This window comes from Pseudomonas sp. R5(2019), from assembly GCF_009905435.1.
Taxonomy (GTDB): domain Bacteria; phylum Pseudomonadota; class Gammaproteobacteria; order Pseudomonadales; family Pseudomonadaceae; genus Aquipseudomonas.
Map to the genome: position 1 here is coordinate 1 of NZ_JAAAMT010000027.1, position 55,619 is coordinate 55,619.

Consider the following 55,619-nt stretch of genomic DNA (forward strand, 5'->3'; position numbering starts at 1 on the left):
TGTGAACGGTTCAGATATTGCCGGGGGCCGCTGTGCGGCCCATCGCAGGCTAGCCTTGCTCCTACACGGTCGAACAACGCGGGAGTAGAGTGATAGACCTTGGGGAAACACGGTGAATCACATCTAAGGTGTCGCCATGTCCAAACTCGCAGTGCTGATGCTTGTCTCCGTAAGCTGCTTGAGCGACTCGTGCGGTGTGTCTGCCCAATCCGCTTTTGACGCCATGGACGGTTGGTACAACTCAAATACCGTCGTCTATTACGGCCAGTCGCGATCGCTGTACGGCGGGCCACAGTCGCTGCGCTCACCGCCCCTCCAGCCCTATATTTCCAGCGCACCCGCCACTTTTATCCCGGTCGCCAACGCGCATGAGTTTGCCGACTCGCGCCTGCCGGTGGTGGTCGACAAGCGCCCGCGAGTGCTGATTCGCACCTATGACCCCAGCCTCGGCGTCTATATCGACACTGAGGTCCGTGACCCTCGTTGAAGTGCCACTGCTCGCTGAGCGTCTTCTCTAACGGGCGCGGGCCAGGCAACGCACACGCCGGTCGTCGACGCGCTTGGCAAACCAGGCCGTGGTCAACCGCCGGGTGATTTTCGGGCTCTCCAGTTTGATCACCGGCAGCATCTGCCGTGGCAAGGGCTTGCGCTCGGCCTTGTCGGCCAGGGCAAACACCCGCTCGTACAGGGTGGTGTCGGCAAAGTCGGCCAAATCCCCCTCTTCCAACTGTCGACGAATCGTCCAGTTGCTCATGTCCATGCGCTTGCCCAATGTGCGTACCGCCAACTCGGTCGCCCCCGGCAATGCCGAGCCATGCAAAATCAGGTCGCCATCCAGTTCCAACGCAATACCCGAGGCGCGGCTGACGGCATTCTGGAAGGCGGCATTACGACTGGCGTACCAACCGACATTGAAATCAGCGAAGCGGTAGATCGATTTATCGTAGGGTGCCGCATAGCCCAACAAGTGCAGGATGCCGAAATACAGGCCGCCGCGACGGGTAAAGACTTCCTGCCGAATCGTGCCTTGCACCGGATACGGGTAGCCTTGGGCATGCTTTTCGGCAAAGGCGATGCTCACTTGCATGGGGCCGCCGGTCTGCACCGGATTGAGGCTGCCAAACAAGGTCTGCCCCAGCGGCGCCATGCCGATAAAGTCGTCGAACATCTTGCTCAACTCCTTCTCGCTGCGCACGCTGTCGAGCCGTTGGTTGTAGGTCTTGCCGTCCGGCGAACGCAGTTGCAAGGCGCCGCGCACCAACAGGTCAGGTACGTGCATCTTGGCTGCGCGGCGGTCGATTTCCTGGCGGGCGATGCGTGGCAACCCGGGCACTTTGGGGTCGGCCTGGAAGGTCGACTCCTGTTCAGTGACCGCCACAACCGAGCAGAGGTTCTCCTTGCTCGGTTTCAGGCTTTGCGCCGCGAACGCCGCATAGATATCGGTGGCCCAGCCCTGACGGTCGGACGCCTGGGACGGCAGCAGGCGCACAATCAGCTTGCGCACCTCATCCGGGGTCGGCTCGGGCGCTTCCTGGCGCAACGAGCCGCAGCCGGCCAGCACCACAAAGGCGGTCAGGGCGGTGAGCCGCAGCGCAGTGATGCTCACGGCGTCAGGCCACAGGCGTGCGTAAAGTCACGAACTCTTCCGCCGCGGTCGGGTGCACACCGATGGTTTCATCGAACAGCTGCTTCGTCGCACCGGCCTTGAGCGCAATGGCCAGGCCCTGAACGATCTCGCCAGCATCCGGACCAACCATATGGCAACCCAGCACCTTGTCGGATTTCTTGTCGACCACCAGCTTCATCAGCGTGCGTTCCTGGCACTCGGTGAGGGTCAGCTTCATCGGCCGGAAACGGCTTTCGAACAGCACCACGTCGTGGCCCTGCTCCCGCGCCTGCTCCTCGGTCAAGCCGACGGTACCAATCGGCGGCTGGCTGAACACGGCCGTCGGGATGTGCAGGTAATCGACCTTGCGGTACTGCTCGGGTTGGAACAACCGGCGGGCCACCGCCATGCCTTCGGCCAGCGCCACGGGGGTGAGCTGCACCCGACCAATCACGTCGCCGATGGCCAGGATCGACGGTTCAGCGGTTTCGTATTGGTCGTTGACCTCGACAAAGCCGCGCTCGTCGAATCTCACGCCAGTGTGTTCCAGGCCCAGGTTGTCGAGCATCGGCCGACGCCCGGTGGCATAGAAGACGCAGTCGGTTTCAAGGCTGCGGCCGTCCTTGAGTGTGACCTTCAGGCTGCCGTCTGCCTGCTTGTCAATGCGCTGGATATCGGCATTGAACTGCAGGTCCATGCCGCGTTTGGTCAGTTCTTCCTGCAGGTGTTTGCGCACCGAAATATCGAAGCCGCGCAGGAACAATTCACGGCGGTAGAGCAAGGTGGTTTCGGCACCAAGGCCTTCGAAGATGCCGGCGAATTCCACGGCGATATAACCGCCGCCGACCACGATCACGCGCTTGGGCAGCGTCTTGAGGAAGAATGCCTCGTTGGAGCTGATGGCATGCTCGCGTCCCGGAATCTCGGGAATCTGCGGCCAGCCGCCGGTGGCGATCAGAATTTTTTTAGCAGTGAAGCGCTGGCCATTGACTTCAACCTGGTGCGGGTCGATCAGGCGGGCATGGCCTTCGTGCAGGGTAACGCCGCTGTTGACCAGCAGATTGCGGTAGATGCCGTTGAGGCGTTCGATCTCACGGTTTTTGTTGGCGATCAGCGTTGCCCAGTCAAAGCCCGCTTCATCCAGCGACCAGCCAAAGCCCTTGGCGTGCTCGAAGTCATCGGCAAAGTGGGCGCCATAGACCAGCAACTTTTTCGGCACGCAGCCGACGTTTACACAGGTACCGCCCAGATAGCGGCTTTCGGCGACGGCCACTTTGGCGCCGAATCCCGCCGCGAAGCGCGCGGCACGGACACCACCGGAACCGGCGCCGATTACAAACAGGTCAAAATCGTAGGCCATGTCTTTCTCCTTGGCAGGGTTCCAAGCATACCGTTCACATTGCGAAAGGAAACAAAAAAGCCACCCGAAGGTGGCTCAGATCGAAGCCAAACCCCGTAGGAGCAAGGCTTGCCTGCGATGAAGGCGCTGCGGTTTCTCAGGAGAATCGCGTCATCGTTCATCGCGGGCGAGCCCGGCTCCTACGGTTGGATGCAGCAGCATCCGAGTAATCAGTAGGCCTTGCCGGTTTTGTAGAAGTTTTCGAAGCAGAAGTTGGTCGCGTCGATGTAGCCTTCAGCGCCACCGCAGTCGAAACGCTTGCCCTTGAATTTGTAGGCCATAACGCAGCCGTTCTGGGCCTGCTTCATCAGGGCGTCGGTGATCTGGATTTCACCGCCCTTGCCTGGCTCGGTTTGTTCGATCAGGTCGAAGATGTCCGGGGTCAGGATGTAGCGACCGATAATGGCCAGGTTCGATGGTGCATCTTCCGGTTTTGGCTTCTCGACCATGCTGTGCACGCGGTAGATGTCGTCACGGATCATCTCGCCGGCGATCACACCGTACTTGTTGGTTTCCTGCGGATCGACTTCCTGAATGGCGACGATCGAGCAGCGGAACTGCTTGTACAGCTTGACCATCTGGGTCAGGACGCCGTCGTCGTCCAGGTTGACGCACAGGTCGTCCGCCAGCACCACGGCGAACGGTTCGTCGCCGATCAATGGACGGCCGGTCAGGATCGCGTGGCCCAGGCCTTTCATTTCGGTCTGACGGGTGTAGGAGAACGAGCACTCGTCCAGCAGGCGACGGATGCCGACCAGGTATTTTTCCTTGTCGGTGCCCTTGATCTGGTTTTCCAGCTCATAGCTGATGTCGAAGTGGTCTTCCAGGGCGCGTTTGCCGCGACCCGTCACGATGGAAATCTCGGTGAGGCCCGCTTCCAGGGCCTCTTCAACGCCATACTGAATCAATGGCTTGTTGACGACCGGCAGCATTTCCTTGGGCATCGCCTTGGTCGCAGGGAGGAAGCGAGTGCCGTATCCGGCGGCAGGGAACAAGCATTTCTTGATCATAAATGTCCTTAACAAGGGCGGTGCTTACGAGATTCGGCGAAGTCTAATCAGCCGGGTCTTGTCTGACAATGCCCGGGATCAAAGCAAATCGATGCCATCATAGAGAAATACGCGAAGGGATAGTTCCCTTAACCACTAAATATTCAAACGGCTGACGAATGCACCGACACGTGCCGCTATACCGGCAGCGGAGGATGCTATAGCATAACGCCACTTCCCCTTCCCTTTACGTGGGTGTCCATGAGCAAATCGCTGGCACTTTTGGTCGTGCTGAGCCTGACGGGTTGCGCAACCGCGTCAACGACCTATTTGAATGACGGCAAGCCGGGGCTGCAGATCGATTGCTCCGGCGAGGCCATGTCCTGGGAAAGTTGCTACGACAAGGCGCAAGCGTCGTGCGCGCCGCACAGTTACGACATCATCGGCACCGACGGCACGCCTGCCCTGAAGGAAAGCGACAAGACGCTGGGGCAGGACGTTGGGAACTACAAGAGCCGTAGCCTGGTGGTGCAGTGCAGAAAGTGATGCTGAACGGGGATTGTGGGAGCGGATTTATCCGCGAATAGCTTCACCACGGTATGTCAGGCGAACCGCGGCAAGGCTATTCGCGGATAAATCCGCTCCCACATCAAGATTCAAATCTGCACTGTGCAAATTGCATAGAGGTACATGCCCTACCAGAACCGCTGCTGGCTCAGTTTGCCCCAGGCCTTGATCACGGCGCCCTCGATCGAATGTGCCACCGCCACGCCCATGCGCTCTTGCAGGCTTTTGCGCTCGGCATAGTGCAGGTGAAACAGCTCCGCCTCACGTGCCCGCTCCGACAGGTATTCATCGCTGGTTTTCAGCTCGTCTACCAGCTGCTTGTTCAGCGCCGCGATCCCCAGCCAGACCTCACCGGTCGCCACTTGGTTGATGTCCAGCTGCGGGCGGTAGTGGGTGACGAAATTCTTGAACAACTCGTGGGTGACTTCCAGATCTTCCTGGAACTTCTCTCGGCCTTTTTCGGTGTTCTCGCCAAACACCGTCAAGGTGCGCTTGTACTCGCCGGCGGTCAGCACTTCAAAGTCGATGTCATGCTTTTTCAGCAGACGATTAACGTTGGGCAACTGCGCCACCACACCGATCGAACCGAGGATGGCAAAGGGTGCGCTGATAATCTTCTCGCCGATGCAGGCCATCATGTAGCCGCCGCTGGCCGCGACCTTGTCGATGCAGACCGTCAACGGAACACCCGCCTGGCGTATGCGCGCCAACTGCGAAGAGGCCAAGCCATAGCTGTGGACCATGCCGCCACCGCTTTCCAGGCGCAGCACCACTTCGTCGCGCGGGGTAGCGAGGGTCAGCAGCGCGGTGATTTCGTGGCGCAGGCTGTCAGTGGCCGAGGCCTTGATATCGCCGTCGAAATCCAGCACGAACACCCGCGACTTGCTGTCGCCCTTCTGGGTTTTCTTCTGTTTTTTCTCGGTCTTGCCCTGTTCCTTGCGCAAGGCCTTGAGCTGATCCTTGTTCAGCAGGGTGCTTTCCAGGCGCTCACGCAAGCCTTTATAGAAGTCGTTGAGGCGGGTCACCTGCAACTGCCCCGATGACTTGCGCCGCCCCTTGGAACGCAGCGAGGCAACGGCGGCCAGCACCACGATGATCGCCACCACCAGGGTCACGATCTTGGCCAGAAAGCTTGCGTATTCAGCAAGAAACTCCACGGTATCTCCTTACAGGCTATGCGCCCCCTATACATTGGGGCAGGTATTGGGCTCCAGCATACCGGCGCAACCAGGGCTCTGCCAGTCATGGGAAATACGCGGCAATCCTGTTCAAACAGTCTTTTCAAACGAGCGTATGTTTTTTCATTGACAGGTCAAGGCCATCCTCATAACCTCGCAAAACCTTCAACGTACCGGGACGACGCGGACGTGGGCAGCATCTATTTCATACGACATGGTCAGGCCTCCTTTGGTGCCGATGACTACGATGTCCTCTCAAGCCTGGGTCAGCATCAAGCGCACGTACTGGGCGAGCACCTGGCCAACCTGGGCCTGCGCCTGGACCGTTGCCTGGCCGGTGGCCTGCGCCGCCAGCAAGACACCGCGCGCCTGGCATTGGCACCGATGCGCGCCGCTGGCCTTGAAATCCCTGTGCTGGAAATCGATGCGGCCTTCAATGAGTTCGATGCCGACGCAGTGATTCGCGCGCTGCTGCCGGGCCTGTTGCCCAGCGAGCCCAACGCGCTTCATATCCTGAAAAATGCCCGCGACAATCGTGGCGAGTTCCAGCGTCTCTTCGCGCTGCTGGTCGCTCGCTGGCACGCCGGTGAGCACGATACGCCCGAATTGGAAAGCTGGCGCGGGTTTGTCGAGCGGGTCCAGGGGGGCCTGGCACGCATTCTCGAGCTCGCCGAATCGAACCACAATATCGCTGTGTTCACCTCCGGCGGCACCATCGCTGCCCTGCTCCACCTGATTACCGGAATGACTGCCGCCCAAGCCTTCGCGCTGAACTGGCAGATCATCAACACCTCGTTGAGCCAGTTCAAGTTTCGTGGCAACGAGGTGGTAATGGCTTCCTTCAACGGCCAGACTCACCTGCAACTGTTGAAGGCCCCGGAACTCATCACCTACCGCTGAGTCCGGCCAATGGCGACCGAAGCGGTCGCTGGAACCCAAGAAAAAGGATCGAACATGACCTCCGTAGCCGATGCCGTTCAAGCAATGAAAACCAAGTTCAACCCAAGCGCTGCTGCCGGTCTGGACCTGGTGTTCGGCTTCAACATTACCGACGAAGACAAGCACTACGCGCTGATTGTCAAGGACGGAACCTGCGACCTGCAGGAAGGTGTAAACCCCGACGCCAACGTGACCCTGGTCATGGACGCCGAAACCCTCAAGGGTATCGTCAGCGGCGAAACCGACGGCATGCAGGCTTTCATGAGCGGCAAGCTGCGCGCCGAAGGCGACATGATGCTGGCCATGAAGCTCAGCGAGCTGTTCCCGGTCTGAGTCGTCCACTGGATGCATGAAAAACCGAAGCCTTCCGCGCTTCGGTTTTTTTTTGCGCCAAGCCTCATCAGGACGGTTGATCGGGCTGCAACACGGTCACCTATAAGAGTGCTTTCGCGCTTGTTGGCGGGTCTGCCGCACATTAGATTGATCAATAATCTCGAGCCACATTCATAAGGGACAAGCATGGCGTTTACTGACCAGTCCACCCGTATCCGTGCCGGCGAAGAGCTTGATGCCGCCCTGATCGATCCGTACCTGAAGGCCCGCATTCCGGGGCTTGCCGGCACGCCGACGATCAGTCAGTTTCCGGGCGGCGCCTCGAACCTGACCTACCTGCTCGAATACCCGGGCCGGGAATTCGTCCTGCGGCGCCCGCCCTTCGGGCACAAGGCCAAATCGGCCCACGACATGGGCCGCGAGTTCCGCATCCTGAACCAGCTCTACAGCGGATTTCCCTATTGCCCCATGGCCTACGTGCACTGCACCGACGAGTCGGTGATCGGCGCCGAATTCTATGTGATGGACCGGGTCAAGGGCGTGATCCTGCGCTCCGACATGCCACCGGAGTTGAACCTGGATGCCCGGCGGACCGAGGCCCTGTGCAAGAGCTTTATCGACACATTGGTCGAACTGCACCAGGTCGACTACAACGCCTGCGGCCTGGCCGACCTGGGCAAGCCCGAAGGCTATGTGCGGCGCCAGATCAGTGGCTGGAGCAACCGCTATGAAAAGGCCCTGACCCCCGACGCCCCCCACTGGGAAGCGGTCAAGGCCTGGCTGGTCGACAAGATGCCGGCCGACCATCCGCGCCCTGCCATCGTCCACAATGACTACCGCTTCGACAACGTGATCCTGGATGCGGCCAACCCGATGAAGATCATCGGCGTACTGGATTGGGAGCTGACCACCCTTGGCGACCCGCTGATGGACCTGGGCAATACCCTCGCCTACTGGATCGAAACCCGGGACCCTGCGCCGGTGCAGCTGATGCGACGCCAGCCCAGCAACGCGCCGGGAATGCTGACCCGCCGCGAGTTTGTCGACTACTACGCCGAGCGCTCGGGGATTGCGATCGATAACTACGACTTCTACTACACCTACGGCCTGTTCCGCCTGGCCGGTATCGTGCAGCAGATCTACTACCGTTTTTACCATGGCCAGACCCAGGACAAGCGCTTCGCGCAGTTCATTCACATGAACAAGCTGCTCGAGCAAATGAGCCTGAACGTCATCGACAAATCCAGCCTTTGATCGGCGATTACAACAAGGAAAAACCATGTCCAAGACGCAGTTGTTCGACCTCGACGGCAAGATCGCTTTCGTCTCCGGCGCCAGCCGGGGTATCGGCGAGGCCATTGCCAGGTTGCTGGCCCAGCAAGGCGCCCATGTCATTGTCTCGAGCCGCAAGCTCGAAGGCTGCCAGCACGTGGCGGACGCCATCATTGCCGACGGCGGCAAAGCCACTGCCATCGCCTGCCACATCGGTGAAATGCAGCAAATCAGCGAAGTATTTGCCGGCATCCGCGAACAGTTCGGCCGACTGGATATCCTGGTCAACAACGCCGCCACCAACCCGCAGTTCTGCAATGTGCTGGACACCGACCTGGGCGCCTTCCAGAAGACCGTCGATGTGAACATTCGTGGCTACTTCTTCATGTCGGTCGAAGCCGGCAAGCTGATGCGTGACCACGGCGGTGGCAGCATCATCAACGTGGCCTCGATCAATGGTGTTTCGCCCGGCGAGTTCCAGGGCATCTACTCGGTGACCAAGGCGGCGGTGATCAACATGACCAAGGTCTTCGCCAAGGAGTGCGCCCAGTTCGGCATCCGTTGCAATGCCTTGCTGCCAGGCCTGACCGACACCAAGTTTGCCTCAGCGCTGGTCAAGAACGATGCGATTCTCAACGTTGCACTGCAGCGCATTGCGCTCAAACGCGTTGCCGCACCGGAGGAAATGGCCGGCGCTGTGCTGTACCTCGCCAGCGATGCTTCCAGCTACACCACAGGTGTGGCGTTGAATGTCGATGGTGGTTTCCTGTCCTGATTGCACCTTTGCGCAGGGGCGGCCGCAGCCGCTTCTGCGCCGTTTTTCATCTCCTGCCCGGCCGCGTGCCAGGGAATGCTAGTGCTTCGGAGCGCGGGCATACCAACCGTAGATTGCGATGCCGGCATAACAGGTCGCTGGCACGCTCAATGCCATCGCGAGCGTCGAGAGGTCGGCCGCATACCCTGTCAATGGCGGAATAAATGCCCCGCCAACAATGGCGCAACAGAACAGGCCCGAACCTTCTGCCGCGCGATGACCAAGCCCTGCGGTCGCAAGGGTAAAGATCGTCGGAAACATGATGGAGTTGAACAGCCCGACGGCCAGCAGCGACCATCCGGCAACAACGCCTTGTGTGGTGGCAGAGATCGTCAACAGCACAATGACTGCCGTGGCGGCAACGGCCAGCAGTTTCCCGGGCGCGAAAGTGCGCATCAGCGCCGAGCCGATAAAGCGGCCAACCAGGGCGCCACCCCAATAGAAGGCAACATGCTTGCCCGCGGCTTCGGCGGGAAGGGCCAGGGTTGTCGGCAGCATGAGGTAGTCGGTGATAAGGCTGCCAATCGTGACTTCGGCACCGACATAGAGAAATATGCAAGCGGTGCCGAGTGCAAAGCGCGGCTGCTTTAGAAGGTCGAGCGCTGCGAGTGGATTGAGACGTTCAGGTCTTGTTGACGGTTGCAGCTCATTTCTTTTCAGCCAGACGATCAAGGCGACCATGCAGATGAAGAGCGTAATGCTTGCATAAGTGTTGCTGATCACGCTGGCTTCCTGCGACAGGAAGGACGTCAGTTCGGCTGGCGACAATGCGGAGGTATCTACCGCATTGAGGGAGCCCAGGATCAGTATGGCACCCAGGTAGGGCGCGACCGTGGTTCCCAGCGAATTGAACGCATGGCCGAGGGTGAGGCGGCCAGGGGCCGTTGCGGCGGTTCCGAGCAGTGAAAGCAGCGGGTTCGCAACGACCTGAACGGTTGTCACGCCAATCGCAAGCACAAAGAGGGCGCCGAGGAAGGCTGGAAACAATGCGGACTGGGTGGCGGGAATGAACAGCAGGCATCCACCCGCCATCAGCAGCAAGCCGAGGACGGCCGCTCTCATGTAGCCGATTCGGGAAATGAGCAGGCCTGCGGGTATGGCGAAAATGAAATAGGCAAAAAAGAATGACGACTGCACAAGCATGGCCTCGGTATAGCTGAGGCTGAAGAGGTGCTTGAGTTTTGGCACCAGGACATCGTTAAGGCTGGTGATGCTGCCGAGGATGAAAAACAGCGCGAACACGTAGGTGCTCATCCGTTGGGCGTGGGGTGTTGCCAAACTGTTGGTGACAGTCGCGCTAGCACTAGCGTTCGTCATCACGGGCTTCCTCTTTCTTGTGATTGTTACTTTCAAGGAAAGCTCTATCGAGCCTCAGGCAGTGAGACAGCGCTATCTTTTGCGGTGAAGTACTCGCCAAAGGAGGGCGCGCTGCTATCTGATTTTTTGTCTGTAGCCGCTACCGCTCACCCAAAGTCCGGGCCAGTCGTTAGAGGGCGCTACCTTAGTGCCTGACTTTTCGTTTGGCAAGCCGCTGGATCTTTTGGAGCGTCGCCACCAGCACCCGGGAAGACTTCCGGGTCAGTGGCGGCTTCGGCGACTTCCTGCTGTCGCTGGGCGATACCAGCACTTCCTGATCAGGTGGGCTCAGCCACCTGGGCCACTGGTATTTGTACCGTCCGATAACTGTCCGGGCTGAACACCCTCGTCAACCCGATCATCGCCAGGCACACGACAACCAACGCCACCCAGGCGCTGACAAAACTCCCGCTCATTTCACGTAACCAGCCACTGAACCACGGCGAAACCGCATTGATGAGAAAGCCGATGCCTTGCACGAAGGCGGCCAGTTGCCCGGCCTCGCGCGGGTCCTTGCGGTGGTCAAGGGTAAGAATCAGGCTCAGGGCGAAACAGGCACCCAGGCCGAAACCGATCAAGGCCACCCACAGCCACGCCAGGTCGCCGGGCAGTCCGATCAGGCCGCAATAACCGACCACCTGGGCCAGCAGACTGATGGTCAAAAGGGCTCGCCGATCCAGACGACGTTGGGCCAACGCCGGCATCCCCAGCGCAGCCAGCACCTGGAAGATCGTCATGAACGCCAGCAGCGATCCGCTTTGCGTGACACTCCAGCCCAGTTGCAGGTAATAAGCCGGCAACCACGCGACCATGCTGGTATAGCCGGCGTTGATCAGGCCGAAATACAGCGCCAGCAACCAGGCCCGCCGTTGCCGATAAACAAAGCTGCCCAACCCGCCATGAGCGCGACCCGTGCGCCGCTCGGCCATCGCCAGCCACAGCGGCAGCGCCAACAGCGCCGGTATCAACCACACCCCCAGGCCCGGCTGCCAATGATCGAAATAGTCGGCCGCCACCGGGCTCAGCAACGCTGCCAGGCCACCGCCGCCCATCAACGCCGCTGAATACACGCCCATGGCCAAGGGCACGCGGGTATTGAAACGGCGCTTGATGACGGCCGGCAACAGCGCCTGGATGAGTGCGACGCCGGCCCCACCCAGCAGCGCAGTCCCCAGCAACACGGCGCTCTGGCCGAAGCACCAACGCAGCAGGCAGGCCAGGAAGATAAACCACAGGCCCAGGGCCACGCCGCGTCGCTCCCCCAAAACCGCTTCCAGGCGCACTGACGCCAGCGCCACCAGACCCATGCACATCACCGGCAAGGTGGTCAGCAGCGCTGCGCCCTGGAAGCCCAGGCCAGTGGCGTTGCGGATGTCGACCAGCAGCGGGCTGACAGCGCTCAGAATCGGTCGCAGGTTAAGCCCTATCACCACCAGAAGAATCCAGCTCAACCAGGCCGGGGAAGGTTTGACGTCGCTCATGGGCACCTGCAGCTCTTGAAAACAGGATTATCGCCAGCGCGCAAAGTATTCAGAAATTAAATATAGTCATGCACATCAGTGGATTTAAGAATGGTAGACCTGTGCTGGATCATGCATTGCTTCGCAGTTTCGTCACCGTGGTGGACTCCGGCGGGTTCACTCGCGCGGCCCAGCGCCTGCACCTGACCCAATCGACCGTCAGCCAGCAGCTTCGCCGGCTAGAGGAAAGCCTGGGCTGCCAGCTGCTCGACCGTCGCCAGCGGCATATCGCACCCACCGTCGAAGGAGAACGACTGCTCGGCTACGCCCGGCGCATTCTTGCCCTGCATGAAGAAGCCACTGAAGCGCTCAGCCAACAACCCGGTGCAGGCGTGCTGCGTTTGGGCCTTGCCGAAGACTTTGCCAGTGAGCGCGTGATGCCGTTGCTGGCAGCCTTCGCCCTTGAGTATCCGGGCGTGCGCCTGGAGGTCAGCAGCGGGCTCAGCTCGCAGTTGCAGCGCCTGTATCAGGACGGTGAATTCGATCTACTGCTGATCAAGCAACGCGGCGCCAGCGATGACTGTCTCGCCTCCTGGCCCGAGCCCTTGGCGTGGGTAGACAGCCGCCATCAGCCCGCACTCGGACGCACACCCCTGCCTTTGGTCGCGTTCCCGGCGGGTGGGCTGTACCGCAACGAGATGCTCCACCACCTGGAAGTTGGCGGTTGGCAGTGGCGCATCGGCTATTCCAGTGCCAGCTTGGCCAGCGTATGTGCCGCGGTGGCGGCGGGGCTGGGCATCAGTCTGTTGCCATTGCGGGTCGTCAACCAGGGGCATCGGCTGCTCGGTCCAGAGAGTGGCCTGCCGGATATCCAGGGCGTGCGCTTGGCCTTGTATGCGCGCAGCGGTTTGGACGCTGCCGGCCAACGACTGCTGCAGCGCCTGCAAGCGCTATGCGAGTGCGACCCTGGATGAAATTTCGGACGCTCGGGCAGGCTTTGCCGACGCAAAGACGGGACATGGCCGCCGATCAGGCCGATAGTTTCCACACACGCCGCACCGCCGCGACGTGTCCAGATAACAAAAAACGGAGGGTACTATGCCGAAGTTCCTGATCGAGCGTGAAATCCCCGGCGCAGGCGCGCTGTACCACCGCGGAGTGAGCCGCCATGACTGACACCATTGACCTGGCCGCTATCAAAAGCCGTCAGATGGCCACCTGGGCCAGCGGAGACTACGCCGTGGTCGGCACCACCTTGCAACTGGTCGGCGAACTGCTCGCCGAGGCCTGTGACCTGCGCTGCGATGAATCCGTGCTGGACGTCGCCGCCGGCAACGGCAACGCCACACTGGCCGCGGCCCGACGCGGCTGCAAGGTGACCTCGACCGACTATGTCGCCGCTTTGCTCGAGCGCGGCCAGGAGCGCGCCCGGGCCGAACGCCTGAACGTCACCTTCGAGGTGGCCGATGCCGAAGCCCTGCCTTATGCAGACGGGCAATTTGATGCCGTGCTGTCGACCTTCGGTGTGATGTTCGCACCGGATCAGGCCAAGGCTGCCAGCGAGCTGTTGCGGGTGTGCCGGCCGGGCGGGCGTATTGGCCTGGCCAACTGGACGCCGGAAGGCTTTATCGGGCAGATGTTCAAGACCCTGGGCACGCATATGCCACCCCCACCGGGGCTCAAGCCGCCGTCGCGCTGGGGCGATGAAGCCCAGCTTGAACAATGGTTCAACAAAGACGTTGCACAGCTGGAGGTGACCCGCCGACATTTCAACTTTCGCTATAGGTCAGCGGCGCACTTTGTCGATGTCTTTCGCCAGTGGTACGGGCCGGTGCACAAGGCCTTTGCGACCCTGTCTGCCGAGGCCGGCGCAGCGCTGGAAAAAGACCTGATTGCCCTGCTTGAAGCCCACAATCGGGCTGGCGCGGCGTCGCTGGTGGTGCCCAGCGAGTACCTGGAGGTGATTGTGACCCGCCGTTGATACCGGCGCTTAACCCTGCCCGTCCTGGTCGGGAAAATGGCGGCAGCTTTTGCGCTTGGCCATTTGCTCGGCCGACGGGCGTTCATCGACAAACACCGGCGGGCGATCGGTGTAGATCTCCAGGAACCCCCACTTCAGGTCAGCTTCGGTCTGACCGGGTTTGGGCGGTTCGAACCACCAGACTTCGCGACTGATCAGTGCCATGGGGCTGACCTCTGGCCTTGGACCTTATTCACTATAGCGAAGCGATGGGTGGTGGCCTCGAAACAGCGACGAAGCCATTAACGGCATATTTTTATGCTTTAATTGTTCTTGCAAGCTTATCCACGTCATCGAGGAGACTTCCATGAACATCAAGACATTGGCATTGCTGATGCTGGTCCTGTTCACCAGCCCTGTCTGGAGCCCCGCCAGCCAGGCCATCGGCGCTACCGCCAGCCCCGACTCCGCCGCTTTGACGACCCGCCTGGCCTTGCGCGACCTGTGGGTTGAACACATCATCTGGATTCGCAACTACGTCGTCGCCAACCAGGCCCACCAAGGCGCGCAAGCCGATGCCGCCGCCACGCAAGTCGTCGCCAACGCGACCTCGATCGCCAACAGCCTGGCCCCGCTTTACGGCCAGCCGGCGGCTGATCAATTGCTCAAACTGCTTGCCGGCCACTGGGGCGCCGTCAAACAGTACTGTGATGCGTCCGTCAGCCAGAGTGCCCAAGGCAAGGACAAGGCCGTCAAGGACCTGACCAGCAATGCCAAGGCCATTGCCGCGTTTCTGGCCAGCGCCAACCCGAACCTGCCCCAGGACACGCTGGTGACAATGCTTGCAGCCCATGGTGGTCACCACATCGCGCAAATCGACGAGCTGGCGAAAAAGGACTACGGCGCCGAAGCCAAAACATGGGCAGCGATGCGCTCGCATATCCTGATCCTGGCGGATACTCTGACGGCTGCACTGGTCAAACAGTTTCCAGCCAAGTTCTAGCCACGGATCTGGCTGCCTGTGGGAGAGTCGCCAAATGCTTCAGGGAATGGGTCGTACCCAGCAAGACTTGTTGAGCGCCCTGCTCTACCAGTCCGGCGGCATGAGTATCGATGAATTGGCCCACCACCTGGCCGTGACCCGTACGGCCATCCGCCAACACCTGGCTGCACTGGAGCGCGACGGCCTGGTCGCCCGGGGCGAAACCCGGCCGACCGGGCGGCGCCCTGAGCAGCTATATCAATTGACGGCGCAAGGTCGCGAGCTGTTTCCAAGGCAGTATCAATTGCTTGCGAACCTGTTGATCGGCGAGGTGGCCGAGCTGATCGGCGAAGAGGGGCTGGTCAAGCTGATGCGCAGCCTGGGCCAGAAGCTTGCGGCGAGCATCGACACCGACGAGCTTGACGAAGCCCGGATCGCCGAGCACATGAACCAGGCCGGCTATGAAGCCCAGGTGTTCTTTCGCTCCGGCGGGCAAGCCGAAATCGTCGCCCATAACTGCGTCTTCCATCATCTGGCCAAGGCACACCCGCAGGTCTGCGAGCTCGACCTGGCCCTGATCGGCGCCTTGGGCCATGGCGATGTGGAGCACCTGGAATGCATGCTGCGGGGCGGCCAGGTGTGCCGCTTCCGGATCGTATGAACCGGCTTAGGCGGCAAAGAACAGCGGGTACAGCGACAGCACCAACAGGGCCGCCATCAGCAAATTGAAAACCATCAACCAGCGCGGGTTCTGCAAAACATTTCGCAGGGCGCTGCCAAAACCGGCCCAGACGCACACCGCCGGCATGTTGATCAGCGCAAATACCACGGCAATGGTAATCACGTTGAAGATATAACCCTGGGAGGGCGTGTAGGTGGTGATCGCCCCGACCGCCATGACCCAGGCCTTGGGGTTGACCCATTGGAACGCGGCCGCACCCCAGAAGCCCATGGGCTGGCGGCTGGCAGCCATTTCCGTCGCTAGCGGCCCGGAGGTGGCGATCTTGTAGGCCAGGTACAACAGGTACGCCGCGCCGACATAACGCAGCACTTCATAGGTCATCGGGAAGGCCTTGAACACTTCGCCCAGGCCAAACCCCACGGCCATCACCATCACCATAAAACCAACGCTGATACCCACGGCATGGGGAATGGTGCGGCGAAAGCCGAAGTTGACGCCGGAAGCCAGCAGCATGGTGTTATTGGGCCCCGGTGTGATCGAGGAGACAAACGCAAACAAGGCAAACGCCGAGAGCAGGTTGATGGAGAGCGACATGGTTTCATCCCGAACAATGTGGATACGACTGTCACGACATTATCGGATTGAACACTGATTGCTCCGGTACAGTTTCCAACTATTGCATAAGAACACTTGAACTGTTCAGTTATGGACAAGACCATGCAGCAGCCCAAGTCGCAAGCCCGGCTCGGAGGGCGTCATGCTTTCGATCCCAAGTGTCTTGAAGGCAGCCAGCATGATGGCCAGTCCGCCGGGCAACAGGTTCAAGCGCTGGCTTTGCAAGCCGACCAGGTGCAATCGGCTCAGGTGCTCGGCAGCCAGCAAACGCAACGCCAGGCGCAATAAACCTTCGTAGGTGATGCCGGTATGGCCGGGATCGTTCAAGCCGTTGCACTTGAGCACCTTGGCCAGCATCCGCGCCGTGCCGGACGACCCCAGCACTTGCTCCCAGCCTTGGGCTCGGTAGCGCCCGGAAATCGGCTCGATGTGCCGGCACGCCACCCGCTCGGCCTCTTGCAGGGACAGGCTGCACACCCTTCCTCCGGCAAAATAGCGCTTGCCAAAGGTGCCGCTGCCGATTGCCAGGCTCTCGGTCAGGACCGGCTGATCGCCCCGCCCGACGATAAATTCCGTTGAGCCGCCGCCGATATCCACCACCAGCCGCTTGGTCTGGGTTGAAGGCATGGCGTGAGCAATGCCGGTGTAGACCAGATGCGCCTCCTGATGACCAGTGATGACTTCGATGGGGAACCCAAGGCGCTGCTCGGCACCGACCAGAAACAGGCCGGCGTTATTGGCTTGGCGCACCGCGCTGGTGGCCACTGCCCGCACCCGCCCGGCGGGAAAGCCGCGCAAGCGCTTGCCGAAACGTTCCAGCGCCTGCCAACCGCGGTCCAGTGCGAGCTGGTCAAGCGCGTTTTCATTCAGGCCTTCGGCCAAACGCACAGGCTCGCGCAGCGTCTTGACCTCCTCAATGACCAGCCCTCGGTCGTGCTTGACTGGCTGGGCAATCATCATGCGAAAGGCGTTGGAGCCCAGGTCAACGGCGGCAAACAGAGAAACGTCACCTTTCATGAACAGGTCCTGTCGTAGGGGGCCGGGGCGTATCAGCGCTAACCGCAGGGAGAGTAGTTCAGAAAGAGTGCCACTATATTGATGCCACTCAGATGACAGAGAGGGAAAATGCGGCGTTTTTGCTAACTATGGAGTCGAACCACGCTGATAAAACGATTCAGGTGAAAAGCGGCATTTCGTCGGGAACCTCGGTAGGAGCATGGCTTGCCCGCGAGACGTTGTACCTGACACACCGCGGTGTGCCTATCGCTGGCAAGCCATGCTCCTACAATTTGTGCCGAGAGGAGTGCCTTAAATCACCGCCAGATACTCCATATGCACTATCAGCGAGCGCTGCAATTAGCGGGCAGCGGCCGAGCAATCCAATCGGTGTTCAGGAGTTGCGCTGTGGCCCTTGGCTCCAGTACTTGACTAGGCGCCTGAGCGGTTAAAGGAAGTTGACGTACTCACCGTTCTTGCGGCCCTGTATGTGCCGTTGGCGGAAGTAAACTCCCTTATTTCACTAACGGTGGTCTTTACACTATTGGAAAGTGGGTGAGTATGATAGTAAGGCTCTCTTGAACTTGCGTCTATTTCAACGCGATCCGGCACAAACCGAACGCCAAAATCGTTCAGCTGTTTCAGAATAGCGTCTTTACTCTTACTCTGAGCAGAATCAATACCTCCCTGGCGCTCCAGCGTCTCGATCTGAGCCAGTTTCTCAATTAGCGATTTGTTGTGGCCTCTCGGTAGTCCGGAAGGAGGACTATTGTGGCGATAAGGGAATTTTCGAAGCTCGTGGTAATTAGAGATTTCCGGCTCAATAGTCACCTTGTTTTTGCTACGATCGAGCTTAAAATCACCTGCATTGAGCGCCGTCGCGTTCAAATGTTTTTTAAAAGCCTTCTGCGCCTTGTTGATATTTGGGTAAATCCAATTAGGCGATTTTGTCCTGCCAAATAACTTGACATTACCACTGGGATCAATGTTGTTAACCGGATCTCCGGAACAGTATGCATAGCTGTTCAAGCCACCTCGAGAAAAAGGGCTGTAGGGGTCCGGACTGTTAAAACGCATTAATACCGAATTAAAGCCGCGGCGGCCGTGACCTAGCAGATAGAGCCCTGTGCCGAATTCACAGAGCTGTGCGTTGAAAGCAAGCGGTGTACTGCCCAAATTTTTGCTCGAACGGTAGCCATAAGCCGTATAGGCAAATCGAGATTTTTGAATTTCTCCTCGGAGGCGTAATACTGAGCCGAAAGCATCCGTGGCAAAAAAACCATTTGAAGAACTGATAAGTACAGGACTGTGTTCCATGACAAACTCTCCAGCTATCGAGTGGTGCCATCACTATCACTACGTTGGTGCCTTTTTCATAGCTGGTAGAACTGTTAGGTACAGATATTCGGTAGGGGCAATGTCGAAACCTCTGTAGCGCTGCCGTAATGCTGCGATTACGGGCAGCCACACTTTATGGTGAGCGGGTTTGCCCGCGAATTAAATCATTGCAAGAATCGGTTTGGGCACTGACGCCAGCAGCTCTTTCTACTTTGGTATCCCATCGCCTGCACTGACGCTATCGCTAGCAAGCTTCACTCCCACAGTGCAGGACTCAGGTTTGAGGATCACCCCGGAAAACGGCCGTGCAGCTATACCACCTCCAGATACGACTCATGCACCAGCTGCCCCAACTCCCGCACCTGGTCGATAAACTCCGTCAGCCAGCCATGCAGCCCTGCTCCCAGAACCTCATCGATCCCGGTATAGCGCAGCCGTGCATTGAGCTCCGCCGCCAGCCGCTGCGCACGCCGCCCGGTGGTGCCGGGCAGTCCCGCCAGGATCTGGTCCAGTTCTTCGACACAGGCATGCAAGGAGCGCGGCACGTCGGCGCGCAGCAGGAGCAATTCACACACCTGCCGAGCCGCCGGTGAGTGGCGGTAGGTCTCGGTATAGGCCTCGAATGACGACAAGGCGCGCAGCAAAGCGCTCCACTGGTAATAGCCCCGCGCGGAGTCGTCGCTGACTTCTTCGGACTCTTCACCAAACATTTCATAGCGGGCATCGAGCAGGCGCAGGGTGTTGTCAGCGCGTTCGATAAAGGTGCCCAGGCGGATAAAGCAGTAGGCATCGTTGCGCATGATGGTGCCGCTGGTGGCACCGCGGAACAGGTGCGAGCGCTCTTTGACCCATTCACAAAACCGACTGATGCCGTATCGGCCCAGGCCTTGGCTGGCGAGATTGCGCATTTCCAGCCAGGTCGCGTTGATGTTTTCCCACATGTCGGCGGTGATGCGGCCACGCACGGCATGGGCATTGGTGCGGGCGGCACGCAGGCAGCTGTAGATGCTGCCGGGGTTGTGTTCGTCGAGCGCGAAAAAATGCAGCATGCGCTCGACGTTCAAGTCGCCATGGCGTTCGTGGTAATCATCCAGGGTGCCGGTGGACAGCAGCGCCATCGCCAGCTCCGTGCGGCCTTCGCCTCGCCCGGCCTGGGGCATCAACGACAACGAATAACTGACTTCGAGCATGCGCGCCAGGTTCTCGGCGCGCTCCAGGTAACGGGACATCCAGTACAGATCGGCAGCAGTTCTTGAAAGCATGGTTTAGTCCTCTACCACCCAGGTGTCCTTGGTGCCGCCGCCTTGCGACGAGTTCACCACCAGCGAGCCTTCACGCAGTGCAACGCGCGTCAGCCCACCCGGTACCAGGCGGGTTTCACTGCCCGACAACACAAACGGGCGCAGGTCGATATGCCGCGGGGCGATCCCTTGCTCGACGAAGGTCGGGCAGGTGGACAGGCACAGGGTCGGCTGGGCGATGTAATCCTGTGGGCGGGCCTTGAGCCGGTCGCGGAAGGCGTCGATTTCCGCCGCGCTGGCAGCCGGGCCGACGAGCATGCCGTAGCCACCGGAGCCCTGGGTTTCCTTGACCACCAGTTCCGGCAGATGCGCCAGCACATGGGACAACTCTTCAGGCTTGCGGCACTGCCAGGTCGGGACGTTTTTCAGGATCGGTTCTTCGTCCAGGTAGAAACGGATCATGTCGCCGACATAGGGGTAGATCGACTTGTCGTCGGCCACGCCAGTGCCGATGGCATTGGCCAGAATGACGTTGCCGCTGCGGTAGGCCTCCATCAGGCCGGGTACGCCCAGCATCGAATCGGGGTTGAAGAACTGCGGGTCGAGGTAGGCGTCGTCGAGCCGGCGGTAGATCACGTCCACCGTTTGCGGGCCGGCGGTGGTGCGCATGTAAACGCGCGCGTCGCGCACGAACAGGTCAGCACCTTCGACCAACTCCACTCCCATTTCGCGGGCCAGGAAGGCGTGCTCGAAGTACGCGCTGTTGAAGCGCCCGGGCGTCAGCACCACCACGGTCGGGTTGTCCAGCACACATGAGCTTTTCAGGGTATCCAGGAGCAGGTTCGGGTAATGATCGATAGGCCGCACCCGCTGCGCTGCGAACAGCTCGGGGAACAGGCGCATCATCATCTTGCGGTCTTCGAGCATGTAGCTGACGCCGCTGGGTGTGCGCAGATTGTCTTCGAGTACGTAGTAACTGCCGTCGCCATCGCGAACCAGGTCCACGCCGGCAATGTGCGAATAGATGTCCCGGTGCAGGTTCAGGCCCTGCATGACCTTCTGGTAGCCCTCGTTCTGAAGCACCTGTTCGGCCGGAACGATGCCCTCCTTGAGGATGCGCTGGTCGTGGTAGATATCGGCGAGAAACATGTTCAGCGCCTGTACGCGCTGGATGCAGCCGCGCTCCACGGCCTGCCATTCGCTGGCCTTGATGCTGCGTGGAATGATGTCGAACGGAATCAGCCGTTCGGTGCCCTGCTCGTCCCCATACAGCGTGAACGTGATCCCGGCCCGATGGAACAATAGGTCGGCCTCCCGCCGACGCTGCTCCAGCAATTCAACCGGCGTGTTGGCCAGCCAGCGTGCGAATTCGCGGTAATGCGCACGGCAGTCCCCGTTTGCCTCATACATCTCGTTGTAAAACGTACGGTCCATGCCGAATTTCCTTGTTGCCCGAGACTTTGAACACACACAGCAAACCCTGTGCCTGATCCCGATGGCAAGCAGAAAACAGCGGATAAGGATAAAAAACCCTACAAAGAGCGCACCATTAAAGCGCTATCGCCACGAACGAGGGCTAAATCGCACTAAAAACAGGCGATTACGCCATCCTCATCGCAACTCAGCGGAGCATTCGGTAACGCTGGGCGCCGCAGCGAATGCAACGCTCGCACAGCATCGGGGCACCCGCTGAGTCGGTGGGTGACAGACAGCTCCAGACGCAACCCGTGAAGAAACAAATGAACGTCATGCTCGCCTCCAGCCTGTGGGCGTACATCCACTCATGATCGGTGGACGTTGGCGGGCGTTATTCAGTTCCTCGATCAGGTCCTGGGAGACCTTGTGGGAATTTATTCGCAATCTTCAACGCAGTCGCCTGGCACACCGGGTGAGGCTATTCGTGGCGGTCCGGCGCTCCGGTAAATCCGCTCCCGCATTCGGGTAGGCCTCAGCTATTGCCTTGAGCATAGAATCTCCCACAGAAATCTGCTCTACACAGTACTGCCGGTGTGTACGTCCAGCCATTCGTTCCTGAAATCCTGGCACAGGGTCTCGAGCGCCCGGTGAGGTTATCGACCGGCGCTGGCCGAAATTGAATTTTTGCGTTAAAAGAATGCAAGCTGAAACGCTTCATCTAACTCCAAGAGGCCTGCCATGTCCCAAGAAACGCTCCTGAGCCAACTGTTCCCTACCGCCGCGCAAATCCCCGAGGCCTGGCGCCTGGAGGGCCCGATCGAACAACGCGAGTATCTGGTCGATGGCCAATTGCTCAGCTGGCAAGGCCCATTGCGAGCGGTCCGAAGCCCGATCTGCCTGGCCAGCGCCGAGGGTGACCAGGCGGTGATTCTAGGCAGTACGCCGCAATTGGATGCACAAACCGCCCTCACCGCTCTGGACGCCGCCGTGCGTGCCTACGACAACGGTCAGGGGCTGTGGCCGACCCTGCGAGTGGCCGAGCGGATTCGCCACGTCGAAACCTTCCTGGCAAAAATGCGTGAGCAGCGCAGCGCAGTGGTCAAGTTGCTGATGTGGGAAATTGGCAAGAACCTCAAGGACTCGGAAAAAGAGTTCGACCGCACCTGCGACTACATCGTCGACACCATCGAAGCCCTCAAGACCCTGGATCGCCGTTCCAGCCGCTTCGAACTCGAGCAGGATACCCTCGGCCAGATCCGCCGGGTGCCGCTGGGCGTAACGCTGTGCATGGGCCCTTACAACTACCCGCTGAACGAGACCTTCACCACGCTGATTCCGGCCTTGATCATGGGCAATACCGTGGTGTTCAAACCGGCCAAGTTTGGTGTGCTGCTGATTCGCCCGCTGCTGGAAGCCTTCCGTGACAGCTTCCCGGCCGGCGTCATCAACGTCATCTACGGCAGCGGCCGGGAAACCGTCAGCGCACTGATGGCCAGCGGCAAAATCGATATCTTTGCCTTTATCGGCACCAACAAGGCCGCCAGCGACCTGAAAAAACTCCACCCGCGGCCCCACCGCCTGCGCGCCGCGCTCGGCCTGGACGCGAAAAACCCAGGGATAGTGCTGCCCCAGGTCGACCTCGACAACGCAGTCAACGAAGCGGTCACCGGCGCCTTGTCGTTCAACGGCCAACGCTGCACGGCCTTGAAGATTCTGTTTGTGCATGAAGACGTGGTGGACAGCTTCCTCAGCAAATTCAACGCCCGCCTGGCCAGCCTCAAGCCCGGCATGCCGTGGGACGGCGCGGCCCTGACGCCGCTGCCCGAACCTGGCAAGGTCGACTACCTCAGCACCCTGGTCAGTGACGCCATCGCCCACGGCGCGCGGGTGGTCAACCCCGGTGGCGGTCAGGCGCGCGAATCGTTCTTCTACCCGGCGGTGCTCTACCCGGTCAGCCCGGCCATGCGCGTTTACCATGAAGAACAGTTCGGCCCGGTGGTGCCGGTGGTGCCATATCGCGACCTGCAAACCGTGATCGACTACGTGCTGGACTCCGATTTCGGCCAGCAACTGAGTATTTTCGGCACCGACCCCGACGAAGTCGGGCGGCTGGTCGACACCTTCGCCAATCAGGTCGGGCGCATCAACCTCAATGCCCAGTGCCAGCGCGGCCCGGACACCTACCCCTTCAACGGGCGCAAGAACTCGGCTGAAGGCACCTTGTCGGTCCATGACGCGCTGCGGGTGTTCTCGATCCGTACGCTGGTCGCGACCAAGTTCCAGGAGAGCAACAAGACCTTGATCAGCGAGATCATCCGCACCCGGTCGTCGAGTTTCCTGACGACCGATTACATCTTTTGACGGTCTGATGTAGGGCGCCGCTGGATCAGCCGTTGGTCCAGCGGGCTTGCAATTGGCCAATGACTGTATATACATACAGAGACCTTCGCGGACCTGGCGCCTGGCCTTGTCTGCGGAGCAGGCCAATCAACACCCAAACGGAGGGAAGAACAATGACTGTCAAACCTATCCCCGAAGGCCAGCACAGCATCACGGCCTACCTTGGCGTCACCAGCGCCGGTGATGCCATCGAGTTCTACAAAAAAGCCTTCAACGCCACCGAGATGTTCCGGCTGGACATGCCGGACGGCAGGGTCGGCCATGCCGAACTTCGCATCGGCGACTCCTCGCTGATGCTCGGAGACCCCTGCGATCAGGGCCCGTTGCACAGCTCGCAATCCCAGCAGCCGTCGATCGGCCTGCACCTTTACGTGGCCGATGTCGATGCCCAGTTCGCCCAGGCGCTGAAAGCCGGTGCCACCCAGGTCAGTGAAGTCAAGGATCAGTTCTACGGCGACCGCAGCGGTACCTTGAAGGACCCGTTTGGTAACCTCTGGTTCGTCGCCACCCACAAGGAAGACCTGTCGCCGGAGCAGATCAGGCAGCGCGCTGCAGAGATGTTTGGCGCAGGCGCCAGCTGAGGCCGACGCTGCTCACCGGCTGTTGTCGGTGAGCAGCGGGTGACGGCTGCGTCTTTTTGCCTTACCGTGCCCCTCATGCACTGCACCTCTTGACCGCAAAGGTCACTGGCCTGGATAGCCCATGAGAATTATCGAAAAAAGCGGCACCCTGGTGCGCACCCTCACCCCCGCCGAAGAAGTGCTGGCACGCGGCTTTGCCAGTGGCACCCTGGAAGGCCACCGTCAACTGCAAGCCAACCAGCTGCTGATGAAAATCCGCACCGAAGGCCAGTGGCTGGCCTGTGATTGCCAGCCGCACACCTTGCCGGTGATGAACGTGACGCTCAACAGCAACACCGGCACGCTGTTCCTCAAGAACAACCCCGGCACGCCTGAGCATGCGAGCGACTGTGTGTTTATCAAGGATGAGCGCGACAGCGAGGCTGGCGCTGAACGCGATGAGCCGCCCGCCGCGTGGCTGGCTCCGGATGTGCCCTTGAAGCTGATCGGCGAGTTTCGCAAGGGTGACAGCACCGAGGGTGAGCGTGGCCCGGCCACCGCTGCCCAGCGCCGTGACCAGCAGCGGCTGTTGTCCTTGCTGGTGACCTTGATCGAAGCCAGCGGCCTGAACGTCTACGCCACCCATTTGAAGAAAGACCTGACCCAGCAGTTTGCCGAGCTGCGCGGGGTTGCGGCGCGCTACCCGCTGGTGGACCGCGTGCCGGCCAGCAACTACCTGGAAACACGCATCGACATGAAGCACATGATGATGCTCAAGGCGCGCCTGCGCGAATCCCCGGTGTTCGCCAACCATCGTCGCTACGGGCTGCTGCTCGACTGCGTCAGCGATGTCCGGGCACGCAAGCTGTTCAACGACCGCAGCGATGACGGCTTCGACTTCCAGGGCCATCACCTGCTCTGGGGCGGCGCCAAGGCCAGCGGCCCCTTGCTGGCGCTGGCGATCTATTCGCCGGCCACCGCCGGCAGCCATTTTTTCGAGATGATCCACGTTGCCACCCTGCCGGTGCTGTCGCGCGGGCATCTGTTCCCGGTGTACCGCGACGAAGAGCGCGAGCCGCTGAAAATGCTGGTCTCATTGATCGACTGGATGGCCAGCAAAGGCGTGAAAGTGATCATGCGCCGGCCGGTGATCGGCGGCGTCGAGATGGACGAGCTGGTGCTCAGTTCAGACCTGGACCGGGTGCTGTCGGTGTCGCTGGTGCAGCAGCCGCAAGGCCCCGAGCCCAGCTCCGACACCTTCAAGCGCTATGCCGACTTCAAGAGCCTGGACACCTTTCGCAAGTACGTCGCCGGGTTCTTCATGCGCGAGCGCGAATGACCATGGCCTTTCCACGTTTGGCAGTCACCCACCCTCGCCTGACCGCAGCGGCCGTGATCGGTGTGCTGTGTGGCTGGTTCATCCCGGCCCAGGGTCTGGTGAACCACTTTTTGACCGGCTGGAACACTGGCGTCTGGCTGTACCTGCTGCTGATTTTGTGGCTGACCGTGCGCTCCAACCCCGACCAGGTCAAGCGCGTCGCCCAGATCGAGGACGAAAACGCCGGCCTGGTGCTGGCCATGGTCTGCGTGGCCGCCATCGCCAGCCTGGCGGCGCTGATCCTGGAGCTGGCGGGCAGCAAGGGTATTGCCGGCGCTGAACGAGTGGGGCATTACGGCTTCACGGGTTTGACCGTGCTCGGCTCATGGTTGCTGATCGGCGTCATCTTCAGCCTGCACTACGCCCGGTTGTTTTACGCAGGCGATCACAAGGACCCGCCCCTGCGTTTTGCCGAAGGCGAGCGCCACCCCGATTACTGGGACTTTCACTACTTTTCCTTCACCCTCAGCGTGGCTGTGCAAACCGCCGACGTGGGCGTCGCCACCCCGGGATTGCGCAAGGTGGTATTGGCCCATTCGCTGATCGGCTTCCTGTTCAACACCGCCATTCTGGGCTTTGCCATCAACATCGCCGCCAGCCTGTTTAACTGAGGGGGCTTGACGAACGTTTCATCCTGGTGCCTCCCCAACGTCGAAGGTTTGATCGTGAATACCCTCGGTCATCATCTGGATGATCTGCAAGCGCTGCAGCAGGAACTGCCACTGGTGCTGGTCGACCGCAAAGTCCCGCAACTGCCCAGCGATCTGGGCGGCCCGGATAACCCAGGCGCAATCCGCGGCTCTACCCGCCTTAACCCGTGAACCTGTAAACACCGGACCACCGTCCGATCCCGTTTGATCTGTTTTGAAACCGATTTCAGAGGACATCGGCTCGGCAACCGTCGAGACGCGCGAAGCCATGGCCCGCTGTGCGGTCGACAATCTGATTGGAGCCCTGGCGGGCCGGCGGCCTGCCAATCTGGTCAACCCGCCCGCCTGGGCAACTCGGTCAGCCGGCCTTTGAGGCCAGGGTTTGCCCTCGCAGCACCGTGAGGGCAAACCGCTCCTGCAGCACATCCGCCGCACACTGGACGATACGTCGGCAGGCTTCGGCCAAGCGCTCGTTGTCGAGCACCAGCCCCATCCGCAAGTGCCCGGCCGCGCTCGGCCCAAAGGCATCACCGGCCAGCACGGCTACCCCGTAATGCTCCAGCAGGCGGTCGGCAAATGCCTGGGCGTCCAGCCCGGTTTCCCGAATATCGACCATCACGAACATGCCGCCATCGGGACGATGGGCACGCACGCCCAGGCAACCGGCCAGGGCCGCGCAGACCCGGTCACGGCGCTGACGATAGATCTCGCGCATTTGCGCCACTGCCGGCTCCTGGGTATCGAGCGCGACCTGCACGGCGCGCTGGATGAAATCCGGCAAGCCATACAGCAGCGCCATGGCCAGGTTCGCCAGATGGTCCATCAACGGTGGCGGGCCTATGACCCAGCCGACCCGCCAGCCCGACATCGCATGAGACTTGGAAACACTGTTGATCGTGGCGGTGCGGGCGGCCATCCCCGGCAAGCTTGCCGGGCTTATGTGCTCGCCTTCGTACAAAAGCTCGCTGTAGACCTCGTCAGAGATCAACCAGAGGTCGTGCTTGATGCACAGGCTGGCCAGTTGTTCCCAGGTCGCCCGCGACAGGCTGGCGCCGGTCGGGTTGTGCGGGCTGTTGATCAGCAGGGCGCGGGTGCGTGGGGTGATCAAGGCGGCGATATCCGCAGGCTCGACCTTGAAGCCGTTTTCCGGCTTCACTGGCACGGGCACGGCCTTGGCCCCACAGGCGCCGAAGACGCCTTCATAGGTGACGTACATGGGCTCGGCAACGATGATTTCATCGCCCGGATCGAGCAGGCAATGGACCACCGCGTACACCGCGCATTGAGCACCGGCCAGCACCACCACTTCACTGGACTGGACCTCGCGCCCGAACGGCCCGGCATGGTGGCGGGCGATGCTTTGGCGCAACGCGAGGTTGCCGCGTACATCGGTGTAGTGGGTGTCGCCGGCCCGCAGGCTGTGGACGGCCGCGTCGACAATGGGTACAGGCGTGTCGAAATCCGGATCGCCGACCGACAGCAGCAAGATTTCGCGCCCCTGGCGCTGCAGGGCTTGAGCGCGATAGTGAAGGCTCCAGGCTGTGGCGCTATCGCCGGCAATTCTTTGAGTGAGAGCGGAAAAACGCATGCGAGTCTCCTTGTCGACAATGCGCATATTCGGGGGGTGCCACCCTACCATCGGATCCGTCCGGCTCAAATTGATTAACAGGCGATCCGCGTTAATTCTTTATAGCTGTGTAAATGCCAGGCACCGGTCAATCAAGCCGGGTTTTGACGAGAAATTTAACGGCTAAAACGTTTACGCGATTGAGCTTATCGCAAAAGAGTCGAAATGCGCCGCAAGCCCTTGGTCCACCAGTAATCTGATCCAGGTCAAGGTATTGATAAGCAGTAGCCGAACGGTCATGAAAAGACTTTAGGGTCGTGCAACTCAGTGCTATTTTTATGTTCTTCAAGGCCAGACCCGTCTGGCCTTCCTGCCGCGCGGATAACAAGGTGGGTCTCATGAATAAAATGACGTTCCCCAACGCATGCCAAGTCATGCGATGGCATTTTCATCCGCTGGGTTTCGAAGGCAGTATGGATGCCCCCAGCAGCATGGTTGCCCGGCTGTTCGACCGGGCCACAGGTGAAACCCTGATCGCCATCGCAGGCATTCCCTGCGCCACGGTCATGAACGCTGCAGATGTGGAACGCATCATTGAAGCGGTAGAAGCGGAAATGGAGGCGTTCAGGCCACCGGATCTGCTCTCGGCCTGACCCCCTCGCCCCTCAAGGCCCGCTACTGGCGGGCCTCAGATTGATGACAAACCCCCTGTAGGAGCAAGGCTTGCCTGCGATGCAGGCGCCGCGTTGTGTTCCTGATACAACGCGGCGCCTGCATCGCGGGCTAGCCCGGCTCCTACTGGCGGGCCTTTTGGTCTGCGCGACAATCCTCAAAAAAGGCTTTGCCGGCACTGACCTGGGTCGATGCCCGCGGCACGGCCGGTGCGTCCGCTGGCACCTGCTCGACGTGCCAGTAGCAATGCCGCACCGCCCGAGTGATGGCCACATAGGCAAGGCGCAACACCTCATCCTTTTGCGCATTGTCAAAGGCCTCGGCGTCACCGGCGCGGCCCAGGCCGGCCTGGCGATAGACCTGGTTCTTGTAGGGCGAGCGCGTGACATGCTGGCAATCGCCGAGCATAAACACGGCATCGGCCTGCAGGCCCTTGGAGCTGTGGTAGGTCAATTGCCGGAAGCGCCGTTGATCGGGCGCCAACCCCGCTTCATGGTTCAGCAAGGGTTGCAGATGCTCGGCGATCGCGGCCTTGTCGCTGCCCTTGCGGTACAGCAGCATTACCGACTCCCCGCGCCGATAATGCTCAAGCAACGTTTGCGCAAGGCTTTCGTCATCGCGGTCAAACACCTTCACCGGTAGCGGGTCAGTGGCGGCCGGGCCGCTGGCGCGGGCTTTCTTGCCACTGATGGCCGGTGCGGCTTTAACGATATGTTCAGCCGCATCAATGATGTACTGATGGCTTCTGTAGTTATCACTGAGCATGACCCTGGTGTTGGCCGGCGAGGCAAACGCCTTGGTGAACTCCATGAAGAACTTCGGCGAGCTGCCACGCCAACCGTAGATCGACTGCCAGTCATCGCCCACGCACATCAAGGATGAATGCCGGGCCACGCGACCGGTGTTCAGGTCCGGGCCGCGACGGCGGATTTCCCGAAGACTGGCCCGCAGCCACGAGACGATTTGCGGCGATACATCCTGGAACTCATCGATCATCAAGTGCGACAACGGCCTGAGCATCGGGTCACTGACCTGGTGCAGGTTTTCCGGCGACGACTCACCAAACAGCGCGAACATGCGGTTAAAGGTCATGATCGGCGGCGACTGGTCGAGCAAATGGCTCTCGAACGCCTTCCAGAACAGGCTCAGGGCTTCGAAGAACTCCCGGTCGGTGTCGTCACGGGGAAAAATCATCTGCCCCACGGCGGTGGAGACATCCAGCCCAAGGTTCTCGATAAAGGTCGCGGCACCGACAAAACAGTCGAGCAAGGGTGCACTGCCCAGCTCGCCCTTGACCTTGTAATCAAACCCGGGGCCGGCCACGGCGTCGGCGGCCAAGGACTGCAAAAGACGCTTTCCACTGGCGTAGTTATCCAGCCAAATCAATGGCTTACCGCAGAAAGCTTGAAACAGGGTGCGCTTGATGACCCACTCCGCCCAGACCGGCAACTTGGCGCCGCTGCGCTTGAAGTGGGTGTTTTCACTGGGATCGAAACCCAGCACGACCCAGGTGTCCAGGTCGGGAATGTAGCCGTGACAGTGGAAGGCGCTGCCGTTGATATCGATGGTCTGGCGGTTGGGCTCGATGCCCTTGATCGGCCAGCACCCGGCGCGAAACCAAAGGTCTTCGACCATGTCGCAGAGCTCTTCGTCGCGCCCTGCCGAAAGCTGGGTCACGGCCACGCGCTTTTGCACATCCGGGTGGTCACGGTCCAGGGGTTTGAGTTGCAGCGCATGACGGCGCAGGGTGCCGATCAATTCCCGAAAGCGCTCGTTGCCATTGTGCAGGTCGCGGTAGCATTGGTTCAACTGCAGGCGCTGGGCTTCGTTGATGCGCAGATCGAACGGGTTGCTCTCGCTGCTGGCCTCGGCACCGGGCTGCTGAGGGCTGCCCAGGTTCTCGAACGCCTGCAACTGGCTCAAGCCTGGCAGACTGCGAACCATGGGCAAAATGCGTGAGTGAAAGGTGCGCACCAGCTCGGTGGCTTGCGTCTTGTTGAGCCGAACCTCCCACAAATCAAAGACTTCCATCAACTTCTTGATGAAATCCTTACGAGATTCGCGGGTGAACGTCACCACGGTCATCGCGTCAAGCTCGAAGCCCAGGTAGTGGTTGAGCAGCAAAATGCGCAACACCAGCGAGGTCGACTTGCCGGCACCCGCCCCGGCAATGACGCAGGTCGACGGCGTATCGCTGAAAATCAGCTTCCATTGCGCGGTGCTTGGCTGGGCATGCGCCGGCAAGCGCTGGGCCACGTCGCTCTTGATGCGCTTCTTCAATTCGGCGGTGATCGGCAGGCGCCAATCGTCGAACAGGTTGTCATCGACCCCCGGCACACCGTGGCCGTCCGGGCGGGTGTCACGAATCACCAGCACCTGCCGGCCTTCCTCGATGCCTTCTACCCGTCCCAGCGCATAGCCCTCCCGGTGGCCATCGGCATGGCCATGGCGTTGGCCCACCACATGCCCCTGAAACCATGAGTCCCGGTGCTGGGCACGCAGGCGACTCAAACCTGTGCCGAGCAAGCGCGCGGTCAGGCGTTTGAACCAGGGTAATTGGGCGGGGGGCGTCAGATCGACAGGCAGCTCGGGACGGGATTGCGGCACGCGGCCTCCAGCAATAACGGAAAACAGGCGTTCATGTTCGCTCCATTGCGCCAAGACTGCCAGTCAATTACAGGTATATCAGCCCATTAGACGATCAATCGCATAAATGACTGCAATTGAGCAGGCTGTTAAATCATTCAATAAACCGATCGTTTTTAGCGGGTTTATCCGCTTATTCAGGAAGTAAATTTGATTGATGATAGGCGCCGTGATCAACCGATTTGCCCTGTGAGCCCTGCCACGGGACAACCTGAACTGGAGACGACCATGCTGCAACTGCGTCCGTTCGCATCCCTCGGTGCTGCCAACCATGGCTGGCTGGATGCCCACCACCATTTTTCCTTTGCCAACTACCACGACCCCAAGCGCATGCACTGGGGCAACCTGCGGGTCTGGAACGATGACGTGATCGCCCCCGGTACGGGCTTCCCGCAGCACCCGCACCGGGACATGGAAATCATCACCTACGTGCGTGAAGGTGCGATTACCCACCAGGACAACCTGGGCAACAAGGGCCGTACCGAGGCCGGCGATGTGCAAGTGATGAGCGCAGGCAGCGGCATTGCCCACAGCGAATACAACCTGGAAGCCGGGCCGACCAGGATCTTCCAGATCTGGATCATTCCCGATGAAAGCGGCGCGGCACCTTCCTGGGGGGCTCGGCCGTTTCCCAAGGGCGAGCGTGGCGAAGGCTTCGTGACCTTGGCCAGTGGCAAGCTCGACGATGACCAGGCCCTGCGCATCCGCGCCGATGCCCGGCTGGTGGCGGCGACTCTCAAGGCCGGGGAAACCGCTGAGTATCGCCTGGAGGCAGGCCGTCGCGCCTATCTGGTGCCGGCCAGCGGCGAGATCGACATCAACGGCCTGCGCGCCAGCGCCCGGGATGGGGTGGCGGTAGAGGATGAATCCGTATTGCGCGTGACCGCGATCCAGGACAGCGAAATAGTACTGGTCGACGTCGCCTGATACATGTAGGAGCGGACCTGGCCGCGATGGGCCGCGCAGCGGCCCCTGAGGCCATTGGCATCTGCAATTCAACCCGCGAGTGCAGGTGATTTCGGAATCGCCGGGGCCGCTGCGCAGCCCATCGCGGCCGGGTCCGCTCCTACATTATTAGGTGTTCCTGCAATTGGCGCAGCAGCCGCAGTGCTCAAACCGCTTTCGGCAAATGCGCCTTCAAAAAAACCATCAACTCCTCCGCCGCCGGCGACAAGCTGCGCCCCGTGCGCGTCAATATGCCGATCTGGCGCTCAACCCTGGGCTCACTCAATGGCAAAAACGCCAGCTTCTCGTTACCCAGCGGAAACGCCAGATACGGCAATGTGGTAATCCCCACCCCTTCCTCGAGCATCGCAATCAGGGAAATCATGTTGGAGACAAACAACCGGCTGTGCTCCAGCAAGCCTTGCGCTTGCGTTCCTTCGAGTAACCGCGAGGTGCCGTTGCGAATCAGCGGCAAGCCTTGCAACCGCGACCAGTGCAGCTCGCCACCCGCCTGCGCCAGCGGATGATCGCGACGGCACACCACGCCCAGCTGGTCGTTGAGGATCGGCGCAAAGTCGATTTGCTCATCGGCCATCCACACGCTGCTGATGCCGAAATCCACCTGCCCCTGTGCCAGCAACTGCTGAACACTGTCGGCAGTGCCGTCCTGAATGCTGATCTGCACGTTGGGATGCTCGGCCACAAACCGCCCCAGCAGGCCTGGCAACAGCCGACTGGCCACCGACGGTACGGTGGCGATGCTGACCTGGCCGATTTCATGCCGGGCCAGCAGCGTCGCTTCCCTGGCGATGCGGTCGTGATGGTCGAGCAGGTCGCGAAACAACGGCAGGCAATGCTCGCCAAACGGCGTCAGCTCAACCCGCCCACCGCCCTTTTCGAGCAGCGCCTGGCCCAGCTTCTGCTCCAGCTCGCGCACCGCCAGCGACACCGCAGGTTGGGTCCGATACGCCTGGCGCGCGGCCGCGTGGAAGCTTTTAAGCTCGGCGACCAGCACGAAGTAGCGCAGTTGGGCGATTTTCAGCTCGGGCAACATGGTTAGCTTTCCTTATCGAAACATATTTTTTATTAATTTTTATTTGCGCCATATTGCTCGCAAGATGAGAGCCAGGCAATCGGAGGCTTCTCATGTCACTCAACACCTACAAAAACTACATCGGCGGCCACTGGTGCGACGGCTCAAGCACCGTCAGCAACCACAGCCCTTCTGACACCCACGACCTGATCGGCGAGTATCAGCAAGCCAGCGCCGAGCAAACCCAGGAAGCGATTCGCGCTGCCCGCGCCGCACAACCGCTCTGGGCAGCCAGTGGCCTTGAGCAGCGCCAGCAGGTGTTGATGGCCATCGGCGACGAGCTGATCGCTCGCAAGGAAGAACTCGGCCGGCTGCTCTCTCGCGAAGAAGGCAAGCCGCTGGCAGAAGGCATCGGCGAGGTCAACCGCAGCGGCCAGTTCTTCCACTACTACGCCGCCGAAGTGCTGCGCCAGATGGGCGAGACCGCAGCCTCAGTAAGGCCGGGCATCGACATCGAAGTGCACCGCGAACCGGTCGGCGTGGTCGGCATCATCACCCCGTGGAACTTCCCCATGGCCACCGCGGCCTGGAAAATCGCCCCGGCGCTGGCTTTCGGCAATGCCGTGGTGTTCAAACCGGCCAATCTGGTACCCGCCAGCGCCTGGGCGCTGACCGAGATCATCAGCCGCCAGGCGCTGCCGCACGGCACCTTCAACCTGGTCATGGGCAGCGGCGCCAGCGTCGGTGAAACTCTGGTGCAATCCGCCGAGATCGACGCCCTGACCTTTACCGGATCGCTCGCAACCGGGCGCCATGTCGCAGTCGCCACCGCCGGCAACCTGGTGCGCTGCCAACTGGAAATGGGCAGCAAGAACGCGCTGGTGGTGCTCGACGATGCCGACCTCGACGTGGCCGTCGAATGCGCGCTCAACGGTGCGTTTTTCGGCACCGGGCAAAAGTGCACCGCCTCCTCGCGGCTGATCGTCTGCGACGGCATCCATGACCGCTTTGTCGAGGCCTTGCGCCTGCGCATGCGCCAACTCAAGGTCGGCCATGCGCTGGCAGACGGCGTGCAGATCGGGCCCGTAGCCGAAGCCCGGCAGCTGGAGCAGAACCTCGAGTACCTGCGCCTGGCCCAGGCCGAAGGCGCCACCCTGATCGAAGGCGGCCAACAACTGCAACTGGACACCGACGGCTATTACATGCGCCCGGCGCTGTTTATCGACAGCCGCAACGACATGCGCATCAACCGCGAAGAAGTGTTCGGCCCCATCGCCTGCGTGATCCGCGTGCGCGACTTCGAGGAGGCGCTGGCGACCCTCAACGATACCGACTACGGCCTGACCGCCGGGATCATCACCCAGTCGCTGCGCCATGCCAGCGAGTTCAAGCGCCGCGCCCAGACCGGCTGCGTGATGGTCAACCTGCCCACCGCCGGCACCGACTACCACGTGCCCTTTGGCGGGCGCAAAGCCTCAAGTTTCGGCCCCCGCGAACAAGGGCAGTACGCCCGCGACTTCTACACCGTGGTCAAGACCACCTATGTCCGGCCTTGAAGGAAGCTTGAGCATGCACGACTTACTGATGATCGATGGCTTGCAGTACTCCAACTGGAGCCCGGACATATTCCGGCAAATGCAGGCCGGCGGGCTGAGCGCGGTGCACGCCACCATCGCCTACCACGAGAACGCGCGGGAAACCCTGTCGCGGCTCGGCGAATGGAACCGCCGTTTTGAATCCTGGCCCGAGCTGATTCGCCCGGTGCGCTCGGCCGGCGATATTCGCAAGGCCCATGAGGAAGGCCGGGTCGGAATCTTCTTCGGGTTCCAGAACTGCTCGCCGATTGAAGATGACATTGCCCTGGTGGAAGTCTTCCGCCAGCTGGGCGTGTTCATCATGCAGCTCACGTATAACAACCAGAGCCTGCTGGCCAGCGGCTGCTACGAGCGCGAAGACAACGGCATCAGCCGCTTCGGCCGCCAGGTCATCGCCGAAATGAACCGCGTCGGCATGCTGATCGACATGTCCCACAGCGCCGAACGCAGCACGCTGGAAGCCATCGAATTATCGAGCAAACCGGTAATCATCTCCCACGCCAACCCGTCAAGCTTCCACGCGGCCAAACGCAACAAGTCCGATGCAGTGCTGCGCGGCATCGCCGAATCCGGTGGGCTGCTGGGCTTCAGCACCTACCCGTTCCACCTCAAGGGCGCCTCGGCCTGCAGCCTGGAAGCCTTCTGCGACATGGTCGCCAGCACCGCCGACCTGATGGGCGTCGATCACATCGGCATTGGCACCGACCTGTGCCAGTCGCAACCGCTGCAGGTGCTCGAGTGGATGCGCAACGGCCGCTGGAGCAAGGACAAGGACTACGGCGAAGGCTCGAAAGACAACGCCAACTGGCCGGCACCGCTGCAATGGTTCCGCGACAGCCGGGACTTCCCGGTTATCGCCCAGGGCCTGCGCAGCCGTGGCTTTGCCGAGGAGGATGTGCGCAAGATCATGGGGCTCAATTGGCTGCGGCTGTTGGAAACCGCCACCCAGGCCCAGGCCTGAAGCCCGCCCCCTGTGAGGACAGCATGAACAATAAAAACAATCGCCGGTCTTTGGAGGTTTCATGAAAAACCCAACCACCCTGCAAGCCGACGACCAGGCCCCGGGCCTGCCCGTCGCCCGCGATATCGACTGGCCGCTGTTCCTGATCAGCGGCGGTTTCCTGGCCGCCTTCCTGATCGCGGCACTGGTGGATATCGACGCCGTGTCGGCGCTGGTCAATACCCTGTTTGCCTGGTCCACCAAAGCCTTTGGCCTCTACTGGCAGGTGCTGATGCTGGCGACCTTCGTGATCAGCCTGGGCATCGGCTTTTCCAAATGTGGCCGTGTGCGCCTGGGTGGCGTTGATCAACGCCCAGACATCAGCACCTTCAACTGGATCGCCGTGATCATGTGCGCCTTGCTCGCCGGCGGTGGCGCCTTCTGGGCAGCCGCCGAACCGCTGATGCATTTCGCCAGCCCACCGCCGCTTTTTGCCGGCATCCAGCCGAACAGCGAAGCCGCAGCCACTGCCGCGCTTGCACAGTCGTTCGTGCATTGGGGCTTTCTGGCCTGGGCAGTGCTCGGCAGCCTGCTCGCCATCGTCTTGATGCACCTGCATTACGACAAGGGCTTGCCACTGGCGCCGCGCACCCTGCTCTACCCGCTGTTCGGCGAGCGCGCCTTGAAAGGCCCGATCGGGACGCTGGCGGACGCCGCCTCGATCATTGCGGTGGTGGCCGGTACCATCGGCCCGATCGGCTTCCTGGGGCTGCAAATCAGCAGCGCACTGCACGCGGTCTGGGGCCTGCCGAACGATATCGTCGCCCAGTCGATCACCATCATCCTGGTGACGCTGATGTACACCACCTCCTGCCTGGTCGGCCTCAAGGGCATCCGCTTCGTGAGCGAAATCAACGTCTGGCTGATGCTCGGGCTGGCGGTGTTCATGGTCGCCTTCGGCCCGACGCTGTTCATCCTTGGCGGCTTTCCTGCAGCGTTCGGCTTGCATGTCGAGCAGTTTATCCCGCTGACAATGTTCCGCGCCGACCCCAAGTGGCTGGACTGGTGGACGGTGTTCTACTGGGGCTGGTTTATCGGCTATGCACCGATGGTGGCGCTGTACGTCGCGCGGATCTCGCGGGGCCGGACCATCCGCGAGATCATCATGACGCTGTCGATCATCGCGCCCATCGTGACCATGTTCTGGTTCACCGTGGTCGGCGGCACCGGTATCGGCCTTGAGCTGCAAACACCCGGCAGCGTCACCGCCCATGGTAGCCAGCCCGAAGCCCTGCTGCTGGGCGTAACCCAGAACCTGCCGCTGGGTGGGCTGATCTCCGCGCTGTTCCTGTTCCTGAGCTTTATCTCGGTGGCGACCAATGGCGATGCCATGGCCTTTACCGTGGCGCTGGCGATGTCCAGCACCGACAAGCCGAAGAAATGGCTGTGCGGGTTCTGGGCCATTGGCATGGGCCTGGCCGCCGTGGTGCTGATCACCATCGGCGCCGGCGGCGTGACCGCCCTGCAATCCTTTATTGTCATCACCGCGGTGCCGGTGTCGCTGCTGATCCTGCCGGCGCTTTGGGATGCCGTGCGAATCGCCCGGCACCTGGCCCGCGAGCAAGGCGTCTGATCATGATGCGTTCAGGAATAACAATGATGTCGAACCTTGATAGCCACGCCGTTGATGCGGCCCCGTTGCGCCCCGCCGGGCAGGTCATGGACCTTGAGCGGTTGGGCAGCCACTTCCAGAGCCCCTTGAGTTTCGTGCGCAGCAGCATGCGGCGGATGATGAACCAGCAGTGGCGGATCCAGCGCAGCTGCTTCGACCTGGATGCCGAAGGTTTTGGCACTGCCATTTACCGCATCGACACGCCGACGGCGCATTACCACTGTGTGATTTTTTCGGCTTTCTTGCCGCCGGAAAAACGCAGTGACCGGGTGATCGCCGATCAGTGGGACGTCACCTTTGTGCTGGTCGCAGGGGATGTCGACGAGGCGCAACTGGCCGACCTGCAACGCAATGTGCCGCTGCAGGAAGCCGGCCGTTATGACGCCCGAGTGCTGGTGCTGTCGCGGGCCAACCGCAGCCTGCGCAACTTCGAGCGGTTTATCGCCGCACTGGCCGAAGGCAACCAGCCCGACCCTCGCCAGCTGGCCGAGGTCGGCTACCTCTACCGCACCACCGCCGTCTACGGTAACGGCAAGTTCGGCATCGCCGATTTCGGCTGCCTGCAAGACAGCGCCGATTTCAGCCAGCCGTTCAGCGCGCAGATGTTCACCGTCTACCTGCTGCGCCACTTCAGCGTCGAGCAGATCGAGCACATGGCGCGAGCACGAAATCCGCAGCGCGCCGTGAGCCTGGACAAGGCGTTGCAACGCTACCTCGGCGTTGGCAACTCCACCGGCCTGGGCATGGCGCCGTTTCTGCTCAACCATCCGCAATTGGTCAATCAGTGGCTGTGGGCGCGGGAAACCGGCCTGGCCCGAGTCCTGGCGCAACCCGCTGGCCCGGCGCAGCTGCAACGTTTTCACCGGCTGCTCGAGCGGGCACGCCTGCACCTGCAGCAAACCCTGACTGAAGACCAGCGCCAGAGCGCCCTTGACCAGCACACCCAGGCGGACCTTGAGCAACTGGGTGCCTGGCTCAATCGACAACCCGCCAGCAACGATCTCTGGCCGCGCCTGCAGGCCTGGGCCGAGGCGAATGCCAGCCTCGGTTGCCAGGAATTGCTGGTGAGCCTGTTGTTGGAGTTGTACCCCGATCTGGTCAATCCGCTGGCTGACGATATGGGTGTGGTCGAAGGCTGGCGGCTGGATGCGCACATGCCCCTGGCCGAGCTGCGCACACTGATTGAAAGCCACTACGGCTGGGCCTTGGCCTATGACTTCAACGCTGCCGACGCCGAGCACTTTTTCTGGTATCGCTCGGCCGAGAAGGAGGAGCCGCGGCTGGGTATGCGTGCCGAAGAGCCGGGTGCCGAGAAGGAGATGCAATTGGGTATTGCGCGCAATATCCAGCGCTGCCATGCGGCGGTGCTCCACCATCAACGCCAGTATCCCTTTGATCTCACCGCGCACTTTCTGATTGCCCAGCCGGCCTTCAAAGGCACGGTGCGGCGCCTGCAAGGCATGGCTACCTGCGCCTATGGCGAAATCCGCGCCAACCTGTTGGCCCACGACATGCTGCCGATCCACCTGCTGCGCTGCAAACTGGCGTTTTTCGGGGCCGGCAAGTTCGACCCCAAATCCAGCCGCTGGGTACGTATCACCCTGTTCCAGGGCGCGCCGCTGGTGAGCGAGATCGGCCAGCCGTTCGATGACGACTGGAACTTTGCGCTGATGCCAACGGGAGGTCTGTGAGATGCGCGTGTCCCTCAATGAAATTCAGGTGATGTGCCGCAAGGCGTTCGAAGGCATGGGCTTTGCCGTCGGCGACTGTGAAGACGCCGCTGACATGATCGGCTGGTTGCAGGTGCAAGGCCTGGACGGTGTCGGTGCCCTCGACAAAGCGCTGAGCTACTTGCAGGCCGAAGCCCATCGACCGTTTGCCCTGTGCTATGAGGACAGCGCGTTGCTGGTGTTGGATGCCAATGGTCAGAGCGTCTTGCGCTGCGCGGCTCAGGCCGTGGAACTGAGCCTGGCCAAAGCGCTGCACAACGGCCACGCCATCCTGCGCATCCGCCACTGCCACAACCGGCTGTTGTTACTCGGCTATCTGTGCCGGGGGGCGGAACTGGGGCTGGACATCCGTGCGCGCTGGCGTGATGCCCGGCAAACCCGGGTCGCCAGCTTCAGCGCCGGGAACACCCGGCCTGCGTTGCATATCGACGAACAGGCCGCAGATGTTCGAGGCGATGAGCAATGCATCACCGTCGAATTCACCCGCCCAGCCTCAGTGGCATGGATCCAGGCCGCTTCGCCTCCGGCCCTTGAGCAAGGCTTCCACGTCAGCGAACAGACCTGGCAGCGGCTCAAACAGCTGGCCGATCAGGTGCTGGTCGAAAGCACAGAAGCCTCGCGCCAGCGCGGCGCTGGCGGCGGCAGCGATGCCGACTGACACTCTCCACATTCACCAGGAAACCCCTTAATGAAATACGCCATCAAGACTGACTTGTTCGCCTCCCGCGCGCCGATGGAATGGGCCGTCGTCGGCAACGGCACGCTCTACACCGCGCAAATCCCCATCGACGCCAGTGGCCAGGTGGTCGAGGGCGGCATCGAAGCGCAAACCCGTCAGACGCTTGAAAACCTGCGCCATACCCTGATCTCGGCCAACAGCTCGTTGGATGCCGTGACGCAGGTGCTGATCTATGTCACCGACCGCAGCTACCTGGCGACGGTCAATGCGCTGTATGCCGAATACTTCCAGGCGCCCTTCCCCAACCGCGCGGCGATCGTGGTGGCGGGGCTGGCGCGTGAGGAAATGTTGGTGGAGTTGGTGGTGTATGCGTGCATAGACCCTGTAAACGCGGCATAACCTCTAATGTGGGAGCGGATTTATCCGCGAACAGGGGCAACGGGGCTCAGCCTGATACACCGCAGCGACTGAATTCGCGGATAAATCCGCTCCCACATCCTGAACTCCGAATTCAGATGACCCCAATGGAAAAGCCGTGGGCTAAGCCCTTGAATTTGATGGCTTAGGCTGGCCAAACGCAATTATTTTCAGCTTTTTGAAAAAATAGTTACCTATCAGCAAGTTATCGATGTAAGATGCGCCCCGCAACGCACAGTGGTGGGCGTAGCTCAGTTGGTAGAGCACAGGATTGTGACTCCTGTTGTCGTGGGTTCGATCCCCATCGTCCACCCCACTATTCGAAAACGCCGGTTCATTTGAACCGGCGTTTTTTTGCGTGCGCCACCGCGATCTCCCGCCCTACAAGCAAAGCTGACAACCCCAATCTCACAGGCCATGGCACGTTCCAACAAATGTGGGAGCGGATTTATCCGCGAAGCGCCGCGCGGGCGGCGCTCGATCTCAAGAACAATGGAAAAACCAAGGCAAGCACCTCTCACGGCTCATGCGATCTTCTGGCAGGCCACCCTCGCCTCGCCCCATCAGTATGAAGAGGGTTGTCTGAGGACCGTATCAAGGCTTCCAAGTGCTTGCCTTGGGTTTTGCGGCGCTGCCGAAATCGAGCGCCGCCCGCGCGGCGCTTCGCGGATAAATCCGCTCCCACATTTGTTGCAACGTGCCATGGCCTGTGAACTTGGAGTTGTCAGCCTTGTTTGTTCGGCCTTAGATCTGTGTGGTTTCGATGTGGCTATCGCGCAATCGCGCGATGAACACACTGCGGTGATTTCATCGCGGGCAAGCCTTGCTCCCACAAAAGCTCCCCGCTCAACATCGGCGTGAATGGCGATCGGTGTGGGAGCCAAGCTCAGCTCCTACCGGCGATGAAACTCCGTAGGAGCAAGGCTTGCCTGCGATGGGCCGCGCAGCGGCCCCCCGGCGATCACTCATTCGGGCTGCTGATTCGGCATGAATGGCGATCGGCGTGGGAGCCAAGCTTGCTCGCGATGAGGCCAGTAGAATCGGCAGAAGCCTGGCTGGAATAGGCGCGACTACTGACGACATGGCCTTGGACCTCACCGGCGTAATCGCGAGCAAGCTCAGCTCCTACCGGCGCTGACCCACCACCCGCTGCTCGATGACATCCATCACCTTGCAACCATCGCCAATCAACAAAGCGGCCGCATCGAATACCGCCCACATATCCGAAAGCTCAGCCGTCGGAGGCATATGTTTGAGTAAATCCCGGCCCAGCGTCAGCCGGTGGTTGGCGCAGATCACAAGATCGAGCAGGTCGGCCTGGGTATCGAGGTGAAGGACAGCGGGTTCAGTGGTGGGATCGTAAAGCGGGATGTAGTTGGGCATGAATGCAGCCTCGTGCAAGAGATTAAAAACGCCATGAGTCACGCATGCGGGAAATCACCCACATACGGAAACAGACGGTGTTGTTCTTGCGCAGGCTGCTAACCCTGGTTCGCTGATTTGCAGCGACGGGGCGCAGAGTAGCGTCGAAGGATTCAAATTTCAATATGGTCATCATCTGGGGCTGCTTTGCAGCCCATCGCGGCCAGGTCCGCTCCTACACCGACTGCGTAACTCAAACTCGGCCAGGCCGCGAACTGAATGTAGGAGCGGCGGTCCGGCGTCCCGGCCTGGCCGCGATGGGCCGCGCAGCGGCCCCCCGGCGATCACTCATTCGGGCTGCTGATACTGAGTCAGGTATTTATCGACGGTCGCACTGTCCGACCCATCCGCCACCGCCCACATCCGCCGCTCGATCCCCTGGGCCAGCAGGTGCCCCACCGCCGCTTCGATCGCCGACAGCACACACAGTTGCGCCGGTTCGTTGGTGGTGTAGCCGGCTTCGGCTTCGAGCAGTTTCTTGAACTCGATGAACTTGAACACGCCAGCGCTGCGAGCCACTGAGTAGATGGTCTTGCTGGTCATGACGTTGGCCAGTACTTGCCCGCTGCGTACGTCCACCGCGCGCAGGTTGACGGTGACCTGGTCGACCCGGTATTCACGGGCGATGTCGATCCCCAGGTAGCGCGCCCCTTCCCCGCCGCTGCGTACGTTGGTGTCGTAGGCGGTGATGCCGCCTTCGAGCATCAGGTTGGCCGCCTGCAGCGGTGGCAGTTCGGCCTGGATATTGACTGGGGTATTGGGTTTTTTCTGCGAAGCACGGATGATTTTGCGTTCCGTCAGCAAATTCTGCAGACCTTCACGTTCCAGCACCATGAACCAGCCGCTGGCTGACAAGGCGTCCATCAGCATGCTTGCCGCGCCCTGGGTGACGCTGGTGGAGAACGAGCTGGCAGGCGTTGGCTTGTATTGCCCGGTCTGATCGCGGAAGCCATACACCACCGCCATCAGCTTGCCTCTTGGGCGCGGCATGTTCAGCAGGTCGTAATAGGTCGAGGCCCGTGGGGTGAGGGTTGGGGTTTTCGGGTCGTGTTCAGCCGGCATCGGTTCGCGCAGGCTGCAGCCTTGCAACAGGACAACCGCCATCAGGGTCAGCAGAATTCTTTTCATGATTTTCTCCCTTTAACCTGGCGCTTATTGGGCCAGGCCATTGACCTGAATTTCAGAAATTTCACCGGTCACGCGGTCCGTCACCTCAATACTCAAGGCTCCGGAATCGTCGATCACGTTGACAATGAAGGCATCCGTGGACAGGGTTCCGCCCTGGCCGTTAGAGACGTTGTCCAACAGTTGCGAGAGCAGCCGCGATTGCAATTGGGCGGTGAAGCGTTCCAGCGCCGAGGTGCCGGTGGTGGTGCGATCCTTGAGGTCCGGGTCGTCGTAATCGTTCTGGGACTGAGCGTTGTTGAGCAGCCAGGTGCCGTTGAGCGGGTTGCCGCCGAACGAAGGGTTGATCGGGGTGTAGACCAGTTCGGTAGCCAGGGCCTGGCCGCAGAGGCCGGCGCTGACCAGCAACATGGCGGCACGCAGCGAGAGGGTCTTGGTGTTCATAATTCGTCCTTCTCCAGATCAGTAGTGTCCTGCAGTAATGCCTCCAGCTTGCGCTGGATAATCTGCGCCTTGACCAGGTCCGCGGCTTCATATGCCACGGCCTGCAGTTCCACGGTGTTGGGCGGCAAAAACCGCCGGTACACCAGCCGTTGTTGATACTCGACCGTCACCAGGCTGCCCCAACGGGCCGACGGCCTCTCGCGCACCACCAGGTTGAAATCCAGACGGCTGGTGGCACGCAGCCGTTCGGTGAAGCTGTAATAGAAGTCGTGGCCAATGTGGGAGATGGTGTTGTCGACGATAAAGCCCTTCATTTCGTCTTCTTCAGAGGCCTGCAGCGGGCTGCACAGCAGCGCCACGACCAGCCCGAGCACAGCTGCCAGGCGGTTCATTCACCACCTCCCTGGCTGAGCGATTTGCGCCCACCGGTAGCGGATTCCATAAAGGCCTTCTCGGCCACGAACTGCCAGTCGGCGTAGTGAGTCACGCCTTCGAAATCGGACCACTGGGCCGGGAAGCCGGACTGCTTCAGGGGGGTGGCCTGGGAGCGGCTGTAGACCCCGGTGATGCGTCCGTCGATCGAGCGCACCAGACCCCAATCTTCGGTTTGGCTGATCGGGTCCGGGTAGAGCCTGCGCAGGTGCCGTTTGGGCGACGGGAAACGGTTGTCCTCCAGCAGCTCTGCCAGGTCCTCCGGGTACTGAGCCAGGCCCGGCGAAGCGCGGTAGTAGCTGCGCAGCGCCTGGGCATATTGGCTGCCGACCCAGATCAGCTCACGCTCGCGCTCCCGCTTGGCCGCGGTCGACCACAGCTGACCGGCTGCCGCCAGGGCCATGCTGCTCAGGGCGATCAGCAACAACACGCCCAGGTACGTGAAACCGCCCATGGCGGCAGGGTTACCACTCTGAGTAAAGGCTGCCATCACGCGCCCTCCCGGTTGAACCGCTTTTCACATCGGCAACACCACCGGCCACGCCATCGGGTGGGGAGATCGGTTGCCAGGTGTCGCGCTTGCCGTTGATCGGGTCCAGCGGGGCGCCGCGCAGGTAGCGCTGCTCCACCAGCTGTTCGATGGAATCGGGGTAATGACCGGTGTCGCCGTAGTAGTGGTCCAGTGCTTCGCGCATCACCGCCAGGCTCTGGCGCAGGGTGGTCTCGCGCGAGGTTTCCAGGCTGTTGAAGTAGCGCGGCACGGCGATGGTCATCAACGTCGCGATGATCGCCAGCACCACCAGCAGCTCGATCAAGGTAAAGCCCTTCTGTCGTTCCATGATTCACCACTCCTTGTAGGCGATGCCGTTGAGGCCCAGGCCCTGGGCCCTGGAGTACACATCGAAGACGTCTTGACCACTGCGCGGGTTGTCGCTGGAGCTGGTGTAGGAACGCAGGCCCCAGCCACCTTCATCGTTAGGCTTGGTGCTCAGCAGCGGGTCACGCGGGATGCGTCGCAGGAAGTAGAACTTGGCGCCCTTGGCGCTGCGCACATCACGTACACCCTCCACCAGCACCTGAAGGTTGGGCGGGTAGCCGCTGTCGTTCAGCGACTTCTCGATCCAGCCCGCATCAAATGCCCGTTTGTAGGCATCGATGGCGTCGCGAATCTGATACAGCGACGCCTTCAGGTCTTGCTCCTTGTTGCGACGAACCACGGTTTCGGTCAGTGGCGCGGCGATCGCCGCCAACAGGCCGATCAGCGCCAGGGTCACCACTACTTCAATCAGGGTGAAGCCTCGCTCTGTGCGTTTCATGGCTCAGTGCCTCGTCGCTACAGGGGTCGATGGGGTCGCCGAGGCCGGGGTCGACGCGGCGGTCATCGGTGCGCTGGGCCGACCTTCGCCGTCGGTCTTGAGCGCATCGGGCTGGTTGGAACGGCCCATCGACGGGATGTGCATGCTGGTTTCGGTGCCGGTCGGGAATTCCATGTCCGACGGGCTCTTGTACGGCAGGTTGCGCACAATGCGCGGGGTGATCGACAGCACCAGCTCCGACTTGCCCATGGTGTTCTTGTGGCTGCCGAACAGCCGGCCCAGCGCCGGGATGTCGCCCAGCCCCGGAATCTTGTTGCCGGTGGCGCCGTGGTCGTTGCGTACCAGGCCGGCCAGCACCTGGGTTTCGCCGTCGTGCAGGCGCAGGCTGGTCTGGGCGTTGCGGGTGTCGACCTGAACCGGGATGGTGCCCTGACGGGTCGGCTCCAGCGGCGTGGCGTTACTCACTTCCAGGGCAATCTTGATCGCCACTTCGTTGTTCAGGTGCACCACCGGGGTGACTTCCAGTTTAAGACCGACATCCAGGTAGGTAACGCTTTCAGTGATGACCGGTCCCTGGGTCGAGGGCACCGAGGTGGCGCTGATGATCGGTACCCGCTGGCCGATGTGGATACGCGCCTGCTCACGGTTGCTGACGCGAATCACGGGGCTGGCCAGGGTGTTGATGTCGTTGTCCTGGGCGTTGATTTTCAGCTGTGGCGACGGCGCGATGGAGATGCGCCCGGAGTTGATCCCGCGCAGCTGGTCGAGCACGTTGACACCGGTGCCGTCGGCGTTGATCACGCCGAAGGTGTTGGGCCATTGCATCCCCAGGTCGAGGATGCGTTGGCTGGCGACCTCCATCACTTGCACTTCCAGCACCACTTCCGGGTTGGACTGATCCTGGGCCTGCAGCAGCTTCTCGGCCATGCGCACGGCATCCGGGGTGTCGCGCATGGTCAGGGTATTGAGGCGCTCGTCGACGAACACGTCACGGGTCTTGAGCATGGTCTTGACCATGTTCAGCGCGGCATTGGTATCAATGCTGGTCAGGTAGAAGGTGCGCATCACCAACTCCTGGTAGTCCTTGGTTTTTTGCGGCGAATCGGGGTAGATCAGCAGGGTGTTTTCGTTCACCACTTTCTGGTGCAGCTGGTTCTGGTCCAGCAACAGGGCAATCGCGTCTTCGATGCGCACGTCACGCACGAAGATGGTGGCTTTCATGTCCGGGCGCAGGTCTTTGTCGAAGATGAAGTTCAGGCCGGCGACCTGGCTCAGCACCTCGAAGATGGTCTTGAGGTTGGCTTCGCGAAACTCCAGGGTAACCGGCTTGTCCAGGCGGGTACGCAGTTGCGGGTACTGGGTGACGTTGCGGCTTTGCACCAGCTCCACGTCCTTGCGCAGGGCCAGGCCACCTTCGTTTTGCGGGTCGAGCAGGAGGATTTCGCGCACCTCTTTTTCAGCGCCGAAGATGTCACCCCGGCGCAAGGCGGCCTGACCGATGTTCACGCGCTCCGCCAGGTTGCTCATCTGCTCCATCTGGCGAATCGCTTCCTTGGCGCGGCCATTGGAGGGCTCGATGCTGAGCACCCGGCTGTAGGCCTGGCGGGCACCGGTGAAGTCGTGACGGGAACGATCGCTGTCGCCCTGGGTGATCAGGGCTTCGACCGCCCGGGCACGGCCGCTGATCAACGCCAGGTTAAGCTCGGTGTCACGCGGCGATTGGGCCAGGCCTTCCTGGATTCGGGCCAGGCCCGCTTCGTACTGCCCCCCCTCGATCAATGCCTGCCCTTCTTTGCGCACACCGGTGGTACCGCATCCGGCCAGCGCCACACACAGCGCGAGCATCAGGCCAGGGACCGGTTTATTCAAACGAGCCATGTTCATGGTGCACTCCCTACAGACAAGGTCTGGGTCAAATGCAAAGGCAGGTAGACCAGGCTCAGCTCGGTGGCCGAGATGTGGTCAATGCGGTAGGTGTTGTCGATCACGTCGCCGTGGCGCACGACGTAGAGTTTTTCGCCGTTCTGCAGAAAAATCTGCTGGTCCTGCTGGTTGTCCAGCCGGCCGATGAACTGGAACGGCAGCGGTGGTGCCGTCGGTGCCGGCTCGTCCGGTGCAGCGGCCAGCGGCTGTTCGGTGACGGTGGCCATCGCGACAACCGGCTTCCAGCTCTTGGCTGCGAACAGGTCACCGGCAATGGCCGGCTTGTCCTTGTTCGCCTGCGCCTTGGCCGCCTGTGCCGGCGTGGCCTCCTGGCTGCCGGCCACGGAGGCGGCGTCGGTTGCCGGCGCAGGTTCAGTGAAAAAGTGTTCGGGAATCCAGGTCAGCGCCGCCGCCACCGTGAAGAATCCCAACCAGCCGAGGGTGCGTTTAGTGTTCATCATGACCTCGAGAGGTACAGAGTCATACGAATGCGCCCGGTCAGTTCGGTATCACTGATCCGTTTGCGTTGCAGGTCGATGTCTTCCAGTACCAGCGCCGGCAGCTGGGTCAGCAAGGCGTGCAGGAAGCGCCGCACTTGCGGGTAGTTGCCGCGTATCGGCAATACGATCGAGTAGCGTGCCAGCCGGGTTTTCGGGTCGCTGCCCAAGCTGTATTCACCGCGCGACAGGGTGATGCGTTCGAGGGCCGCCAGGGCGTAGATCCGGTCGATCGCGTCAGTGGCCTGGGGCTGGGCCGGCAGGCTGCTGCGAAAATCCTCCAGTTGGCGCTGGGGCACCAGTGGCGCGGCTTCACTGCCTTGGGCGATGCGGGCCTGATAGGCCTCGGCGTTGGCCAGCTGCTGCTCGACGTCGGTCAGAAACCGCTCACCCGGTAGCAGCACTGCCGCGCCCTGCCCCAGCGTCACCAGCAACAGCGCGCCGCCGGCAATGCCTGGCCAACCGAGTTGGCGCAGGCGTTCATGGATGATCAATCTAGGGATTCGCATCGCTGATCTCCCAACTGGCCGAGAGGTTGAACTGCACCGGCTGCTCGGGAACCTGGGCGACGATTTCGTGGCTGAGCAACGACACGTCGTGCAGTTCATCGCTGGCTTCGAGCAGTTTGTGGAACGCCAGCATCGCTTCCAGGTCGCGCGCTTCGGCGCTGATGCGGACCTGGCCCTTGCGTGCATCCGGGGTCAGTGACAACAGCGCCACATTTTCTCGCGGCAAGGCTTCGAGCATCGCGAACAGGCGCTCCCAAGGGCGGCGCAGTTGTTTGGAGACTTCATGCATCTGCTCCAGGTGCTCGGTTTGTTCGCGGGTCTGGGCCGCCGACAAGGTGCGCTTGGCGGTGTTGCCGTTGAGGTGTGTCTCGATGGCCTGCAACCGCTGTTGTTGTTCGGCCAGTTGGGCGTCCTGTTGCTGTTGCAGGAAGAACACCCCGGCGGCCAGCACCACGCCTGCCACCAGCAGGCTCCAGCTCAGCGGGCCGACCCGGCGTACGGGTTTGAAGTCGAGCATGAGCGGGCGCATGTCAGGCCACCGCCCGGGACATGACGAACAACACGTCACGTACCGGTTCCTGTTCGACGGCCAGGCTGCACAGCTGCACCCCGGCGATCTGCGGTGGCGAGTCCAGGCGACCCGGGGCGTGGAGGAAAACCCCCAGCGGTTGGTCATGCTGGGAGGCCAGCAGCACCACTTCGCGGGCGATCATCGCGCTCAGGGCGGCATCGCTGTCGTTGCCGCCCACCGAGTGCACCGATACCCAGCGCCCGGCGCGGGCCATCAGCAACACGCTGCGCGACGGCTCGGCGACTACAAAGAGGAAGTTGTTCTGGTCAAGCTTTCGACCAAAGCGGTTGTAGGCAGCCATCAGGTAGGGTTGCACCGAGACCAATTTAAGCCCGCGTGCTTCGGCAATGGCGTCCAGCCGTTGCAGCAGCGCCTGAGGCAAGGCCACGGCGATGCGGTCATGCCCGGCCGCTTCCGGCGACAGGGTCAGCCGCCAGTCTTGCCCAGCAACACCGTATCGCTCCTCGAAGCAGACCTGGGCATAGGCGAGCAATTCGGCCGGGCTGTGGATCTGTTCGCTCCAGGGCACCAGGCCGTAGCGGCTGTACTGGCTCGACAGCACCACGCACAGTTCGGCGCGCCGAGGGGCGTGTTGCGCCAGCAACCGTTCGAGCGTGTCCAGGGCCACCGACCCGGCCGTCTGCGGGTCGCTGATAAAGCCGACGCTGCCCAGCCACTGTTGTTCGCGGCCATGGCGTCGACACAGACCCACGCCACCGCTGCCGATCACGGCGATATAACGCTCAGGCGACAAAAGTGACACGATTGATCTCCTCAAGGGTCGTACGCCCTTCTCGAACCAGTTCCAGTGCCGAGGTACGCAGCAGGCGCAAGCCGCGGCTGCAGGCCAGCGCCTTGATTTTCGAAGTCGGTTGGCGCTCCACGATCAGCTGGCGAATTTCGTCGTCCAGGTGCAGCAGTTCGGCGATGGCGGTCCGGCCGCGGTAGCCGGTGCCACGGCACTGGCCGCAGCCGCGGCCGTGGACGAAGTGGTAGTCGGCTACCGCATCGGCCTGCAGGCCCGAGGCCGCCAGCTCTTCGCTGTCCGGCACATGGGGCTCGGCGCAGGCCGGGCAGACCAGCCGGATCAGGCGCTGGGCCAGCACGGCGTTGAGCGCCGAGACGAAGCTGTAGGGGTCCACTTCCATCTGGGTGAAACGGCCGATCACATCGAACACGTTGTTGGCGTGGATGGTGGTGAACACCAGGTGGCCGGTCAGGGCCGATTGCACGGCGATCTGGGCGGTGTCGGGATCACGGATCTCGCCGACCATGATCTTGTCCGGGTCATGGCGCAGGATCGAACGCAGGCCGCGGGCGAAGGTCAGGCCCTTCTTCTCGTTGACGGGGATCTGCAGCACACCCGGCAGCTGATATTCCACCGGGTCTTCGATGGTGACGATCTTGTCCACGCCGTGGTTGATCTCGGTGATCATCGCGTACAGGGTGGTGGTCTTGCCGCTGCCGGTGGGGCCGGTCACCAGCACCATGCCGTAGGGTTCGGCGGCCAGCCGGCGCAGGCTGCGCAGGGTTTCGTCGGCAAAGCCCAGGGCCTGCAGTTGCACGCCGCTGACCCGGTCGCTCAGGTCTTGCTTGTCCAGCACCCGCAGCACTGCGTCTTCGCCGAAGATGCTCGGCATGATCGAGACCCGGAAGTCGATCTGGCGGCCACTGATGCCGATCTTGAAGCGGCCGTCCTGTGGCACGCGTTTTTCGCCGATGTCCAGTTCGGCCATGACCTTGACCCGGGAAATGACCTGCTCGGCAAACTCGGTGCCGCTGACCTTGCCGATGTTGTTCAGCACCCCATCGATCCGGTACTTGATCACCAGGCCCGTGCCGGTGGTGCCCAGGTGGATGTCGCTGGCGTGCATCTTCAAGGCATCGTAGAGCGTGGAGTTGACCAGCTTGACCACTGTGCTGGCGTCTTCGCTGATGCTGGTCAGCGACAGGCTCTGCAGGGTGTCGATTTCGACAACGGCATTGGTGGCGGCGTTGAGCGACTCCACCGCATGAAAGCTTTCTTCGTGGCGGGCAAGGCAGGCGGCCAGGTCGGCGGCATGCACCAGGTACAGCGGTGCGCCGTTCAGGCATTCATCGATCCAGGCCAGGCGGCTGCCGTCGAAGGGGTCGGCAAACACGCCAATGACGACGTCACCATGGCGCAGCAACATGAATTCGCGTTTCAGGCACTGGGCCAGGCTGACCCGGTCGAACTCTGGCGTGGCCGCGAACAGCGATGGGGTGTCGAGTACCGGGTAATGCAAGGTGGCGCCCAGGCGTTCAACGAACGCGGCAGGCTCCAGTGCACTCAAGGTGTCGAGGGCTTGCAGCACGCGCTCGCCGGAGGCGGCGGCGCTGGTGTGGGCCTGGGCCAGCAGCTCGCAGGCAAAAACGGGTGACGCAATCGCTCTGATCGGGGATTCGACGGCAATCAACAGACGTTCCATGGCATGTACTCCAACGCCTCGGGGCGGTAGCCCAGTTGGCGCGGCCAGCCATTACGGCACTGCCGAAACGTCAGATCGCGCCCCTACTCCCCGGTGCGCCGTTGAGCGTCATCAGGCGCGGTAGAGGCCGGTTTTCGGCGATCTGCCAGCACCCAGCTGCCGTCATACAACTGCAGGGGGAAATTCTCGTTCCTGCCCTGGCGTCGTTCGACGAACCCTTCAGCACGGTTGGCGCCAGGCTTGGGCTCCCGCTTTACCCCTATCAGGTCACAGACTGCACGGGCCAATTCCGCCAACGGAAAGGGTTTGAACAGGATATGACTGACGTTTCGCTGGATCGCGCCCTCTTTGACCTCAGTGGTCGGGTGGGCGGTGATCAGCACGAAATGACAGTCCCTGTGTTGGCGAACAGCCTCGAGAATCTGAAAACCCGTCATGTCGGGTAAACGGAAATCGAGCACTACGACGTCGGGTGCAAACTCCTCAGCCGCTTTGATGGCTGTGGAACCGTCGTGGGCAACACGGACCTCCAGACCTTGCGCCCCGAGATACATTTCGAGGTTTGCCGCCAGGATCTGTTCGTCTTCGACTACCAGTACTTTGTTCAACAAGGTCGACTCCTTGAAACACGTCAGGTCCGGTTTCCCGTCCTGGCAGAGCGTCGCCTTGATTAGGCTTGAGCACGCTTCGTGCCAGGCGTAACGCTTCATTTAGAAGCGGTGTATGCCATTGATTTATCTAGATATTTTTTTACCACCGAACAGGGCAGCCCGGCACCGCCCCCAAAAGCGGGGGAAGCATTTGAACGTCCCGTCAGCGGTCTCCCCAACATTGGGGGTTGCTTCACCCGGCGTCAATGCGCTCGATGCTGCCCTGGGCGCGCAATCGCTCCAGCAACGCCCTGGCCGCGAGCATCTGCTGTCGATTGGAATAGTGGGTTTTAAGCCATGCGAGTCCCTGCTCCGTTGAGACCATGGCCTCAAAGGTTTGGTTCGATTGGCTGAGCAGGACGCTGCCCTCACCTGCGTAAAACGCCTTGAGCTGCTCAACATCGGGCTCCTCGACACGGGTCAGCTGCGCGTAGACGGCCTGCGCGGCCATTTCGTGACGAGTGTAGTCGGCGAAACTTTGCTCATCGAACCCGGCCTCGGCCAGGCGCCGCGAGAAGGTCTCGGGCGATCCGAACGCCTGGCGCAGGTCGGCAATCTCGGCCGCGACCACGCTGTCCTCGATCACCACGCCCTGGCGCAGTGCTTCCTGCCAGAGCAACTCCTTGTCGACCAGCTCATCCAGCGCCGCGCTGCGCAGGCGGCCATAGACGCTGGGGCTGCGAATGCTGGTAACGGCGCGGCCCTCGGCCTTCAGGTAGTCGGCGAAATAATGTTCAAGGCGCATCTGGCTGATCTCCACTCCATTGACCCTGGCTGCCACCGGGCCGTCCACAGGCAAGGCCTGAGCGAGCGGCAGCCAGCAACAGATGAGCGATAACGCGATCCAGGCTTTCATGCGGTACCTCCTGAGTCAGGGCGCCGTGTCGCTTTGCAGAAACGGCGCCACTGGATAAAACAGCGGATCGGGCAACTCGACAGTGACCACGTGGGCGCCACTGAGGCCCTGGTGTTTGCCGGGGCCGAAACTCACCGGCGGGGTCAGCCCGGTGGCGAAGTCGTGCAGGCCCTCGAGGGCGGCCACCAGTTTTTCCCGGCTGGCGTCGCGGCCGGCGCGCTTGAGCCCTTCGCTGAGCAACAGCACTGAACAGTAGGTGCCCACCTGCAACAAGGCATGCTGGCTGTCCAGGCCCTGGCGCTGGCGCAATTCGATCAATCCGGCCTTGCCGGCCAGCGTCCAGTCGCTGGGGATAAACGGATAGGCCAGGAACACCCGACGCGAATACTCGACCGGCAGTTGCTGGACCTCGCCGGCCACCTGATTGGACACCGCAAACAGGTACGGCGCCGTGGCCTGGGCCCTGTACTGCTCGGCGAGCGCGAGAAAGCCTGTGCCATCGCCCAGCCAGAACACCGTGTTGACCGGGGCCACGGGGGCACTCACAGGCTCGGCATCCGGATCATCAACGGCCTGCAGGCGTACCTGCTGCCAACCGTGGGACTGCAAGTCGTTTTGCAGTTTCAGCGCCGCCTGGTGCTGGCCGCTGCCGGCCTGATAAGCCACCACGCCAGGCAAGTCGCGGGCCTCCAGGTGCTCGCTGGCGTAACGGGCCAGGGCCAGCAGTTGTTCGCGCAGGCCCGGCAGCGGTTCGAAAATCTGCGGGCTGGCCAGGCTGTTGCCCAGCAGCGACTGCGCGCCGACCATGGGCACCCCGCTCTGCTCCAGGCGCTCGGCCAGCTGACTGTCCAGCGCCGGGGCCAGGGGGGCGATCAGGGCAAACACCTGCTCTTCGCCGAGCAACTGCTGCAAGGCACGCTCGGCGCTTTGCTGGTCGGGGCCCGGGTCGAGGTTGACCAACTGCAGTTGGCGACCATGAATGCCGCCGGCTTCGTTGATTCGCGCCAGGCTGCCTTCCAGGATCGCCGCCACCGTCGCGGCGGCCGGCGCCAGGGGACCTGTGCGTGGCAACAAGGTACCCAGTCGCAGATGTTCGGCCTGCACGCCGGGGTCGCGGTCTTCACTCAGGCGCTTGAGGTAGGCGGTGAGGTTTTGCTGGTCGCCACTGGACAGCACAAAGCGAGGCATGGCCGGGTCCAGCCGATTGCCGGCCGGGTCGACGCCTTCTTGCACCGCACGGGCCAGCTTGCCTTCGCTGTAAGCCGGGTAACGGCGGCCGTTGGTGTGCCCACTGGCCTGGCTCAGGCGTTGCCAGGTGATGTCCGGTGGGCGTACCCCGCCTTCGGGGCGGCCACGGCCATCGGTGCCGTGGCAATTGGCGCAGGGCAAGGCCGTGCCGGGCAGCAGCATGTCGGCGGCGCCCACCCGGGCCGAGACTTCAGCGCCGCTGGTCGACACGCCCTCTGTGTACAAGCGCTTGCCGGCCAACTCCTGGGGCGTCATGTCCAGGGCCACGGCGGGTCCGCTCAGGCAGACCAGCAGTCCGAGCGCGGCGATCAGGGAGGTCACCATGGCCGTACTCACCGTCCGGCCAGAGGCTGGGACAGCAGTTTCAGGCGCTCGGCGATGGCCTCGGCCGGCGCATCCGGGCGGACCTTGCTCCAGCGTTTATGGGCGACGTCACCGACGATCAGTTGGGTGGAGTGTTGTTCCGGGCTCGGGATCAGGTGGCCAAGGCGCCCCAACACCAGGTCCATATTGGCCTTGTCACCCGTCAGGAACAGCCAGTTGGGGTCATCGGCGCCCTGCTTGGCGGCAAAGGCCTTGAGGGTGGCCGGCGTGTCGCGCTGCGGGTCGCTGCTCAGCGTAATGAACACCACCTGGCTGGCCAGCGGTTCGCCGAGGGCATCGCGTACTTCCTTGAGCTTGCGGGTGATCAGCGGGCAGGCGTCGGTGCAGTGGGTAAAGATCACATTGAGCAGGACCACCTTGTTTTTCAGCACATCGCTGTAGAAGCGCAGCTCATTGCCATGCTGATCCTTCACCAGCGTGTCGGTGAAGTAGGTCTGGGCGTCGTGTGTGCCGGTGCTCGGTGCAGGCGTCACCAGCCTGGTCTCGGGCTTTTCATGGCCTTCATGCGCCATGGCGACCTGGGTGAACATCAACAGGCAGCCGAGCAGCACCCGCCAATCGAAGGCACGCAGGCCGCTGACACGCAAGGTCGAGGCGCTCATGGCTGTTGCTCCAGGGCGACGGCGGTGTGTTTGGCATGGACGCGGCGGGCCCCCAGGCGTTCGATTTCACTGACCAGCACGGCCGGGTCGGTAAAGCCGTAGAAGCGGGTCCAGTGGCCACTGCGACCGTCGCCGACCAGGATCAGTGGCGGGTGGTTCTTCAAGTCAGGGTTGAAACTGCCCAGGCCCTTGAGGGTTTCGGTGACCGCGTACTGGGTACCGGTCAGCCAGCTCCAGCCCGGGCCGTCCTGAAACTTGCGCGCATAGCCCTGCAGCCGCTTGGGGTCGTCGCGCAGCGGGTCGACACTGATCGACACCAACTGCACTTCGTCGCCGACCCGCCCGCCCAGTTGTTTCTGGACCTTGCCCATGATCGACGACACCACCGGGCACACCGTGCTGCAGCTGGTGTAGATAAAGCCCATCAACACGATCTTGTCGCCCACCAGGTCCTTCTCCAGGCGCACCGGCATGCCGTTCTGGTCCAGCAGCGAGACATCGGCAAAGCGCACCTCGGCGCGCTCCCGTTGTGGTGCGGCGGGCGCATGGCCTTCGTGCCCGGCCGCCGAATGGGCGTGAGCCAGGCCCATGTTCAATGCCCCGAGGGCCAAGGCCAGGGTGCACATCAGCTTGAAAGTCTTCATCGTCATCCCCTTGTCGATAGATTCAGCGTGCGGCCTGTGCAGGGACCACCCGCAGGCTGGCGAAGGCCTTGTCCCCCAGGCTGTTCCCCAATGATGGGGAACGCACATGGACGTACCAGGCGCCGCTCTGGGCCAACTCCAGCGGTGCTTCATAAAGCCCCTCGCTCACTTCCCGCACCGGGATCTCCCGGGCCCGGGAGGACGGCGCCAGGTAGTAACGCACGGTCAAATCCTTGAGGCCCGCACGCGGCTCGCCCTGCCCTTGCAACACCTTGAAGCGCAGGGTGTAGGGCTGGCCGGCGGTCAGCGGCGCGTGGTCCTTGAGGAACTCCAGCCGAGGCGCGCCCGCCGGTATGGCGCCAGAGCGCTGTTCAACCTGGGTGCTGAAGCAATGAATGATTTGCGGCTGGTTGAGCAGGAACGCCACATCGAAGCGCCCCGCGGCCGGCAGCTTCAGCGTCGAGCTGTACACCCCGGGCGAGACCTCCCGCAGGCTGCGGTCGACCACCAGCGCGGCAC

At 61.7% G+C, this 55,619-nt stretch carries 57 protein-coding genes, 1 tRNA gene and 2 pseudogenes (1 of these 60 running past the window's edge); 25 read left to right on the forward strand and 35 right to left on the reverse strand.

Annotated features, from left to right (window positions below; genetic code table 11):
• The first annotated feature begins 136 nt into the window (after positions 1–136).
• Positions 137–487, forward strand: a complete 351-nt coding sequence (locus GUY40_RS17435; RefSeq protein ID WP_166570154.1) for a hypothetical protein — start codon at positions 137–139, stop codon at positions 485–487.
• Between the two features lie 27 nt (positions 488–514).
• On the opposite strand, the gene GUY40_RS17440 is transcribed toward GUY40_RS17435, so the two are convergent.
• From GUY40_RS17440 to galU, 3 genes are all read right to left on the reverse strand, one after another.
• Entirely contained in the window at positions 515–1,600 is a 1,086-nt protein-coding gene (locus GUY40_RS17440) for a DUF1615 domain-containing protein (protein WP_166570219.1), read from the reverse strand.
• A gap of 10 nt (positions 1,601–1,610) precedes the next feature.
• On the reverse strand, positions 1,611–2,966 hold the full coding sequence (gorA, locus tag GUY40_RS17445) for a glutathione-disulfide reductase (protein WP_166570155.1): 1,356 nt from the start codon (positions 2,964–2,966) through the stop codon (positions 1,611–1,613).
• A 209-nt stretch (positions 2,967–3,175) separates the two neighbouring features.
• Positions 3,176–4,015: a UTP--glucose-1-phosphate uridylyltransferase GalU gene (galU, locus tag GUY40_RS17450; RefSeq protein WP_166570156.1), complete on the reverse strand. Its 840-nt coding sequence runs from the start codon at positions 4,013–4,015 to the stop codon at positions 3,176–3,178.
• A gap of 240 nt (positions 4,016–4,255) precedes the next feature.
• Here galU and GUY40_RS17455 point away from each other — a divergent pair, with 240 nt between their 5' ends.
• Positions 4,256–4,540, forward strand: a complete 285-nt coding sequence (locus tag GUY40_RS17455) for a hypothetical protein (protein ID WP_166570157.1) — start codon at positions 4,256–4,258, stop codon at positions 4,538–4,540.
• A 149-nt stretch (positions 4,541–4,689) separates the two neighbouring features.
• Here the strand turns inward: GUY40_RS17455 and sohB are convergent, their stop codons facing one another.
• Positions 4,690–5,718: a protease SohB gene (gene sohB / locus GUY40_RS17460; protein ID WP_166570158.1), complete on the reverse strand. Its 1,029-nt coding sequence runs from the start codon at positions 5,716–5,718 to the stop codon at positions 4,690–4,692.
• Between the two features lie 210 nt (positions 5,719–5,928).
• Here sohB and GUY40_RS17465 point away from each other — a divergent pair, with 210 nt between their 5' ends.
• The 4 genes from GUY40_RS17465 to GUY40_RS17480 all read left to right on the forward strand — a co-directional run bounded on the left by GUY40_RS17465 (position 5,929) and on the right by GUY40_RS17480 (position 9,058).
• Entirely contained in the window at positions 5,929–6,639 is a 711-nt protein-coding gene (locus GUY40_RS17465; protein ID WP_166570159.1) for a histidine phosphatase family protein, read from the forward strand.
• 54 nt (positions 6,640–6,693) lie between these two features.
• A complete protein-coding gene (locus tag GUY40_RS17470; protein ID WP_166570160.1) occupies positions 6,694–7,011 on the forward strand; it encodes an SCP2 sterol-binding domain-containing protein in 318 nt (105 codons plus the stop codon).
• Between the two features lie 186 nt (positions 7,012–7,197).
• Complete coding sequence (locus tag GUY40_RS17475; RefSeq protein WP_166570161.1) at positions 7,198–8,265, forward strand: phosphotransferase family protein; 1,068 nt, start codon at positions 7,198–7,200, stop codon at positions 8,263–8,265.
• A 25-nt stretch (positions 8,266–8,290) separates the two neighbouring features.
• Positions 8,291–9,058, forward strand: a complete 768-nt coding sequence (locus GUY40_RS17480) for an SDR family oxidoreductase (RefSeq protein WP_166570162.1) — start codon at positions 8,291–8,293, stop codon at positions 9,056–9,058.
• A gap of 78 nt (positions 9,059–9,136) precedes the next feature.
• On the opposite strand, the gene GUY40_RS17485 is transcribed toward GUY40_RS17480, so the two are convergent.
• On the reverse strand, positions 9,137–10,351 hold the full coding sequence (locus GUY40_RS17485) for a sugar MFS transporter (RefSeq protein ID WP_256675784.1): 1,215 nt from the start codon (positions 10,349–10,351) through the stop codon (positions 9,137–9,139).
• Between the two features lie 380 nt (positions 10,352–10,731).
• Entirely contained in the window at positions 10,732–11,934 is a 1,203-nt protein-coding gene (locus GUY40_RS17490) for a CynX/NimT family MFS transporter (RefSeq protein ID WP_166570164.1), read from the reverse strand.
• A gap of 101 nt (positions 11,935–12,035) precedes the next feature.
• Between GUY40_RS17490 and GUY40_RS17495 the strand changes: the two genes are divergently transcribed.
• Both GUY40_RS17495 and GUY40_RS17500 read left to right on the forward strand, forming a co-directional pair.
• Positions 12,036–12,887 carry a LysR substrate-binding domain-containing protein gene (locus GUY40_RS17495; protein WP_166570165.1) on the forward strand — a complete coding sequence of 284 codons (852 nt, stop codon included), beginning with the start codon at positions 12,036–12,038 and terminating at the stop codon, positions 12,885–12,887.
• Between the two features lie 194 nt (positions 12,888–13,081).
• The gene (locus GUY40_RS17500; RefSeq protein WP_166570166.1) at positions 13,082–13,894 is read left to right on the forward strand and encodes a class I SAM-dependent methyltransferase; all 813 of its coding nucleotides are present in this window, start codon (positions 13,082–13,084) and stop codon (positions 13,892–13,894) included.
• 9 nt (positions 13,895–13,903) lie between these two features.
• On the opposite strand, the gene GUY40_RS17505 is transcribed toward GUY40_RS17500, so the two are convergent.
• Complete coding sequence (locus GUY40_RS17505) at positions 13,904–14,098, reverse strand: hypothetical protein (RefSeq protein WP_166570167.1); 195 nt, start codon at positions 14,096–14,098, stop codon at positions 13,904–13,906.
• Between the two features lie 142 nt (positions 14,099–14,240).
• Here GUY40_RS17505 and GUY40_RS17510 point away from each other — a divergent pair, with 142 nt between their 5' ends.
• Complete coding sequence (locus GUY40_RS17510) at positions 14,241–14,876, forward strand: hypothetical protein (protein WP_166570168.1); 636 nt, start codon at positions 14,241–14,243, stop codon at positions 14,874–14,876.
• Positions 14,877–14,910: 34 nt separating this feature from the next.
• The gene (locus GUY40_RS17515) at positions 14,911–15,516 is read left to right on the forward strand and encodes a metalloregulator ArsR/SmtB family transcription factor (protein ID WP_166570169.1); all 606 of its coding nucleotides are present in this window, start codon (positions 14,911–14,913) and stop codon (positions 15,514–15,516) included.
• A 6-nt stretch (positions 15,517–15,522) separates the two neighbouring features.
• Here GUY40_RS17515 and GUY40_RS17520 read toward each other — a convergent pair whose 3' ends face one another.
• From GUY40_RS17520 to GUY40_RS28575, 6 genes are all read right to left on the reverse strand, one after another.
• On the reverse strand, positions 15,523–16,131 hold the full coding sequence (locus tag GUY40_RS17520; protein WP_166570170.1) for a LysE family translocator: 609 nt from the start codon (positions 16,129–16,131) through the stop codon (positions 15,523–15,525).
• 105 nt (positions 16,132–16,236) lie between these two features.
• Positions 16,237–17,169, reverse strand: coding sequence for a Ppx/GppA family phosphatase (locus tag GUY40_RS17525; protein ID WP_166570171.1), 933 nt, complete (start codon positions 17,167–17,169; stop codon positions 16,237–16,239).
• A 411-nt stretch (positions 17,170–17,580) separates the two neighbouring features.
• Positions 17,581–18,465, reverse strand: coding sequence for an RHS repeat-associated core domain-containing protein (locus GUY40_RS17530; protein ID WP_166570172.1), 885 nt, complete (start codon positions 18,463–18,465; stop codon positions 17,581–17,583).
• Positions 18,466–18,797: 332 nt separating this feature from the next.
• Complete coding sequence (locus GUY40_RS17535; RefSeq protein ID WP_166570173.1) at positions 18,798–19,748, reverse strand: alpha-E domain-containing protein; 951 nt, start codon at positions 19,746–19,748, stop codon at positions 18,798–18,800.
• 3 nt (positions 19,749–19,751) lie between these two features.
• Entirely contained in the window at positions 19,752–21,161 is a 1,410-nt protein-coding gene (locus tag GUY40_RS17540; protein WP_166570174.1) for a circularly permuted type 2 ATP-grasp protein, read from the reverse strand.
• Between the two features lie 187 nt (positions 21,162–21,348).
• Positions 21,349–21,504 carry a PSPA7_2676 family Cys-rich small protein gene (locus tag GUY40_RS28575; protein ID WP_306092845.1) on the reverse strand — a complete coding sequence of 52 codons (156 nt, stop codon included), beginning with the start codon at positions 21,502–21,504 and terminating at the stop codon, positions 21,349–21,351.
• 377 nt (positions 21,505–21,881) lie between these two features.
• On the opposite strand from GUY40_RS28575, the gene GUY40_RS17545 reads away from it, so the two are divergent.
• From GUY40_RS17545 to GUY40_RS17570, 6 genes and pseudogenes are all read left to right on the forward strand, one after another.
• Positions 21,882–23,504, forward strand: a complete 1,623-nt coding sequence (locus GUY40_RS17545; protein WP_166570175.1) for an NADP-dependent glyceraldehyde-3-phosphate dehydrogenase — start codon at positions 21,882–21,884, stop codon at positions 23,502–23,504.
• Between the two features lie 152 nt (positions 23,505–23,656).
• The gene (locus GUY40_RS17550; protein ID WP_166570176.1) at positions 23,657–24,124 is read left to right on the forward strand and encodes a VOC family protein; all 468 of its coding nucleotides are present in this window, start codon (positions 23,657–23,659) and stop codon (positions 24,122–24,124) included.
• A 121-nt stretch (positions 24,125–24,245) separates the two neighbouring features.
• Positions 24,246–25,442: a hypothetical protein gene (locus GUY40_RS17555; protein WP_166570177.1), complete on the forward strand. Its 1,197-nt coding sequence runs from the start codon at positions 24,246–24,248 to the stop codon at positions 25,440–25,442.
• Positions 25,443–25,444: 2 nt separating this feature from the next.
• Positions 25,445–26,092, forward strand: coding sequence for a DUF1345 domain-containing protein (locus GUY40_RS17560; RefSeq protein WP_166570178.1), 648 nt, complete (start codon positions 25,445–25,447; stop codon positions 26,090–26,092).
• Between the two features lie 36 nt (positions 26,093–26,128).
• Positions 26,129–26,278, forward strand: a pseudogene (locus GUY40_RS17565) (transcriptional regulator); the annotation flags it as partial.
• 88 nt (positions 26,279–26,366) lie between these two features.
• Positions 26,367–26,504: pseudogene (locus GUY40_RS17570) on the forward strand (bifunctional glyoxylate/hydroxypyruvate reductase B); the annotation flags it as partial.
• On the opposite strand, the gene GUY40_RS17575 reads toward GUY40_RS17570, so the two are convergent.
• The gene (locus tag GUY40_RS17575; protein WP_166570179.1) at positions 26,490–27,719 is read right to left on the reverse strand and encodes a pyridoxal phosphate-dependent aminotransferase; all 1,230 of its coding nucleotides are present in this window, start codon (positions 27,717–27,719) and stop codon (positions 26,490–26,492) included. The pseudogene GUY40_RS17570 and the gene GUY40_RS17575 sit on opposite strands and share 15 nt — an antisense overlap.
• Before the next feature lie 377 nt (positions 27,720–28,096).
• Between GUY40_RS17575 and GUY40_RS17580 the strand changes: the two genes are divergently transcribed.
• On the forward strand, positions 28,097–28,351 hold the full coding sequence (locus GUY40_RS17580; RefSeq protein WP_166570220.1) for a DUF1652 domain-containing protein: 255 nt from the start codon (positions 28,097–28,099) through the stop codon (positions 28,349–28,351).
• A gap of 142 nt (positions 28,352–28,493) precedes the next feature.
• Here the strand turns inward: GUY40_RS17580 and GUY40_RS17585 are convergent, their stop codons facing one another.
• The gene (locus GUY40_RS17585) at positions 28,494–30,977 is read right to left on the reverse strand and encodes a UvrD-helicase domain-containing protein (protein WP_166570180.1); all 2,484 of its coding nucleotides are present in this window, start codon (positions 30,975–30,977) and stop codon (positions 28,494–28,496) included.
• Between the two features lie 267 nt (positions 30,978–31,244).
• On the opposite strand from GUY40_RS17585, the gene GUY40_RS17590 reads away from it, so the two are divergent.
• Complete coding sequence (locus GUY40_RS17590) at positions 31,245–31,943, forward strand: pirin family protein (RefSeq protein WP_166570181.1); 699 nt, start codon at positions 31,245–31,247, stop codon at positions 31,941–31,943.
• A gap of 184 nt (positions 31,944–32,127) precedes the next feature.
• Here GUY40_RS17590 and GUY40_RS17595 read toward each other — a convergent pair whose 3' ends face one another.
• A complete protein-coding gene (locus GUY40_RS17595; protein WP_166570182.1) occupies positions 32,128–33,015 on the reverse strand; it encodes a LysR family transcriptional regulator in 888 nt (295 codons plus the stop codon).
• 92 nt (positions 33,016–33,107) lie between these two features.
• Here GUY40_RS17595 and GUY40_RS17600 point away from each other — a divergent pair, with 92 nt between their 5' ends.
• From GUY40_RS17600 to GUY40_RS17630, 7 genes are all read left to right on the forward strand, one after another.
• Entirely contained in the window at positions 33,108–34,550 is a 1,443-nt protein-coding gene (locus tag GUY40_RS17600; protein WP_166570183.1) for an aldehyde dehydrogenase family protein, read from the forward strand.
• A gap of 13 nt (positions 34,551–34,563) precedes the next feature.
• Positions 34,564–35,550 carry a dipeptidase gene (locus GUY40_RS17605; protein WP_166570184.1) on the forward strand — a complete coding sequence of 329 codons (987 nt, stop codon included), beginning with the start codon at positions 34,564–34,566 and terminating at the stop codon, positions 35,548–35,550.
• Positions 35,551–35,611: 61 nt separating this feature from the next.
• The gene (locus GUY40_RS17610) at positions 35,612–37,162 is read left to right on the forward strand and encodes a BCCT family transporter (protein WP_166570185.1); all 1,551 of its coding nucleotides are present in this window, start codon (positions 35,612–35,614) and stop codon (positions 37,160–37,162) included.
• A gap of 26 nt (positions 37,163–37,188) precedes the next feature.
• Entirely contained in the window at positions 37,189–38,892 is a 1,704-nt protein-coding gene (locus GUY40_RS17615) for a hypothetical protein (protein ID WP_166570221.1), read from the forward strand.
• Between the two features lies 1 nt (position 38,893).
• The gene (locus GUY40_RS17620; RefSeq protein WP_166570186.1) at positions 38,894–39,589 is read left to right on the forward strand and encodes a DUF3726 domain-containing protein; all 696 of its coding nucleotides are present in this window, start codon (positions 38,894–38,896) and stop codon (positions 39,587–39,589) included.
• A gap of 30 nt (positions 39,590–39,619) precedes the next feature.
• Complete coding sequence (locus tag GUY40_RS17625) at positions 39,620–40,009, forward strand: RidA family protein (protein ID WP_166570187.1); 390 nt, start codon at positions 39,620–39,622, stop codon at positions 40,007–40,009.
• A gap of 258 nt (positions 40,010–40,267) precedes the next feature.
• Positions 40,268–40,343: transfer RNA gene (locus GUY40_RS17630), tRNA-His, on the forward strand.
• A gap of 809 nt (positions 40,344–41,152) precedes the next feature.
• Here the strand turns inward: GUY40_RS17630 and GUY40_RS17635 are convergent.
• From GUY40_RS17635 to GUY40_RS17725, 19 genes are all read right to left on the reverse strand, one after another.
• Positions 41,153–41,410 (reverse strand): hypothetical protein, encoded by a 258-nt coding sequence (locus GUY40_RS17635; protein ID WP_166570188.1) that lies wholly within the window; start codon positions 41,408–41,410, stop codon positions 41,153–41,155.
• Positions 41,411–41,737: 327 nt separating this feature from the next.
• Positions 41,738–42,577 (reverse strand): CsgG/HfaB family protein, encoded by an 840-nt coding sequence (locus GUY40_RS17640; protein WP_166570189.1) that lies wholly within the window; start codon positions 42,575–42,577, stop codon positions 41,738–41,740.
• Between the two features lie 24 nt (positions 42,578–42,601).
• On the reverse strand, positions 42,602–43,018 hold the full coding sequence (locus GUY40_RS17645; protein ID WP_166570190.1) for a curli assembly protein CsgF: 417 nt from the start codon (positions 43,016–43,018) through the stop codon (positions 42,602–42,604).
• Positions 43,015–43,410 (reverse strand): curli production assembly/transport protein CsgE, encoded by a 396-nt coding sequence (gene csgE, locus GUY40_RS17650; protein ID WP_166570191.1) that lies wholly within the window; start codon positions 43,408–43,410, stop codon positions 43,015–43,017. Before csgE ends, GUY40_RS17645 begins: the two co-directional genes overlap by 4 nt.
• On the reverse strand, positions 43,407–43,940 hold the full coding sequence (locus GUY40_RS17655; RefSeq protein WP_166570192.1) for a type II secretion system protein: 534 nt from the start codon (positions 43,938–43,940) through the stop codon (positions 43,407–43,409). The genes csgE and GUY40_RS17655 overlap by 4 nt, the downstream gene beginning before the upstream one ends.
• Positions 43,915–44,289: a type II secretion system protein gene (locus GUY40_RS17660; protein ID WP_166570193.1), complete on the reverse strand. Its 375-nt coding sequence runs from the start codon at positions 44,287–44,289 to the stop codon at positions 43,915–43,917. The genes GUY40_RS17655 and GUY40_RS17660 overlap by 26 nt, the downstream gene beginning before the upstream one ends.
• Before the next feature lie 3 nt (positions 44,290–44,292).
• Entirely contained in the window at positions 44,293–44,766 is a 474-nt protein-coding gene (locus GUY40_RS17665) for a type II secretion system protein (RefSeq protein WP_166570194.1), read from the reverse strand.
• Positions 44,767–44,769: 3 nt separating this feature from the next.
• On the reverse strand, positions 44,770–46,650 hold the full coding sequence (locus GUY40_RS17670; RefSeq protein ID WP_166570195.1) for a secretin N-terminal domain-containing protein: 1,881 nt from the start codon (positions 46,648–46,650) through the stop codon (positions 44,770–44,772).
• The gene (locus GUY40_RS17675) at positions 46,647–47,147 is read right to left on the reverse strand and encodes a hypothetical protein (RefSeq protein WP_166570196.1); all 501 of its coding nucleotides are present in this window, start codon (positions 47,145–47,147) and stop codon (positions 46,647–46,649) included. The genes GUY40_RS17670 and GUY40_RS17675 overlap by 4 nt, the downstream gene beginning before the upstream one ends.
• Positions 47,147–47,695: a GspMb/PilO family protein gene (locus tag GUY40_RS17680; RefSeq protein WP_166570197.1), complete on the reverse strand. Its 549-nt coding sequence runs from the start codon at positions 47,693–47,695 to the stop codon at positions 47,147–47,149. Before GUY40_RS17680 ends, GUY40_RS17675 begins: the two co-directional genes overlap by 1 nt.
• A complete protein-coding gene (locus GUY40_RS17685; protein WP_166570198.1) occupies positions 47,682–48,224 on the reverse strand; it encodes a PilN domain-containing protein in 543 nt (180 codons plus the stop codon). The genes GUY40_RS17680 and GUY40_RS17685 overlap by 14 nt, the downstream gene beginning before the upstream one ends.
• A 1-nt stretch (position 48,225) precedes the next feature.
• Entirely contained in the window at positions 48,226–49,029 is an 804-nt protein-coding gene (locus tag GUY40_RS17690) for a hypothetical protein (RefSeq protein WP_166570199.1), read from the reverse strand.
• Positions 49,010–50,716, reverse strand: a complete 1,707-nt coding sequence (locus GUY40_RS17695; protein WP_166570200.1) for a GspE/PulE family protein — start codon at positions 50,714–50,716, stop codon at positions 49,010–49,012. Before GUY40_RS17695 ends, GUY40_RS17690 begins: the two co-directional genes overlap by 20 nt.
• 83 nt (positions 50,717–50,799) lie before the next feature.
• Positions 50,800–51,327, reverse strand: a complete 528-nt coding sequence (locus tag GUY40_RS17700; protein ID WP_166570201.1) for a response regulator — start codon at positions 51,325–51,327, stop codon at positions 50,800–50,802.
• Between the two features lie 232 nt (positions 51,328–51,559).
• Positions 51,560–52,222, reverse strand: coding sequence for a SurA N-terminal domain-containing protein (locus GUY40_RS17705; protein ID WP_166570202.1), 663 nt, complete (start codon positions 52,220–52,222; stop codon positions 51,560–51,562).
• A gap of 15 nt (positions 52,223–52,237) precedes the next feature.
• Positions 52,238–53,794, reverse strand: coding sequence for an ABC transporter substrate-binding protein (locus tag GUY40_RS17710; protein WP_166570203.1), 1,557 nt, complete (start codon positions 53,792–53,794; stop codon positions 52,238–52,240).
• Positions 53,795–53,802: 8 nt separating this feature from the next.
• Positions 53,803–54,456, reverse strand: coding sequence for an SCO family protein (locus GUY40_RS17715; protein ID WP_166570204.1), 654 nt, complete (start codon positions 54,454–54,456; stop codon positions 53,803–53,805).
• The gene (locus GUY40_RS17720) at positions 54,453–55,100 is read right to left on the reverse strand and encodes an SCO family protein (protein WP_256675785.1); all 648 of its coding nucleotides are present in this window, start codon (positions 55,098–55,100) and stop codon (positions 54,453–54,455) included. Before GUY40_RS17720 ends, GUY40_RS17715 begins: the two co-directional genes overlap by 4 nt.
• A gap of 22 nt (positions 55,101–55,122) precedes the next feature.
• On the reverse strand, positions 55,123–55,619 hold the 3' end of the coding sequence (locus GUY40_RS17725; RefSeq protein WP_166570206.1) for a YncE family protein. The gene runs 1,447 nt beyond the window's last position; the window shows 497 of its 1,944 coding nt (coding positions 1,448–1,944); its start codon lies beyond the right edge, outside the window; it ends in the stop codon at positions 55,123–55,125.

What these genes read in the sequence shown, in the direction of transcription:
- GUY40_RS17615 (WP_166570221.1), top strand. Translation starts at nt 37,189, where the DNA reads ATGTCGAACCTTGATAGCCACGCCGTTGATGCGGCCCCGTTGCGCCCC.
- GUY40_RS17515 (WP_166570169.1), top strand. Translation starts at nt 14,911, where the DNA reads ATGCTTCAGGGAATGGGTCGTACCCAGCAAGACTTGTTGAGCGCCCTG.
- GUY40_RS17660 (WP_166570193.1), bottom strand. Translation starts at nt 44,289, where the DNA reads ATGGAACGACAGAAGGGCTTTACCTTGATCGAGCTGCTGGTGGTGCTG.
- GUY40_RS17645 (WP_166570190.1), bottom strand. Translation starts at nt 43,018, where the DNA reads ATGAACACCAAGACCCTCTCGCTGCGTGCCGCCATGTTGCTGGTCAGC.
- csgE (WP_166570191.1), bottom strand. Translation starts at nt 43,410, where the DNA reads ATGAACCGCCTGGCAGCTGTGCTCGGGCTGGTCGTGGCGCTGCTGTGC.
- GUY40_RS17675 (WP_166570196.1), bottom strand. Translation starts at nt 47,147, where the DNA reads ATGAACACTAAACGCACCCTCGGCTGGTTGGGATTCTTCACGGTGGCG.
- GUY40_RS17525 (WP_166570171.1), bottom strand. Translation starts at nt 17,169, where the DNA reads ATGAAAGGTGACGTTTCTCTGTTTGCCGCCGTTGACCTGGGCTCCAAC.
- GUY40_RS17695 (WP_166570200.1), bottom strand. Translation starts at nt 50,716, where the DNA reads ATGGAACGTCTGTTGATTGCCGTCGAATCCCCGATCAGAGCGATTGCG.
- GUY40_RS17680 (WP_166570197.1), bottom strand. Translation starts at nt 47,695, where the DNA reads ATGCGAATCCCTAGATTGATCATCCATGAACGCCTGCGCCAACTCGGT.
- GUY40_RS17595 (WP_166570182.1), bottom strand. Translation starts at nt 33,015, where the DNA reads ATGTTGCCCGAGCTGAAAATCGCCCAACTGCGCTACTTCGTGCTGGTC.
- GUY40_RS17500 (WP_166570166.1), top strand. Translation starts at nt 13,082, where the DNA reads ATGACTGACACCATTGACCTGGCCGCTATCAAAAGCCGTCAGATGGCC.
- GUY40_RS17580 (WP_166570220.1), top strand. Translation starts at nt 28,097, where the DNA reads ATGAATAAAATGACGTTCCCCAACGCATGCCAAGTCATGCGATGGCAT.
- GUY40_RS17610 (WP_166570185.1), top strand. Translation starts at nt 35,612, where the DNA reads ATGAAAAACCCAACCACCCTGCAAGCCGACGACCAGGCCCCGGGCCTG.
- GUY40_RS17655 (WP_166570192.1), bottom strand. Translation starts at nt 43,940, where the DNA reads ATGGCAGCCTTTACTCAGAGTGGTAACCCTGCCGCCATGGGCGGTTTC.
- GUY40_RS17685 (WP_166570198.1), bottom strand. Translation starts at nt 48,224, where the DNA reads ATGCGCCCGCTCATGCTCGACTTCAAACCCGTACGCCGGGTCGGCCCG.
- GUY40_RS17545 (WP_166570175.1), top strand. Translation starts at nt 21,882, where the DNA reads ATGTCCCAAGAAACGCTCCTGAGCCAACTGTTCCCTACCGCCGCGCAA.
- GUY40_RS17530 (WP_166570172.1), bottom strand. Translation starts at nt 18,465, where the DNA reads ATGGAACACAGTCCTGTACTTATCAGTTCTTCAAATGGTTTTTTTGCC.
- GUY40_RS17670 (WP_166570195.1), bottom strand. Translation starts at nt 46,650, where the DNA reads ATGAACATGGCTCGTTTGAATAAACCGGTCCCTGGCCTGATGCTCGCG.
- GUY40_RS17535 (WP_166570173.1), bottom strand. Translation starts at nt 19,748, where the DNA reads ATGCTTTCAAGAACTGCTGCCGATCTGTACTGGATGTCCCGTTACCTG.
- GUY40_RS17475 (WP_166570161.1), top strand. Translation starts at nt 7,198, where the DNA reads ATGGCGTTTACTGACCAGTCCACCCGTATCCGTGCCGGCGAAGAGCTT.
- GUY40_RS17600 (WP_166570183.1), top strand. Translation starts at nt 33,108, where the DNA reads ATGTCACTCAACACCTACAAAAACTACATCGGCGGCCACTGGTGCGAC.
- GUY40_RS17575 (WP_166570179.1), bottom strand. Translation starts at nt 27,719, where the DNA reads ATGCGTTTTTCCGCTCTCACTCAAAGAATTGCCGGCGATAGCGCCACA.
- GUY40_RS17510 (WP_166570168.1), top strand. Translation starts at nt 14,241, where the DNA reads ATGAACATCAAGACATTGGCATTGCTGATGCTGGTCCTGTTCACCAGC.
- GUY40_RS17720 (WP_256675785.1), bottom strand. Translation starts at nt 55,100, where the DNA reads ATGAAGACTTTCAAGCTGATGTGCACCCTGGCCTTGGCCCTCGGGGCA.
- GUY40_RS17550 (WP_166570176.1), top strand. Translation starts at nt 23,657, where the DNA reads ATGACTGTCAAACCTATCCCCGAAGGCCAGCACAGCATCACGGCCTAC.
- GUY40_RS17560 (WP_166570178.1), top strand. Translation starts at nt 25,445, where the DNA reads ATGGCCTTTCCACGTTTGGCAGTCACCCACCCTCGCCTGACCGCAGCG.
- GUY40_RS17715 (WP_166570204.1), bottom strand. Translation starts at nt 54,456, where the DNA reads ATGAGCGCCTCGACCTTGCGTGTCAGCGGCCTGCGTGCCTTCGATTGG.
- GUY40_RS17590 (WP_166570181.1), top strand. Translation starts at nt 31,245, where the DNA reads ATGCTGCAACTGCGTCCGTTCGCATCCCTCGGTGCTGCCAACCATGGC.
- GUY40_RS17665 (WP_166570194.1), bottom strand. Translation starts at nt 44,766, where the DNA reads ATGAAACGCACAGAGCGAGGCTTCACCCTGATTGAAGTAGTGGTGACC.
- GUY40_RS17640 (WP_166570189.1), bottom strand. Translation starts at nt 42,577, where the DNA reads ATGAAAAGAATTCTGCTGACCCTGATGGCGGTTGTCCTGTTGCAAGGC.
- GUY40_RS17520 (WP_166570170.1), bottom strand. Translation starts at nt 16,131, where the DNA reads ATGTCGCTCTCCATCAACCTGCTCTCGGCGTTTGCCTTGTTTGCGTTT.
- GUY40_RS17625 (WP_166570187.1), top strand. Translation starts at nt 39,620, where the DNA reads ATGAAATACGCCATCAAGACTGACTTGTTCGCCTCCCGCGCGCCGATG.
- GUY40_RS28575 (WP_306092845.1), bottom strand. Translation starts at nt 21,504, where the DNA reads ATGTACGCCCACAGGCTGGAGGCGAGCATGACGTTCATTTGTTTCTTC.
- GUY40_RS17705 (WP_166570202.1), bottom strand. Translation starts at nt 52,222, where the DNA reads ATGAAAGCCTGGATCGCGTTATCGCTCATCTGTTGCTGGCTGCCGCTC.
- GUY40_RS17710 (WP_166570203.1), bottom strand. Translation starts at nt 53,794, where the DNA reads ATGGTGACCTCCCTGATCGCCGCGCTCGGACTGCTGGTCTGCCTGAGC.
- GUY40_RS17480 (WP_166570162.1), top strand. Translation starts at nt 8,291, where the DNA reads ATGTCCAAGACGCAGTTGTTCGACCTCGACGGCAAGATCGCTTTCGTC.
- GUY40_RS17605 (WP_166570184.1), top strand. Translation starts at nt 34,564, where the DNA reads ATGCACGACTTACTGATGATCGATGGCTTGCAGTACTCCAACTGGAGC.
- GUY40_RS17470 (WP_166570160.1), top strand. Translation starts at nt 6,694, where the DNA reads ATGACCTCCGTAGCCGATGCCGTTCAAGCAATGAAAACCAAGTTCAAC.
- GUY40_RS17455 (WP_166570157.1), top strand. Translation starts at nt 4,256, where the DNA reads ATGAGCAAATCGCTGGCACTTTTGGTCGTGCTGAGCCTGACGGGTTGC.
- galU (WP_166570156.1), bottom strand. Translation starts at nt 4,015, where the DNA reads ATGATCAAGAAATGCTTGTTCCCTGCCGCCGGATACGGCACTCGCTTC.
- gorA (WP_166570155.1), bottom strand. Translation starts at nt 2,966, where the DNA reads ATGGCCTACGATTTTGACCTGTTTGTAATCGGCGCCGGTTCCGGTGGT.
- GUY40_RS17555 (WP_166570177.1), top strand. Translation starts at nt 24,246, where the DNA reads ATGAGAATTATCGAAAAAAGCGGCACCCTGGTGCGCACCCTCACCCCC.
- GUY40_RS17505 (WP_166570167.1), bottom strand. Translation starts at nt 14,098, where the DNA reads ATGGCACTGATCAGTCGCGAAGTCTGGTGGTTCGAACCGCCCAAACCC.
- GUY40_RS17635 (WP_166570188.1), bottom strand. Translation starts at nt 41,410, where the DNA reads ATGCCCAACTACATCCCGCTTTACGATCCCACCACTGAACCCGCTGTC.
- GUY40_RS17620 (WP_166570186.1), top strand. Translation starts at nt 38,894, where the DNA reads ATGCGCGTGTCCCTCAATGAAATTCAGGTGATGTGCCGCAAGGCGTTC.
- GUY40_RS17540 (WP_166570174.1), bottom strand. Translation starts at nt 21,161, where the DNA reads ATGGACCGTACGTTTTACAACGAGATGTATGAGGCAAACGGGGACTGC.
- GUY40_RS17485 (WP_256675784.1), bottom strand. Translation starts at nt 10,351, where the DNA reads ATGAGCACCTACGTGTTCGCGCTGTTTTTCATCCTCGGCAGCATCACC.
- GUY40_RS17490 (WP_166570164.1), bottom strand. Translation starts at nt 11,934, where the DNA reads ATGAGCGACGTCAAACCTTCCCCGGCCTGGTTGAGCTGGATTCTTCTG.
- GUY40_RS17435 (WP_166570154.1), top strand. Translation starts at nt 137, where the DNA reads ATGTCCAAACTCGCAGTGCTGATGCTTGTCTCCGTAAGCTGCTTGAGC.